This is a genomic window from Curtobacterium sp. MMLR14_002 (assembly GCF_001864975.1).
GTDB lineage: Bacteria > Actinomycetota > Actinomycetes > Actinomycetales > Microbacteriaceae > Curtobacterium > Curtobacterium flaccumfaciens.
The window spans coordinates 1-46920 of sequence record NZ_MJGT01000062.1; the positions used below are offsets into that span (position 1 = coordinate 1).

At 72.0% G+C, this 46920-nt stretch carries 41 protein-coding genes and 2 tRNA genes; 11 read left to right on the plus strand and 32 right to left on the minus strand.

All coding sequences use genetic code 11. The annotated features are described in order from the left end of the window. Positions 1 to 40 precede the first annotated feature (40 nt). Positions 41 to 1066, minus strand: coding sequence for a TerC family protein (locus BIU91_RS12150; protein WP_071405661.1), 1026 nt, complete (start codon positions 1064 to 1066; stop codon positions 41 to 43). Positions 1067 to 1283: 217 nt separating this feature from the next. On the opposite strand from BIU91_RS12150, the gene ftsY reads away from it, so the two are divergent. Together ftsY and BIU91_RS18930 are read left to right on the plus strand one after the other, a co-directional pair. Beyond that, positions 1284 to 2153 (plus strand): signal recognition particle-docking protein FtsY, encoded by an 870-nt coding sequence (ftsY, locus tag BIU91_RS12155; RefSeq protein WP_017888268.1) that lies wholly within the window; start codon positions 1284 to 1286, stop codon positions 2151 to 2153. A 105-nt stretch (positions 2154 to 2258) separates the two neighbouring features. Beyond that, the gene (locus BIU91_RS18930) at positions 2259 to 2417 is read left to right on the plus strand and encodes a hypothetical protein (RefSeq protein ID WP_171907827.1); all 159 of its coding nucleotides are present in this window, start codon (positions 2259 to 2261) and stop codon (positions 2415 to 2417) included. A gap of 96 nt (positions 2418 to 2513) precedes the next feature. Here the strand turns inward: BIU91_RS18930 and BIU91_RS12160 are convergent, their stop codons facing one another. From BIU91_RS12160 to BIU91_RS12190, 7 genes are all read right to left on the minus strand, one after another. Next, positions 2514 to 6242: an AAA family ATPase gene (locus BIU91_RS12160; RefSeq protein ID WP_071405662.1), complete on the minus strand. Its 3729-nt coding sequence runs from the start codon at positions 6240 to 6242 to the stop codon at positions 2514 to 2516. 31 nt (positions 6243 to 6273) lie between these two features. Continuing rightward, entirely contained in the window at positions 6274 to 7245 is a 972-nt protein-coding gene (gene mutM, locus BIU91_RS12165) for a bifunctional DNA-formamidopyrimidine glycosylase/DNA-(apurinic or apyrimidinic site) lyase (protein ID WP_071405663.1), read from the minus strand. 4 nt (positions 7246 to 7249) lie between these two features. Then, the gene (rnc, locus tag BIU91_RS12170) at positions 7250 to 7975 is read right to left on the minus strand and encodes a ribonuclease III (protein ID WP_173034235.1); all 726 of its coding nucleotides are present in this window, start codon (positions 7973 to 7975) and stop codon (positions 7250 to 7252) included. 13 nt (positions 7976 to 7988) lie between these two features. Beyond that, entirely contained in the window at positions 7989 to 8192 is a 204-nt protein-coding gene (gene rpmF / locus BIU91_RS12175; RefSeq protein WP_017888273.1) for a 50S ribosomal protein L32, read from the minus strand. A 55-nt stretch (positions 8193 to 8247) separates the two neighbouring features. Next, positions 8248 to 8832 carry a DUF177 domain-containing protein gene (locus BIU91_RS12180; RefSeq protein ID WP_306789660.1) on the minus strand — a complete coding sequence of 195 codons (585 nt, stop codon included), beginning with the start codon at positions 8830 to 8832 and terminating at the stop codon, positions 8248 to 8250. Between the two features lie 152 nt (positions 8833 to 8984). Continuing rightward, on the minus strand, positions 8985 to 9470 hold the full coding sequence (coaD, locus tag BIU91_RS12185; RefSeq protein ID WP_071405665.1) for a pantetheine-phosphate adenylyltransferase: 486 nt from the start codon (positions 9468 to 9470) through the stop codon (positions 8985 to 8987). 38 nt (positions 9471 to 9508) lie between these two features. Next, positions 9509 to 11737: an ATP-dependent DNA helicase RecG gene (locus tag BIU91_RS12190; protein WP_071405666.1), complete on the minus strand. Its 2229-nt coding sequence runs from the start codon at positions 11735 to 11737 to the stop codon at positions 9509 to 9511. Positions 11738 to 11834: 97 nt separating this feature from the next. Here BIU91_RS12190 and BIU91_RS12195 point away from each other — a divergent pair, with 97 nt between their 5' ends. Beyond that, the gene (locus BIU91_RS12195; RefSeq protein ID WP_071405667.1) at positions 11835 to 12395 is read left to right on the plus strand and encodes an RsmD family RNA methyltransferase; all 561 of its coding nucleotides are present in this window, start codon (positions 11835 to 11837) and stop codon (positions 12393 to 12395) included. Positions 12396 to 12488: 93 nt separating this feature from the next. Here the strand turns inward: BIU91_RS12195 and thiL are convergent, their stop codons facing one another. Then, complete coding sequence (gene thiL, locus BIU91_RS12200) at positions 12489 to 13484, minus strand: thiamine-phosphate kinase (protein ID WP_071405668.1); 996 nt, start codon at positions 13482 to 13484, stop codon at positions 12489 to 12491. 24 nt (positions 13485 to 13508) lie between these two features. On the opposite strand from thiL, the gene BIU91_RS12205 reads away from it, so the two are divergent. Further along, entirely contained in the window at positions 13509 to 13994 is a 486-nt protein-coding gene (locus BIU91_RS12205) for a DUF3515 family protein (RefSeq protein WP_071405669.1), read from the plus strand. Between the two features lie 58 nt (positions 13995 to 14052). Here BIU91_RS12205 and BIU91_RS12210 read toward each other — a convergent pair whose 3' ends face one another. The 6 genes from BIU91_RS12210 to leuC all read right to left on the minus strand — a co-directional run bounded on the left by BIU91_RS12210 (position 14053) and on the right by leuC (position 20538). After that, positions 14053 to 15135, minus strand: coding sequence for a D-alanine--D-alanine ligase family protein (locus tag BIU91_RS12210; RefSeq protein WP_071405670.1), 1083 nt, complete (start codon positions 15133 to 15135; stop codon positions 14053 to 14055). A 59-nt stretch (positions 15136 to 15194) separates the two neighbouring features. Beyond that, on the minus strand, positions 15195 to 16208 hold the full coding sequence (locus tag BIU91_RS12215; protein ID WP_071405695.1) for an NAD(P)H-dependent glycerol-3-phosphate dehydrogenase: 1014 nt from the start codon (positions 16206 to 16208) through the stop codon (positions 15195 to 15197). Positions 16209 to 16287: 79 nt separating this feature from the next. Continuing rightward, positions 16288 to 17112 (minus strand): lysophospholipid acyltransferase family protein, encoded by an 825-nt coding sequence (locus BIU91_RS12220; protein ID WP_084741194.1) that lies wholly within the window; start codon positions 17110 to 17112, stop codon positions 16288 to 16290. 5 nt (positions 17113 to 17117) lie between these two features. Continuing rightward, positions 17118 to 18485, minus strand: a complete 1368-nt coding sequence (murA, locus tag BIU91_RS12225) for a UDP-N-acetylglucosamine 1-carboxyvinyltransferase (protein WP_071405672.1) — start codon at positions 18483 to 18485, stop codon at positions 17118 to 17120. Further along, positions 18485 to 19081 carry a 3-isopropylmalate dehydratase small subunit gene (leuD, locus tag BIU91_RS12230; protein ID WP_071405673.1) on the minus strand — a complete coding sequence of 199 codons (597 nt, stop codon included), beginning with the start codon at positions 19079 to 19081 and terminating at the stop codon, positions 18485 to 18487. Before leuD ends, murA begins: the two co-directional genes overlap by 1 nt. Further along, positions 19081 to 20538, minus strand: a complete 1458-nt coding sequence (leuC, locus tag BIU91_RS12235) for a 3-isopropylmalate dehydratase large subunit (RefSeq protein ID WP_071405674.1) — start codon at positions 20536 to 20538, stop codon at positions 19081 to 19083. The genes leuD and leuC overlap by 1 nt, the downstream gene beginning before the upstream one ends. Before the next feature lie 202 nt (positions 20539 to 20740). On the opposite strand from leuC, the gene BIU91_RS12240 reads away from it, so the two are divergent. Further along, positions 20741 to 21808: an FUSC family protein gene (locus tag BIU91_RS12240; RefSeq protein ID WP_071405675.1), complete on the plus strand. Its 1068-nt coding sequence runs from the start codon at positions 20741 to 20743 to the stop codon at positions 21806 to 21808. Between the two features lie 344 nt (positions 21809 to 22152). Here the strand turns inward: BIU91_RS12240 and BIU91_RS12245 are convergent, their stop codons facing one another. The 5 genes from BIU91_RS12245 to BIU91_RS12265 all read right to left on the minus strand — a co-directional run bounded on the left by BIU91_RS12245 (position 22153) and on the right by BIU91_RS12265 (position 23878). Next, a complete protein-coding gene (locus BIU91_RS12245) occupies positions 22153 to 22758 on the minus strand; it encodes a histidine phosphatase family protein (protein WP_071405676.1) in 606 nt (201 codons plus the stop codon). Continuing rightward, the gene (gene crcB, locus BIU91_RS12250) at positions 22755 to 23144 is read right to left on the minus strand and encodes a fluoride efflux transporter CrcB (RefSeq protein WP_071405677.1); all 390 of its coding nucleotides are present in this window, start codon (positions 23142 to 23144) and stop codon (positions 22755 to 22757) included. The genes BIU91_RS12245 and crcB overlap by 4 nt, the downstream gene beginning before the upstream one ends. After that, positions 23141 to 23587: a CrcB family protein gene (locus BIU91_RS12255; RefSeq protein WP_071405678.1), complete on the minus strand. Its 447-nt coding sequence runs from the start codon at positions 23585 to 23587 to the stop codon at positions 23141 to 23143. Before BIU91_RS12255 ends, crcB begins: the two co-directional genes overlap by 4 nt. Before the next feature lie 106 nt (positions 23588 to 23693). After that, positions 23694 to 23769: transfer RNA gene (locus BIU91_RS12260), tRNA-Glu, on the minus strand. Positions 23770 to 23802: 33 nt separating this feature from the next. Then, positions 23803 to 23878: transfer RNA gene (locus BIU91_RS12265), tRNA-Glu, on the minus strand. A 103-nt stretch (positions 23879 to 23981) separates the two neighbouring features. On the opposite strand from BIU91_RS12265, the gene BIU91_RS12270 reads away from it, so the two are divergent. Further along, positions 23982 to 24887: a DUF72 domain-containing protein gene (locus tag BIU91_RS12270; RefSeq protein ID WP_084741198.1), complete on the plus strand. Its 906-nt coding sequence runs from the start codon at positions 23982 to 23984 to the stop codon at positions 24885 to 24887. Positions 24888 to 25002: 115 nt separating this feature from the next. On the opposite strand, the gene BIU91_RS12275 is transcribed toward BIU91_RS12270, so the two are convergent. The 6 genes from BIU91_RS12275 to BIU91_RS12300 all read right to left on the minus strand — a co-directional run bounded on the left by BIU91_RS12275 (position 25003) and on the right by BIU91_RS12300 (position 30515). Beyond that, positions 25003 to 25638 (minus strand): MBL fold metallo-hydrolase, encoded by a 636-nt coding sequence (locus BIU91_RS12275; RefSeq protein WP_071405679.1) that lies wholly within the window; start codon positions 25636 to 25638, stop codon positions 25003 to 25005. Between the two features lie 10 nt (positions 25639 to 25648). Then, on the minus strand, positions 25649 to 26665 hold the full coding sequence (locus BIU91_RS12280; protein ID WP_071405680.1) for a LacI family DNA-binding transcriptional regulator: 1017 nt from the start codon (positions 26663 to 26665) through the stop codon (positions 25649 to 25651). 21 nt (positions 26666 to 26686) lie between these two features. After that, on the minus strand, positions 26687 to 27184 hold the full coding sequence (locus tag BIU91_RS18550) for a hypothetical protein (protein WP_071405681.1): 498 nt from the start codon (positions 27182 to 27184) through the stop codon (positions 26687 to 26689). A 5-nt stretch (positions 27185 to 27189) separates the two neighbouring features. Continuing rightward, entirely contained in the window at positions 27190 to 28032 is an 843-nt protein-coding gene (locus BIU91_RS12290; RefSeq protein WP_071405697.1) for a carbohydrate ABC transporter permease, read from the minus strand. Positions 28033 to 28097: 65 nt separating this feature from the next. Beyond that, positions 28098 to 29075, minus strand: coding sequence for a sugar ABC transporter permease (locus BIU91_RS12295; RefSeq protein ID WP_071405682.1), 978 nt, complete (start codon positions 29073 to 29075; stop codon positions 28098 to 28100). Positions 29076 to 29231: 156 nt separating this feature from the next. After that, a complete protein-coding gene (locus BIU91_RS12300; RefSeq protein WP_071405683.1) occupies positions 29232 to 30515 on the minus strand; it encodes an ABC transporter substrate-binding protein in 1284 nt (427 codons plus the stop codon). A gap of 294 nt (positions 30516 to 30809) precedes the next feature. Between BIU91_RS12300 and BIU91_RS12305 the strand changes: the two genes are divergently transcribed. Then, entirely contained in the window at positions 30810 to 32138 is a 1329-nt protein-coding gene (locus tag BIU91_RS12305; RefSeq protein WP_071405684.1) for a glycosyltransferase, read from the plus strand. Between the two features lie 150 nt (positions 32139 to 32288). Here the strand turns inward: BIU91_RS12305 and BIU91_RS12310 are convergent, their stop codons facing one another. Continuing rightward, positions 32289 to 33602: a glycosyltransferase gene (locus BIU91_RS12310; protein ID WP_071405685.1), complete on the minus strand. Its 1314-nt coding sequence runs from the start codon at positions 33600 to 33602 to the stop codon at positions 32289 to 32291. 157 nt (positions 33603 to 33759) lie between these two features. Here BIU91_RS12310 and BIU91_RS18935 point away from each other — a divergent pair, with 157 nt between their 5' ends. The 4 genes from BIU91_RS18935 to BIU91_RS12325 all read left to right on the plus strand — a co-directional run bounded on the left by BIU91_RS18935 (position 33760) and on the right by BIU91_RS12325 (position 37713). Continuing rightward, positions 33760 to 33933, plus strand: a complete 174-nt coding sequence (locus BIU91_RS18935; RefSeq protein ID WP_163343513.1) for a hypothetical protein — start codon at positions 33760 to 33762, stop codon at positions 33931 to 33933. 113 nt (positions 33934 to 34046) lie between these two features. Next, entirely contained in the window at positions 34047 to 35003 is a 957-nt protein-coding gene (locus BIU91_RS12315) for a beta-1,6-N-acetylglucosaminyltransferase (protein ID WP_071405686.1), read from the plus strand. Beyond that, complete coding sequence (locus BIU91_RS12320) at positions 35000 to 36505, plus strand: oligosaccharide flippase family protein (RefSeq protein ID WP_084741203.1); 1506 nt, start codon at positions 35000 to 35002, stop codon at positions 36503 to 36505. The genes BIU91_RS12315 and BIU91_RS12320 overlap by 4 nt, the downstream gene beginning before the upstream one ends. Beyond that, positions 36502 to 37713 carry a glycosyltransferase family 4 protein gene (locus BIU91_RS12325; RefSeq protein WP_171907828.1) on the plus strand — a complete coding sequence of 404 codons (1212 nt, stop codon included), beginning with the start codon at positions 36502 to 36504 and terminating at the stop codon, positions 37711 to 37713. Before BIU91_RS12320 ends, BIU91_RS12325 begins: the two co-directional genes overlap by 4 nt. 68 nt (positions 37714 to 37781) lie before the next feature. On the opposite strand, the gene BIU91_RS12330 is transcribed toward BIU91_RS12325, so the two are convergent. Genes BIU91_RS12330 through BIU91_RS12350 form a run of 5 tightly spaced genes read right to left on the minus strand, consistent with a single transcriptional unit; the run spans position 37782 to position 46593 of the window. Then, a complete protein-coding gene (locus tag BIU91_RS12330; RefSeq protein WP_071405688.1) occupies positions 37782 to 38756 on the minus strand; it encodes a glycoside hydrolase family 16 protein in 975 nt (324 codons plus the stop codon). Beyond that, the gene (locus BIU91_RS12335) at positions 38741 to 41041 is read right to left on the minus strand and encodes a PIG-L family deacetylase (protein ID WP_171907829.1); all 2301 of its coding nucleotides are present in this window, start codon (positions 41039 to 41041) and stop codon (positions 38741 to 38743) included. Before BIU91_RS12335 ends, BIU91_RS12330 begins: the two co-directional genes overlap by 16 nt. 58 nt (positions 41042 to 41099) lie before the next feature. Continuing rightward, positions 41100 to 44663, minus strand: a complete 3564-nt coding sequence (locus BIU91_RS12340) for a glycosyltransferase (protein ID WP_071405690.1) — start codon at positions 44661 to 44663, stop codon at positions 41100 to 41102. After that, on the minus strand, positions 44660 to 45625 hold the full coding sequence (locus BIU91_RS12345; protein WP_071405691.1) for a glycosyltransferase family 2 protein: 966 nt from the start codon (positions 45623 to 45625) through the stop codon (positions 44660 to 44662). Before BIU91_RS12345 ends, BIU91_RS12340 begins: the two co-directional genes overlap by 4 nt. After that, positions 45622 to 46593, minus strand: coding sequence for a glycosyltransferase family 2 protein (locus tag BIU91_RS12350; RefSeq protein WP_071405692.1), 972 nt, complete (start codon positions 46591 to 46593; stop codon positions 45622 to 45624). The genes BIU91_RS12345 and BIU91_RS12350 overlap by 4 nt, the downstream gene beginning before the upstream one ends. Between the last annotated feature and the right edge of the window lie 327 nt (positions 46594 to 46920).

Consider the following 46920-nt stretch of genomic DNA (forward strand, 5'->3'; position numbering starts at 1 on the left):
CCAGCTGGCACCGCGCCTCCTGTCCGTCAGGTGGTGACGACTACTTCGCGTCGGCCTCGACCGAATCCTTCGGCTGGCCGGTCGGGGTGAGCCCGCGCTCCTGGCGGCGCTTCGAGACCACCAGCGACGCGGTCGTGGCGACGGCGATCGTCAGCGCGATGAAGCCCAGCGAGAACCAGATCGGGATCTCCGGCGCCCACTCGATGTGCTCGCCACCGTTGATGAAGGGCAGCTCGTTGACGTGCATGGCGTGGAAGACGAGCTTCACACCGATGAACGCGAGGATGACGGCCAGGCCCTGGCCCAGGTAGATGAGGCGCTCGAGCAGCCCGGCGATCAGGAAGTACAGCTGCCGGAGACCGAGCAGCGAGAACGCGTTCGCCGTGAACACGATGAAGGCGTCCTGCGTCAGCCCGAAGATCGCGGGGATCGAGTCGAGCGCGAACAGCACGTCGGTCAGGCCGATGGCGACCATGACGAGCAGCATCGGGGTGAACAGCCGCTTGCCGTCGACGCGGGTGGTCAGGCGGTCACCGTCGTAGTGGTCCGAGGTCGGGATGATGCGCTTGAGGATCCGGATGAGCCGGGATTCACCCTCGCTGCCGTGGTCGTTGCCGCTGCGGGCCTGCGACCAGGCGAGCCAGAACAGCAGCGCACCGAACAGGTAGAAGACCCACGAGAAGTTCTCGATGATCGTGACGCCGAGGGCGATGAAGACACCGCGGGCGACGAGCGCGATCGCGACGCCGACCAGCAGGACCTTCTGCTGGAACTCCTTCGGCACGGCGAAGCTCGACATGATGATGAGGAAGACGAAGAGGTTGTCGACCGACAACGCCTTCTCGGTCAGCCAGCCGGCGAAGTACTCGCCACCGGCCTGCCCGCCGCCGAACACCAGGATGCCGATGCCGAACAGGATCGCCAGCCCGATGTAGAAGGCCGACCAGAACGCGGATTCGCGGATGTGGGGCACGTGCGGCGTGCGGACGTGCGAGTAGAAGTCGAACACCAGCAGCGCGAGGATGCCGGCGATCGTGATGAGCCAGACGAAGAGTGGGACGTCCACGGTTTCCTTCAGGTAGGGCGTGCCGCTGCTGTGCGGGTACGCCGAGGCCTGAAGGTCTCTTCCGTCGCTCGGCACCGGAACCGGTGTCGCACGACCGGCGCCCCGGGGCCGGATCGTTCCGGACCGTACTGACGGGGTCACCGAGAGGGAATACTCCCCTTCGTGATCCCGAGCATACCGGGCACAGCGGACATGTGCCGCGCTCTAAGCTGGGAGCATGGCGAGTTCTTGGTCACTGTCCACACGGCTGCGCGGCCTCTTCCAGCGCAAGACGATCGACGAGACCACGTGGGAGGACCTGGAGACCGCCCTCATCGGCGCCGACTTCGGGCCAGACATCTCCGAGGAGATCATCGAGGACCTGCACGCCCGCGTCGACCGGTACGGCACGACCGACCCCGCCGACCTGCAGCGCATGCTCCGCGAGGTCCTCGAGGAACGGCTCTCCAAGCTCGACACCACCCTGAAGCTCAGCGCGCGGCCCGCCGTGGTGCTCGTCGTCGGGGTGAACGGCGTCGGCAAGACGACGACGATCGGCAAGTTCGCCAAGTTCCTGAAGACCTACGACCGCACGGTGCTCGTCGGGGCGGCGGACACGTTCCGCGCCGCGGCGGTCGAGCAGGTCGCCACCTGGGCCCAGCGCGCCGGCGTCGACGTCGTCCGTCCGTCGCAGCCCGGGCAGGACCCGGCATCGGTGGCGTACCAGACCGTCGAGAAGGCGATCCGCGACCAGACCGAGATCGTCGTCATCGACACCGCCGGGCGCCTGCACACCAAGGCCGGCCTGATGGACGAGCTCACGAAGATCAAGCGCGTGGTCGAGAAGCAGACCGAGATCAGCGAGGTCCTGCTCGTCCTCGACGCGACGACGGGCCAGAACGGCCTCGCACAGGCTCAGGCCTTCATCGAGGGTGCCGGTGTGACCGGCCTCGTCATCACGAAGCTCGACGGCTCGGCCAAGGCCGGGTTCGTGCTGAGCGTGCAGGAGAAGACCGGCATCCCGATCAAGCTCATCGGGCAGGGCGAGGGCATCAACGACCTCACGGGCTTCACCCCGCACGTGTTCGTGCAGAACCTCGTCGGCTGAGCGAACGCGATCTCGGCGGCTGAGCGAACGCATCGGCACGCCGAGGAGTAGCGTCCTGACGGTCCGGGCATCTGCTCGGTCTCGTTCCAGGGATAGGAGACCCTCATGCCCGCACTGCTGATCATCGCGATCATCGTCGGCCTCGTCCTGCTCTTCAGCGGCATCTTCGTCGGTGCGCTGAAGTTCCTGCTCTGGGTGGGCATCGTGCTCATCCTGCTGGCGGTCATCGGCTGGCTGCTCCGGACGATCCGCGGTCGCGCGTAGCGACCCGGCGTCCTGTCCGGACGCACCTGACAGAACGGGAGGCGCGGTGCCAGCTGGCACCGCGCCTCCCGTCTGTCGTGGTCGCGACCAGGGCGCCTAGGCGACAGCGTCCGCCGGCTCGCGCTTCTGCACCCGCTGGCCGACGACGGCGGAGACGCCGTCCTGCCGCATCGACACCCCGTACAGGGCGTCGGCGATCTCCATCGTGCGCTTCTGGTGCGTGATGACGATGAGCTGGGACGACTCGCGGAGCCGCTCGAACACGGTCAGCAGGCGGCCGAGGTTGGCGTCGTCGAGCGCCGCCTCGACCTCGTCCATGATGTAGAACGGCGACGGCCGCGCGGTGAAGATCGCGACCAGGAGCGCCACCGCCGCCAGGGACCGCTCGCCGCCGGACAGCAGGGTCAGGCGGTCGATCTTCTTGCCGGCGGGCTTCACCTGCACGTCGATCCCGGTGCCGAGCAGGTCGGTCGGGTCGGTCAGGTTGATGGACCCCGAGCCGCCCGGGAACAGGATCGGGAAGATGACGTCGAACGCTTCCTTCGTGTCGTTGAACGCGGACTCGAAGATCGTCTGCATCTTCGTGTCGAGCTCGTCGATGATCGTCAGCAGGTCCGTCCGGGTCTTCTGCAGGTCCTCGAGCTGCTCGGCGAGGAACGCGTGCCGCTGCTCGAGCGCCTGGAACTCCTCGAGCGCGAGCGGGTTCACCTTGCCGAGCTGTCCGAGGTCGCGCTCGGCGGCCTTGAGTCGGCGCTCCTGCTCGGCACGGACGTAGGGCACGGTCTCGACGTCGGCGGGGTCGACCTCGTCGGTGGTGTCGAACTCGGGCAGCGCGGGGCCGCCGGGCAGCGTGGACTCGGCGTCGACGAGGGCCACGTCGTCGATTTCGGGGCCCGCGTCTGCCGCAGCTTCCTCCGGCTCGGTCACGCCCGCGGCCTCGGCGGCTGCAGCCGCCGCCGCGCGCTCCGCCTCGCGGTGCTTCCGCGCGCGCACCCGCGGGTCCACGAGCACGTCGACGGGCACCGGCACGTGCGGCCCGTACTCGGCCACCAGCACTGCTTCCGTCAGCCCGAGCTCGCTCTGCGCCCGGTCGAGGACGCCGGACACGTGCAGCTTCTTCTCGTAGATCTCCATCTCGAGCGAGTGCACGCCGTCGGTGATGGTCTGCAGGCGGTCCCGGAGCTCGCGCTCCTCGTTGCGGATCGTCTGCAGCTCGGTGTTGCGCTTCGACCGCTCGGCTTCCTCCGTCGCCAGCTGCACCCGCGCTTCGGCCAGCGAACGGTCGACCGCACCGAGCACCCCGGGCAGGTCGGCGAGCACGGCTTCCGCGGTCCGGATCTGGCCGCGTCGGATGACGGCGAGCCGGGCGGCCTCCTCGGCGGCGGCGCGCTCCGCCTCGAGCTGGCGTTCGAGCTGGTCGGCGCGGTTCCGTTCGGCGCGCACCCGCTCGCGCACGGTCTCGACCTGGATCCGCTGCTCGACCTCGGCCGCACGTGCGGCTTCGAGCGCGTCCTGCAGCCCGGGACGCTCGGAGGCGTCGACCACGGGGCGCTCCTGCTCGGTGAAGGCCCGGTGCGCCGACTCGGCCTCGGCCAGCACCGCCTCGGCGGTCTCGACGGCGCCGTCGGTCTCGGCCAGCGCGGCACGCAGCCGTTCGACCTCGGCCGCGGCGTTCTCCGCCTTCGCCCGCGTCGACGCACTCGTGCGGTCGTACTCGGCCTTCGCCCGCGTGTACGCGCGGGATGCTGCGTCGGCCTCGTCCGCACGGCGGCGTGCGTCCTCGACGGCACTGCGTGCGGCCTGGAGGCCCGTGGCCGCGTCCTCGGCGTCGGTCGCGATCGCGTCGCGGCGCGTCACGGCGTCGTCGCGCTCCGCGACGAGCTCGATGCGCGAGGTCAAGCGCTCCCCGCCGCCGGTCACGCGGACCGCGCGGACGAGGTCGCCGGACCGCGTGACCACCGTGGCGTGCGGGGCGGCCGTGAGCACCGCCTCCAGGTCGAGGTCGTCGGTCGCCGCGACCAGCGTGTCACGCAGGATCGACGCGAGCGCCGGCGGTCCCTGCACCAGGTCGATGGCACGGCGGACGCCGGCCGGCAGGGTCACGGGCAGGGCGGTGGTGACGGCTGCGGCGTCCGCGACGACGACGTCGATCCGGCCGAGGTCAGCAGCGCGGGCGTGGTCGACGGCGTCGAGCGCTGCACCGCGGTCGTCCGCGAGGACGGCGTCGGCGAGTCCCTCGAGCGCGGTGGCGATCGCGGCCTCGAACCCGGGCGAGACCGTCAGGCTGTCGGCCAGGCGACCGACGATGCCCGCGCGACCGGCGTCGATCAGGGCCTGCGAACCGTCGCGGACCTCGATCGACATGCCGAGCGCGGTGACCCGGGCGTCGAGGGCGTCCCGCTCGCGTTCGAGGGCGTGGAGGCGGTCGCGCTGCTCGTCGCGCGTGGTCTGGGCCCGTTCGAGCTCGGCGCGCGCCTGCTCCAGGGTCTGCGCCAGCGCGGACTCGTCGACGCCCTCGGACGGGTCGACACCGAGTTCGGCGAGGGCCGCCGCGGCACGCTCGGCACGCTCCCCGGCCTCGGCCAGAGCCCGCTCCCGCCGCTCGCGGTCGGCGACGGCGGAACCGCGCTTCGACCGGGCGACGTCGACGGCGCTGGCGAGCCGCTGCGCCTCGAGGTCGTGCTGCGAGACCCGGGCTGCCTGGGCGGCGATGCGTTCGTCGAGGGTGTCCAGCGCGGCGCGGGCGTCCTGCACCGCGCGGGCGGTCGTCGCCGAGCCACCCTGCATCTCGTCGGCGCGGGCGGCGAGGCGGTCGGCCTCGGCACGGACCCCGGCGACCTGCTCCTGGGTGACGGTCGGGCCCTGCTGCGGGGCGTCGGCCTGCTGCGCGAGGAACATCAGGCGCTGGTTCGCCAGGCTCGACAGGCCGCGGAGGCGCTCCTGCACGCTCTCGAGCCGGTGCACCACGGTGCGGGCGCGGTCGACGTCGTCGCCGACCATGCTCTGCTCGACGTGCTGCTGGCGCACCCGGGTCTGGTCGAGCCGCTCGGTCAGGACGATGCGCTCGGACTTGCGGCCCGCCTCGACCTCCTGGTGGTCGTGCAGCTCGCGGCGCAGGCGCACCACGTCGTCGGCCAGGATTCGGGCCTTGGCGTCGCGGAAGACCGCGGCCACCGACTGGGCCTTGCGTGCGACCTCGGCCTGCCGCCCGAGGGGCTTCAGCTGCCGCCGGATCTCACCGGCCAGGTCGGACAGGCGGGTCAGGTTCGTCTGCATCGCGTCGAGCTTGCGGAGGGTCTTCTCCTTGCGGCGGCGGTGCTTCAGGATCCCCGCGGCCTCCTCGATGAAGCCGCGGCGGTCCTCGGGGGTGGCGTGCAGCACCTTGTCGAGCTGCCCCTGCCCGACGATGACGTGCATCTCACGGCCGAGGCCGGTGTCGCTCAGCAGCTCCTGCACGTCGAGCAGCCGGCAGTTCTCGCCGTTGATGGCGTACTCGCTGCCACCGTTGCGGAACAGCGTGCGCGCGATCGTCACCTCGGAGTACTCGATCGGCAGCAGACCGTCGCTGTTGTCGATGGTCAGCAGCACCTGGGCGCGACCGAGGGGACCGCGGGTCGAGGTGCCGGCGAAGATGACGTCCTCCATCTTGCCGCCGCGCAGGGTCTTCGCCCCCTGCTCCCCCATCACCCAGGCCAGGGCGTCCACCACGTTCGACTTGCCGGAGCCGTTCGGGCCGACGATGCACGTCACGCCCGGCTCGAACGCGAACGTCGTCGGCTGCGCGAAGGACTTGAACCCCTTGATGGTCAGGCTCTTCAAGTACATGCGGTCTCCGGATGCTCTGGTTGGCGTCAGGCTAACGCGTGCGGGCGCGGGGACGGGGTTGGCACACGGGGCAGATGTGGCTCGACCGGTTCATGAAGGCCTCGCGCACGATCGTCGTGCCGCAGCGTGGACACGGCTTCCCCTGCTGCCCGTAGACGTTCAGGCGCTGCGAGAAGTACCCGGACTGCCCGTTGACGTTGACGTACTGGGCGTCGAAGCTCGTGCCGCCGTCCTCGAGCGCCCGGCGCAGGATCGCGCGGACCTCGTCGAGCAGTCGTCGCAGGTCGGCACGGGTGAGGCGGTCGGCGGCGCGGTCGTAGTGCAGCTTCGCGGCCCAGAGCGACTCGTCGGCGTAGATGTTGCCGATGCCGCTCACGACGCCCTGGTCGAGCAGCACCCGCTTGATGCCGCTCGAACGCTTCCGGGCCATCGCGGTGAACCGGTCGTCGTCGAACGCGGGGTCGAGCGGGTCACGGGCGATGTGCGACACCTGCCCGGGCACCCACCGACGCCACACGGCATCGGGGTCGATCGCGTCGACCTGCCCGCCGAACCCGGCCGGAGCACCGTCGATCGTCGGCACCATCGCGTCGATCGCCATCGAGCCGAACGTGCGCTGGTCGACGAACTCGAGTTCCACGGGGGGCTCCGCAGCACCCGAGCGGTCGGTGCCCGCGGGCTGCACGTCGATGAGGATCCGCCGGTGCTTCGCTGCCGGTCGCCCACGACCGAGCAGGATCTGCCCGCTCATGCCGAGGTGGGCGACGAGTGCCTCGGGGCGGTCCCCGTCGTGCTCGGGCTGCAGCGGCATCCAGAGGAACTTGCCCCGGCGGACGGCAGCGGCGATCGTGCGACCGGTCAGTCGGTCGGCAAAGTCCTCGGCAGGGCCGTCGTGCCGGGTGAGGGCACGGTCGTCGACCACGTCGACGTGCAGGACCCGCGCGCCGCTGACGGCGGGTTCGAGGCCGGCGCGGACGACCTCGACCTCGGGGAGTTCGGGCACGCGGTCAGGCCGCTCGGCCGGACAACCGGGTCCAGGCGTCGAGCGCAGCGGCCATCTCGGCGGCCTTCTTGCTCGACCCGGTGCCGGTGGCGATGTCCTCGCCCTGCAGGACGACCGTCGCCATGAAGGTCTTGTCGTGGTCCGGGCCGGTCTCGGTGACGCGGTACGCCGGGTTGCCGAGCGAGCGGCTCGAGGCGAGCTCCTGCAGGCTCGTCTTCGGGTCCATCGCGGCGCCGAAGCGGTCCGGGTCGATCATGAGCGGCTCGACCAGACGGAGCACGAGCTCAGTGGCCGGGTCGGGACCGGCCGACAGGTACGTCGCGCCGATGACGGCTTCGACGGTGTCGGCCAAGATCGACGACTTGTCGCGCCCGCCGGTCTGTTCCTCGCCCTTGCCGAGGCGCAGGTAGCGGCCGAGCCCGATCATCCGGGCGATCTCGGCCAGCGCCACGGTCGACACCAGGCTCGCTCGACGCTTGGCGAGGTCGCCCTCGTCGAGGTCGGGGAACGACCGGTAGAGCTTCACGGTCACGGCCTGGCCGAGGATCGAGTCCCCGAGGAACTCGAGGCGCTCGTTGTGCTTGATGCCCCCGTGCTCGTAGGCGTAGGAGCGGTGCGTCAGGGCGAGCTGGAGCAGCTCGAGGTCGATGTCGGCCCCGAGGATGCCCTGCAGACGAACGACGTCCGGCCCCGCGGGGCGAGACCCCGCAGCGCCGGACGTTGTCGTCATGCGTTCGGTCCGATCAGACGTCGGCGACCTTGCGGCCCTTGTACTCCATGTACAGGGGCGTGCCGGCCGAGTCCTCGACGACCTTCGCGCGGTGCGGGAGGCTGTAGGTGACCTGACCGTTCTCGATCGTCTTCACGAGCTGGATCGGCGTGGCCTTCCACTGCGAACGACGGGCGTGCGTGTTCGCACGGGACTGCTTGCGCTTGGGAACGGCCATGGTGAATCTCTTTCGGTTGGTCGGTGGTCGGTACGGGGGCTGGCGGTGTCGGGACCTACTCGGTCTCGGCCCGCTCCTCGCCCTCGGTGGTCTTCGGTGCGGTGGTGTCACCGTCGGTGCTGTCGTCGAGCTCGATCGCGCTGAGCGCTGCCCAGCGGGGATCCAGCACCTGACGAGCGGGCTGCTCGCCGAGGTCGGCCAGACGCTCGCCCGTCACCGGGTCGAGTCCTGGGCAGTCCGGTCGGCAGACCGGCTGGAACGGCAGCGACAGCACCACCGCATCTCGAACGACCTGTTCGGTGTCCACGTGGTCATCGCGAACGAAGAAGTCGAAATCCTCCGAGGCATCATACGCGAACAGCTCGGCGAAATCGACCTCGATCGGTTCGCTGATGTCGATGAGGCAGCGCGAGCACTCCCCCGTGGCGTCGGCCGAAGCGTGTCCGGACACGAGGACACCCTCGTGCAGGCCCTCGAGTTTGACGTCGATGTGCAGTTCGGCACCCTGTCGGACGCCGATCAGACCGGCCCCCATCGCGTCGGGCACCTCGATGTCGAGCGAGTGCTCGCGCATCTCACCCGGCCGGTGCGCGAGGTCGCGCACGCGCAGGGCGTAGGGGCTGTTCACGGGGGAAGACACGATCGACAAGCCTAGCGCGATCGGGGCCGAGAGTCGAGGTGGCGACAGGCGTGTCCGGACGCGGTGGGCGCAGTGCGGTTGCTGGGCGGACTGGGCGGACTGGCTGGGCGCGTACAGCGGGCGCGCTCAGCGGGTGTGCTCAGCGAGCGTGCTCAGCGGGACGCGAGCGCGTCGGCGACCGTCTTCGGCACGTAGGGCGTGACGTCACCGCCGAGGGACGACACCTGGCGGATCAGCGAGCTCGACACGTGCGCTCGCGACGCCTCGGGCAGCAGGAACACCGTCTCGACGTCGGCCAGGTGGCGGTTCATGATGGCCATCGGAGTCTCGTACGCGACGTCCTCGCCGGACCGCACGCCCTTCACCAGGACCTTCGCCCCGACCTGCCGGCAGTAGTCGACCAGCAGCCCGGACGTCCACTCGCCGACCGTGACCGTCTCCGGCGCGCCGACCTCGACCAGCGAGTCCTTGATGAGCCGAACCCGGTCGACCGCCTCGAACATCGCCGGCTTCTTGTCGGGGTTGTGCACCACGAGGACGTGCACCTCGTCGAAGAGCCCGGCCGCGCGGCCGATGACGTCGAGGTGCCCGAGGGTGACGGGGTCGAAGGAACCGGGGACCACCGCGATCTGCGCCATGGCAGCGACGATACCGCCCGCGAGGCTGTGCCCCGGGGTCAGTTCTTGCCGAGGAACGCCGCGTCGGACTCGTCGAGGCGCCGGGCGAGGGCTTCACGGAGAGCCGGGGACCCCTCGAGCTCGGGATCGGGTTCGAGCACGCGCTCCGCTTCTCCGCGCGCGTCGACGATGAGGTCGGCGTGCTCGACCACCCGGAGCAGGTTGAGCGAGGACCGCCCACCGGACTGCCGTTCGCCCAGGACGTCGCCTTCACGTCGGAGCTCGAGGTCGACCCGGGCGAGCTCGAACCCGTCGTCCGAGGCGGCCACGGCGTCGACGCGCTCGCGCGAGGTGGTCTCGAGCTCGGCCGAGGTGACCAGCAAGCAGACGCCGGCCCACTCCCCACGACCGATGCGGCCGCGGAGCTGGTGGAGCTGCGAGACCCCGAACCGGTCGGCGTCGAGGACGGCCATCATCGCCGCGTTCGGCACGTCGACGCCGACCTCGATCACGGTCGTCGCCACGACCACGTCGAGGTCGCCGGCGGCGAAGGACGTCATCACGCGGTCCTTCTCGTCGGCGGTCATCCGGCCGTGCAGGACCGCGATCGAGCGCCCTTCGAGCACGGGCATGGTGCGCATCCGCTCGGCGGTGGCGAGCACGGTCGCCGGGGCGCGCTTCGGGGTGTCGTCCTCACCCTCGGCCGGCTCCGGCTCGCCGTCGTCCTCGGTGTGGGCGTCGTCGATGGCCGGGCAGACGACGAACGCCTGGCGGCCCTTGGCGAGTTCCTCGGCCATGCGGGACCATATCCGGGGTTCCCATCCGGGGTGCTCCGCCAGCGGGACCGTGAAGGTCTCGACGCCGGCGCGCCCCGACGGCATGCCCGTGATGGTCGAGACGTCGAGGTCGCCGAACACCGTCATGGCGACGGTGCGCGGGATCGGCGTGGCCGTGAGCACGAGCACGTGCGGCGGGGTCGTGCCCTTGGTGCGGAGGGCCTCGCGCTGCTCGACGCCGAAGCGGTGCTGCTCGTCGACCACCACGAGCCCCAGCTCGGCGAAGTCCACCCGGTCGCCCAGGAGCGCGTGGGTGCCGACGACCAGCCGTGAGCTGCCCGACACCGCCGCGAGCAGGGCCCGGCGACGTTCGTCGGTGGACTGCGAACCGGTCAGGATCACCGGTCGGAGCTCGGCGGCCAGGTCCGGACCGAGGAACTTCACGATGGAGCGCAGGTGCTGGGCCGCCAGCACCTCGGTCGGGGCGATGAGCGCGGACTGGCCGCCGGACTCGGCCACCGTGAGCATCGCCCGGATCGCCACGAGCGTCTTGCCCGAACCGACCTCGCCCTGGATCAGCCGGTGCATGGGCCAGGTGCGGGCGAGGTCCTGGTCGATGTCGGCCCCGACGGCCCGCTGGTCGTCCGTCAACGTGAAGGGCAGGGTGGCGTCGAAGCGCTCGAGGATGCCACCGGGGGCGGCCACGCGCGGGGTGGCCGCGGTGCGACGGGCCGCGATCCGGCGCTGCACCAGGGCGGTCTGCAGCACGAACGCCTCGCGGTAGCGCAGGGCGTCCTGCGCGCGCTTGAAGTCCGCGACCTTCTCGGGGCGGTGCAGCAGCTCGAGGGCACGGCGGAACGGCACGAGGTCGAGCCGGGACCGCGCGGACGCCGGCACCGGGTCGGGCAGGTCCGGCAGGGTGTCGAGGACGATCCCGATGGACTTCGCGATCTGCCACGAGGTGAGCGAGGCCGTCGCCGGGTAGATCGGGATCGGCTGGCGCGACCACCGGATCGCTTCGTCGGAGCCGGGCTCCGCCGTGGCGCGGGGATCGTCGGGGTCGAACAGCTCGTAGTCCGGGTGGGCGAGCTGCCGGGCACCCCGGTAGTCGCTGACCTTGCCGGAGAAGATGCCCCGGGCGCCGGGGACGAGGTCCTTCGTGCGCCACCCCTGGTTGAAGAACGTGAGGGTGAGCAGGCCCTTGCCGTCGCCGATCTTCGCTTCGAGGATCGAGCCGCGGCGCGCGCGCATGGTGCGTTCACGGACGTCGACCACCTCGGCCACGATGGTGACCGGTTCGCCGATCGCGAGCGAGTCGAGGGCCGTCAGTGCACCACGCTCGGCGTAGCGCCGGGGCGCGTGCTCGAGGAACTCCCCCACCGTGCGGTAGCCGAAGGCCTTCTCGATCGCGGTCGCCGTCCGACCGCCGAGTACGTTCGCGAGCCGCGCGTCGAGCGGCGCCGGACCGAGGTCGGGCGCGGCCGGCGCAGCGGGGGTTCCGGAGGTGACCACGCTCCAACGGTACCGGGCACGACCGACCCCACCCGCGCCTCCCGAGCGGCCTGTGGAGAACGCCGGACCGGACCCGCCGGGCCGATACGGTGGCTGCATGACCCGCATCATCGCCGGCGCCGCCGGCTCCCTGACGCTCCGGGTGCCGAAGTCCGGCACCCGCCCGACGAGTGACCGCGTGCGCGAGGCGCTGTTCTCGTCGCTCGAGGCACGGGGGCTCGTCGAGGCCACGTCGGTGGCCGACCTGTACGCGGGCACGGGCGCGCTCGGGCTCGAGGCGGCGTCCCGCGGTGCGGCCGAGGTGGTCCTGGTCGACCGGGCGTCCGCCGCCGCGCAGGCCTGCCGGGCGAACGCGAAGGCCGTGCAGCAGCGGGTGCCGGGCGTCCGGATCGACGTGCAGCCGCAGCCGGTGCTCGGGTACCTGCGCGGGACCGTCCGCACCTTCGACCTGGTGTTCATCGACCCGCCCTACGACATCACGGAGCACGAGCTCGCCGAGGTGCTCGAAGCCCTGTCGCCGAAGCTGACGCCGGATGCCGTCGTCGTGGTCGAGCGGAGCAAACGCTCCCCCGAGCCCACCTGGCCGGCGGGGCTCGCGCCGTTCAGCAAGCGCAGCTACGGCGAGACCGTCGCGTGGGAGGCCGTCGCCGCCGGCTGAGGCGCTCTGCGCGTGTGCACGCGCCCTGCGACAGTGCACCTGTCGAACGACGCGTGTTCTGTCGCCACACGGTCGCGCACCGACCGGGCCGGGTCAGCCGGCGGCACCGTCCCAGTCGGCGTAGGGGTCCCAGCCGGTCGTCGGCACCGCGGCACCGGCGCGCAGCACGTCCGCGTCGCCGCGCTCCCGCACGACACCGATGCGCCGGAAGCCCCCGGGCAGAGCCGTGCCTGCCGGGAACGTGGCGAGCAGTCCGTGGTCCTCGCCACCGTGCAGCGCAACCTCGTCGAGGTCGGCGGCGGCATCGAGTTCGAGCGTCACCCGGCTGGCACGGGCGAGCCGACCGGCGTCGATCGCCAGGCCGTCGGACAGGTCGAGCATCGCGGTGGCCCCGGCCCCGGCCGCGAGCGGCCCGTCGGCGATCGGGGGCACCGGGCGGCGCTGGCGTCCGACGTCGGGGTCGCCGTCGGCACCGCTCGCGACCGTCGCGGCGCGGTCCGGCTCGCCCCGTTCGTCGACGCCGTCGCGGAACAGCCGGGACAGCCCGCGCGCGGCACGTCCCAACTCGCCGGACACCGCGAGCACGTCACCGACGCCCGCACCCGACCGCAGCACGGGCGCGCGGCCCAGCAGGTCACCGAAGGCGGTGACGGCCACCGTGAACGTCGCCGAGGTGGAGAGGTCTCCCCCGACGACCCCGCACCCCGGCGCGAGTGCATCGACGGCGAGCCGGAAGCCGTCGGCGATGCCCTCGAGGACGGCCACGGGGGTGTCCTGCGGTGCGGCGAGGGCGATCACGAGGCCGCTCGGCACGGCGCCCATCGCGGCGACGTCGGAGAGGTTCGTGGCGGCCGCCTTCCAGCCGATGTCCGTCGGCGACGACCACGCCCACCGGAAGTCCGGACCGTGCACCATCATGTCCGTCGTCACGACGAAGCGGCCGTCCGGAGCGGCGACGACGGCGCAGTCGTCACCGGGGCCGAGGATCGGCGTGCCCGCGGGCAGACGGCTCGTGATCCGGTCGAGGACGACGAGTTCGCCGAGCTCCCCCACCGTCGGTCCGGCCCAGGCGTCGTCCGTCGCATCCACACGAGAACGGTAGCCTGGACGGCGATGGACACCGCGCGCCGCACCCCTCGGACCCTCGCGATCGTGGGGGCCGTGATCACCCTCGCCGCCGGGCTGACCGGGTGCACGAACGCCGTGTCGATGTCCGCCGCCCCGTCGGCCAACGTAGCGGCGTGCGCCGCCGTGCAGGTCCGGCTGCCCGCGACCGTGGACTCGAAGTTCGACCTGCGGACCACGAACGCGCAGGCCACGGCGGCCTGGGGCGACCCCGAGGTGGCGATCTACCACTGCGGTGTCGCCGTCCCCACCGTGTCCGACCTGCCGTGCTTCTCGCAGGGCGGCGTCGACTGGATCCGCGACGACCGCGGCGACCAGGTCGTCTACACGACGTTCGGTCGGTCACCGGCCGTGCAGGTCGTGGTCGACTCGACGAAGACCACGTCATCGGTCGTGCAGGAGCTGTCCGACGCCGTGTCGTCACTGCCCAAGGACGGGCACAAGTGCCTCGACCCCGCCGACGTGCAGGGCTGACAGCCGGCTGACGCTCGCGCGCCGAGCAAGCCAGCACGGCCTGGTCAGCACGGCCTGGTCAGCGGACGGCGGCGCGACCCAGCTCGATGAGCTCGGTGATCAGCTCGCCGTAGGACACGCCCGACGCCGCCCAGCAGCGCGGGTACATCGACAGCGGCGTGAAGCCCGGCATCGTGTTGACCTCGTTCACGACGAAGCCGTCGTCGGTCAGGAAGCAGTCGACCCGAGCGAGCCCGGAACCACCGATGGCCTCGAACGCGCGGGCACCGATGGAGCGGATCTCGTCGGTCTGGTCGTCGGTCAGCGGTGCCGGGCAGAGCAGCGACTCGTCGCCGCCCAGGTACTTCGAGGCGAAGTCGTAGAAGCCGTCCTCGGCCACCACGATCTCGCCCGGCAGGCTCGTGCGCGGCACACCGTCACGGCCCTCGAGCACGGCGACCTCGACCTCGCGGCCGACCACACGGGGCTCGACGATCACCTTGGAGTCGTGCTCGAACGCCAGGTCCATGGCGGCACCCAGCTGCGAGGGCTCGTCGACGCGCGAGACACCCATGCTCGACCCGGCGCGGGCCGGCTTGACGAACAGCGGCCAGCCGTGGGCGGCGATCGTCTCGGCGACGTCCACGGGGTCGGCCGCCCACTGCCGGCGGAGCACCGTGGTCCACGGTGCGACCCGGAGCCCGGCGTGCTCGAGCACGGCCTTCGCGACGTGCTTGTCCATCGCCAGGGCGCTCGCGAGCACGCCGTCGCCGACGTACGGCAGCCCGGCGATCTCGAGCAGGCCCTGGATCGTGCCGTCCTCGCCGAAGGGGCCGTGCAGGATCGGGAACACCACGTCGACCGGGATCGCGGTGACCGTGCCGTCGGGGTGGGACACGACGAGTTCGTTGGTGGCCGGCGAGGTGGGGAACGCGATCCGCGTGCCGTTGTCGGGCACCGTCGGCAGCGCGCCGTCGCGGAGGGTCCACTGCGCCGGGTCGTCCGACTGCAGCGTGAAGGCACCGTCCTGGGTGATCCCGATCGGCACGAGGTCGTACTCGGCCCGGTCGACGACGTCCATGATGCCGCCGGCGGTCACGCAGCTGATCTCGTGCTCGCTCGAGCGACCGCCGAAGAGCACGGCGACGGTGGTCCTGGGCATGGGGGTTCCCTCGGGGATCGTGGGCACGGGAGTCCCTTCGTGACTCGGTACGGGACCGGTCACTCGCCCTGCGGCTCGTCGGTCTCGGTGAGGTGCGGCGCGATGTTGCGCGGATCGAGCCTACCGGCGAGGACCTCGCCGACCTGGCTGACGATGGGCATGTCGACGCCGTTCGCCGCGGCCAGCTCGAGGATCGGGGCGACCGAGGCCAGCCCCTCCGCCGTCTGGTTCATCTGGCGGACGACCTCGTCGAACCGGTAGCCCTGGCCGAGCAACCGCCCGGCGGTGTTGTTCCGCGACAGCGGCGACTGGCACGTGGCGATGAGGTCGCCGAGGCCCGCGAGCCCGGACAGCGTGGACGACTGCGCGCCGAGCGACACCGCGAAGTCGGTCATCTCGGCGAGGCCGCGCGTGATGATCGACGCCTTGGTGTTCTCGCCGTAGCCGACCCCGTCGACGATGCCGATCGCGACGGCGATGAGGTTCTTCAGCACGCCGCCGAACTCGGTGCCGATGACGTCGGTGTTGATGAACGACCGGAAGTACGGGTTCGTCGCGACGGCTGCGACGTCGGTGGCGGTATCCAGCGACGACGACGACACCACGGCGGCGGTCGGCTGCCGACGGGCGATCTCGAGCGCCAGGTTCGGGCCGCTGGCCACGGCGATGCGGTCCTGGTCGATGCCGAGCCCCTGCAGCAGGACCTCGCTCATCCGCAGTCCCGTGCTCTTCTCGACGCCCTTCATCAGGCTGACGACCGGCACGTCCGCGGGCAGCAGCTCGCGGATCGCGGCGAGGTTGGAGCGCAGGGTCTGCGAGGGCACCGAGACGTACACCTGCGAGGCGCCGTCGAGCACGCGCTCGAGGGACGTCGAGGCGGTCAGGGTGCGGGGCAGGTTGATGCCGGGCAGGTAGTCCGAGTTGCGCTTGGTCTCGGTGATCTCGCGGGCGACCTCGGGGCGTCGGGCCCACACCACGGTGGACGCACCACCCTCGGCCAGCACCTTCGCGAACGTGGTCCCCCAGCTGCCGGCACCGATCACGGCCACCCGGGGCTTGTCGGTCGACTGCATGACCACCCGGATCGCGGCGGTGTCGAAGGCCCCCGGAGCCGCGGCGGCGGGGTCGGGTCGGTCGTCGTGGGGTCGGAGGTCACTCAAACCGGCCGGTCTCCTTCTGGTTGTTCGCCGCCGGGTCCCAGCGGGTCGCGGGTGCCCGTTCGCCACGGAGCACCTCGAGCAGCGCGGTGATCTCGCGCATGACGAGTTCGGTGGCCTCGCCGAGCATCTGCTGGTCGATCTGCCGACCGCGGTACGCCGACAGGTCGACCGGGTCACCGATGATGACGTCGACGCGGGACGGCGGGAACAGCCGGAGCTTCTTGCCGTACCTGGCCATGATGTTCTGCGTGCCCCAGTGGGCCATCGGGATGAGCGGCACGTCGTTCTCGAGCGCGATCCGCACCGCACCCGTCTTGCCGCGCATCGGCCACAGGTCGGGGTCGCGGGTGAGCGTGCCCTCGGGGTAGACGATGATCGCCCCGCCCTGCTCGACCAGGGACCGGCCGCCACCGAGCGGGTCGCTCAGGCGCGTCCGGCCGGAGCGTTCGACCGGGATCTGCCCCATGCCGGACATGAGCTTGCCGACCACGGGGACCTTGAACAGCGACGCCTTCGCGAGGAACCGCGGCGCCCGCTTCGAGATGTACACGGCGGTGCCCACGACCAGGGGGTCGATGTTCGTGAAGTGGTTCGGTGCGAGCACGAACGCGCCCTCCGCCGGCAGGCGGTTCGGGCCGTGCCAGTGGTAGCGCGCCGAGAACCGGAACGTCGGGATGACGATCGAGGCGACGATCCGGAACGCGGTGTTCAGCTCGCCTCGGCGCCACCGGCGCCCACGCACGGGGAGGCCGGTCGCGACCTGCGCGTCGGAGCCGCCACGGGCCTCCAGACCGTCGCCTTTTCCTTCTGCCGGCACTGTGCCTACCCAGCGAAGTCGAAGTCGGCGCCGAGCTTGCGCAGCTTCGGGATGAAGTGCTCGTAGCCGCGGCTGATGATGCCGACGTTGGTGATGTGCGACTCGCCGTCGGCGGTCAGCGCCGCGATGAGGTGGCTGAACCCGCCGCGCAGGTCGGGGACGCGGACGTTCGCGGCGTGCAGCTTCGTCGGACCGGTGATGACGGCGGCCTGCTCGAACGGGCGGCGGGCGACACGGCGGTCGTGGCCGGGCAGCCCCTCCTTGTGCACGACGATGTCGGCACCCATCTCGTTCAGGGCGTCGGTGAAGCCGAAGCGGTTCTCGTAGACGGTCTCGTGCACGATGCTCTGGCCGTCGGCCTGGGTCAGCGCGACGACGAGCGGCTGCTGCCAGTCCGTCATGAAGCCGGGGTGCACGTCGGTCTCGATGACGACGGGCTTCAGGGTGTCCAGCTCGCGGTAGAACCGGATGCCGTCCTCCTGGATGTCGAACCCGCCGCCGACCTTGCGGAAGACGTTGAGGAACGTCATGAGCTCCTGCTGGTTCGCGCCCTCGACGAAGATGTCGCCGTTGGTGGCGAGCGCGGCGGAGGCCCAGCTCGCGGCCTCGTTGCGGTCGTTGATCGCGCGGTGTGTGTAGCCGCGGAGCGACTCGACGCCCTCGATGAAGATGACGCGGTTCGGCTCGACCGAGACGATGGCGCCCATCTTCTGCAGGATCGCGATGAGGTCCATGATCTCGGGCTCGATCGCGGCGTTCCGCAGCTCCGTGACGCCCTTGGCGAGGGTCGCCGAGAGCAGGACCTGCTCGGTGGCGCCGACGCTCGGGTACGGCAGCTCGATCGAGGCGCCCTTCAGGCCGTCCGGGGCCGTCAGGTGGATGCCGTTGACCTGCTTGTCGACGACCGCACCCATGGCACGGAGGGCGTCGAGGTGGAAGTCGATCGGGCGGTCGCCGATGCGGCAGCCGCCGAGGTCGGGGATGAACGCCTCGCCGAGCTTGTGCAGCAGCGGACCGCAGAACAGGATCGGGATGCGGCTCGAACCGGCGTGCGCGTCGATCTCGGCGAAGTGCGCCGACTCGACCCGCGACGGGTCGAGGATGAGTTCGCCTCGTGCAGGATCGGTGATGCGCACGCCGTGCACCTCGAGCAGCCCGCGGACCACCTTGACGTCGGAGATGTCCGGCACGTCACGGAGGATCGACGGGGTGTCACCGAGCAGCGACGCCACCATGGCCTTGGTCGCGAGGTTCTTCGCCCCACGGACCTCGATGCGCCCCACGAGCGGCTTGCCCCCGCGGATGACGATCTCGTCCGACTTGAGGCCCACGCGCGCCCCTGCGGCCGCTGCGTCCTGTACGAGAGAGTTCACTACTTCACCGGCAATGTCTTCGGCCGCCAACTGGAGCGGCGGGATTCGAACTCCGTGATCGAGGTCTCGTCACGGAGGGTGAGCCCGATGTCGTCGAGCCCTTCCATCAACCGCCAACGAGTGTAAGCGTCGATCTCGAAGGGGACGTCCACATCCCCCAGCGACACGCGCTGCGTCTCGAGGTCGACGGTCGCCTCGATGCCCGGGTTCGCCTCGATGGCGGCCCACAGGCGCTCGACTTCCGGTTCGGTCACGATCGCGGTGACCAGGCCCTGCTTGCCGGCGTTGCCCCGGAAGATGTCCGCGAACCGGGGCGAGATCACGACCGAGAAGCCGAAGTCACGGAGCGCCCAGACGGCGTGCTCGCGGGACGACCCGGTGCCGAAGTCGGGGCCGGCGATCAGGACGCGGGCGCCCTGGTAGCGCTCCTGGTTCAGGACGAAGTCGGGGTCCTGACGCCACCCGGAGAACAGGGCGTCCTCGAAGCCGGTCTTCGTCACGCGCTTCAGGTAGACCGCGGGGATGATCTGGTCGGTGTCGACGTTGGACCGCTTGAGCGGGGCCGCGATGCCGGTGACGGTGGTGATCTTGTCCATCAGAAGGTCCCCTCGGTGGCGGTGGCGGACGTCGCCGCCGCGATCTCGTCGTCGGTCTCCAGGTCCCACGGGCTGGACAGCGTGCCGCGCACCGCGGTGGCCGCGGCGACGAGCGGCGACACCAGGTGTGTGCGGCCGCCCTTGCCCTGGCGGCCCTCGAAGTTGCGGTTCGAGGTGCTGGCGCAGCGCTCCCCCGGTGCCAGCTGGTCCGGGTTCATCCCCAGGCACATCGAGCAGCCGGCGAACCGCCACTCGGCACCGAACTCGGTGAACACCTTGTCGAGCCCCTCGGCTTCGGCTTCGAGCCGGACCCGCGCGGAGCCGGGCACGACCATCACCCGGACGCCGTCGGCCTTGGTGCGGCCCTTGATGATCGACGCGAAGGCCCGCAGGTCCTCGATGCGCGAGTTCGTGCAGGACCCCATGAACACCGCGTCGACGGCGATGTCCTTCATCGGGGTGCCGGCGGTGATGTCCATGTACTCCAGGGCGCGGCGTGCGGCGGCCTGGTCGTTGGGGTCGCTGTAGGCGGCCGGGTCCGGCACGCTCTCGGACAGCGAGACGCCCTGGCCGGGGTTCGTGCCCCAGGTGACGAAGGGCTCGAGCTCGTCCGCGTCGATGAACACCTCGGCGTCGAACACGGCGTCGTCGTCGGTGGCGAGGGTCTCCCAGTACGCGACGGCGTCGTCCCAGTCCTGACCGGTGGGCGCGTGGTCGCGGCCCTGCACGTAGTCGTAGGTGGTCTGGTCGGGGGCGACCATGCCGGCGCGGGCACCGGCCTCGATCGACATGTTGCAGATCGTCATGCGGCCCTCCATCGAGAGGGCGCGGATCGCGGAGCCGCGGTACTCGAGCACGTAGCCCTGTCCGCCGCCGGTGCCGATCTTCGCGATGACGGCCAGGATGATGTCCTTCGCCGTCACCCCCGGGCGCAGCGTGCCCTCGACCGTGATCGCCATCGTCTTGAACGGCTTGAGCGGCAGGGTCTGCGTGGCGAGGACGTGCTCGACCTCGGACGTGCCGATGCCGAACGCCATCGCGCCGAAGGCCCCGTGGGTGCTGGTGTGCGAGTCACCGCAGACCACGGTGATGCCGGGCATGGTCAGGCCGAGCTGCGGACCGACCACGTGGACGATGCCCTGCTCCTTGTCGCCCAGGGAGTGCAGCCGGACGCCGAACTCCTCGCAGTTGCGACGGAGGGTCTCGATCTGGATCCGGCTCGTCGGGTCCGCGATGGGGCGGTCGATGGCGAGCGTCGGGGTGTTGTGGTCCTCGGTCGCGATCGTCAGGTCGAGGCGACGCACCGGTCGCCCGGCCTGTCGCAGGCCGTCGAACGCCTGCGGACTCGTGACCTCGTGCACGAGGTGGAGGTCGATGTAGAGGAGGTCGGGGTTGCCGTCCTCGCCCTTGACCACGACGTGGTCGTCCCACACCTTCTCGGCGAGCGTCTTTCCCATGAGCTCAGCCCTCCTCGTCCTCGTCGTTGCGCCGCGACCGCGGCGCGATCAGGCGACTCTACCATTGGTATACCAACGTGCGGCACCCCGCCCGTCGCACGCCCGTCACCCCGCCGTCGCACGCCCGCCACCCCGTGACGGCACGGCCTGGAGGCCCGTGGCGACTCCCCGACACCCGTCGCGGTGGGAAGATGGTGACGACATGACGACACCTGCGCACTCGACCCGGACCATCAACCTCGAGGGCGCGGCACGCGCCGCGATCGCCGGTGGCGCACCGCTCGCGCTGCTCATCGCCCTCGGCATGCCGGGGTACGCCGCCTTCGCCATGTTCGCCGGGTTCACCGCCATCTTCGGCGCGACCGAGCCCTACCGGCAGCGTGCCGTCACCACCGGCGTCGCGGGTGCGCTGCAGGCGCTCTGCATGTTCGCCGGCATCGGGGTCGGGCTCGTCGGGTCGCCGCTCTGGCTGCAGGCCGTGGGTCTCGTCGTCGTCCTGGTGGTCGCGGTCTGCACCCTCTCCACGCTCCGGGCGATCCCCGCGCAGCCGATCTTCCCGGTGTTCGCGTTCGTCGTGTCCGCACTCGTGCCGATGCGCCCGGCCGACGTCCCGCTCGTCACGACGATCATCGTCTGCTCGGTGGTCTGGGCCTGGCTCGTCGCGATGTCCGGAGCGGTGCTCCGCCGGGTGCTCCACCCGCACGCCCCGCACCGGTTCCGCCCGCTCGCCGACCGCAAGCACCGCTCGCTCGCGGTCCTGCGCACGCCGGCGCTGTGGGAGACCGTCGCGCTCAACGTCGTCGGGTCGCTCGTCGCCGGTGCGGTCGCGGAGTCGATCCCCGGACTCGGGCACCCCTATTGGGCGGTCATCGCGGTGGTCTCGACCCTCCCGGCGATCCGGCAGCGGCACACCGTGGTCCGCGCCGGGCAGCGTGTGGTGGGCACGATCGGCGGCACGGTCATCGCGGTCGGCATCCTGCTGCTCGAGCCAGCGGCGTGGTGGATCGTCGTGCTGGCCGTCGTCGGGCAGTTCTTCGCCGAGATCTTCGTCGCCCGGAACTACGCCGTGTGCCTGCTGTTCCTCACCCCGCTCGCCCTGGCGGTGTCGTGGCTGAGCCTGCCCGAGGCACCCCAGCTGCTGGCGCTCGACCGCATCGCGCAGACCGTGCTCGGTGCCGTGGTCAGCGTGGGGCTGCTGCTCGTCGGGCGTGCGATCGAGCGCCGGCGTGGCCGTGCCCTGGGTGCGACGAGCGCGATCCGGACCGTCTGACGCGCCTGGTCGTTCCGGGCGTGCCTGGTCGAACCGGGCGTACCTCGTCGAATCGGGCATGCCTGGTCGAACCGGGCGTGCCTGGTCGTTCCTTTCGACCAGGTACGCCCGAATCCGCCTGCCATCGCGCGTGACAGGGGAAGGAACGGGCGCGGACGGCGGACGGGAGGCCCGTGGCGGCGCCGCCACGGGCCTCCCGTCCGGCCGTGGTCGCGACCACCACGTCCGACGAAAGCGACAGCTCGCTGCGGGACAACCGCGGGGATCTGTCGCCCTCGCGGACGGGACGGCACCGCGTGCCGCGGGTCTGTCGCTTTCGCGAGCCCGTCCACCCCACCGCCGCGTCAGTCGCGGGGCTGGATGTTCCAGGCGTCGATGACGGGGCGGCCGTGCTCGTAGCCGAGGATGCTGACCGAGGCGGTGCCGAGCTTCAGCACGGCGCCGTCCTGCGGCGCGAGCCGGATCCACGCGGCACCGAGCGCGCGCAGCACGTGGCCGTGGGCGATCAACACCGCGTCGTGGCCCTCGGCGAGCACCGGTCGGGCACGGTTCAGGATGCGCTCGACGCGGACCCGTACCTCGGCGGCGTTCTCACCGGGGGTGTCGCCAGCGGGGACCCCGTCGGTCCAGAGGTCCCACGGCCCGTGGCGCAGCACCTTGATCTGCGGGGTGGTGAGGCCCTCGTACGCGCCGTAGTCCCACTCGTACAGGTCCTCGTCGAGCTCCGGCTCGACGCCGATCAGGTGCGCGGTGTCACGGGCGCGCTGCAGCGGGCTCGACAGCGCCAGCGCGAACGACCGGTCCCCGAGGTACCGGCCCGCGCGCTTCGCCTGCTCGACACCGTTGTCGGTGAGCGGGATGTCGGTGCGGCCGGTGTGCTGCCCGCTCTTCGACCACTCCGTCTCTCCGTGACGGACGAGGACGAGTTCGCCGGGGCGTTCCGAGGTCATGAGTTCCTTCCGATCCAGAGGCCGAGCGCGGCTGCGCCGACCGAGACGACGAGCATCCCGAGGCCGTTCAGGACGGCGAGCCGGGTCTTGCCGGATCGGAGGAGCTGTACGGTCTCGACGCTCGCCGTCGAGAACGTCGTGTACCCACCCATCATGCCCGTCCCGAGCACAGCGACCGTCGAGGTGGGGATGGTGCCGGCCTGCCCGAGGCCCGTCAGGACCCCGAGGACGAGCGATCCGGACACGTTGATGAGCAGGGTCCCGACCGGGAACCCGGCGAACCGCGAACCGGCGACGCGGCCCTTGACGAGCCCGTCGAGCACGAAGCGGAGCGCGGCGCCGGCTCCCCCGCCGACGGCGACCAGGACCAGTTCGACCGGGCTCATCGGGCCTCCGGCAGCGGTTCGGGGCGCGTGCGGGGGCGGGTGGCCGCGGCGACCCACAGACCGAGGACGACCGCGACGAGTCCGAGCACGACCGACAGCAGCGCGTACCCGGTGCCCGCCGTCCAGCGCCCGAGGTCGAGCAGCTGCGCGGTGTCGTCCGCGAGCGTGCTGTAGGTCGTGAAGCCGCCGAGCACGCCGGTGCCGACGAACAGCCGGACCGCGCGACGACGACCGATGTCGGGGCCGCGGCGCACGAGCGCGTCGAGCAGGAACCCGAGGCAGAACGCCCCGACGACGTTGATCCCGAGGATGGTCCAGCTGATCCCGTCGTGTGCGGGGAACGCCGCGGCGAGGAGTGCGCGGACGGCCGTCCCGACCGCGCCGCCGAGGGCGACGAGGGCGACGAGCCTCCAGCGCAGGTGCGGTGGGCGTTCGGCGTGCATCGTGCTCCCGTCGCGAGGCGATCGTTCCCCGGGCGACGGGGACGATCCAGGCTAGCCGAGACGACGAAACCCCCGCCGAGCCGGAGCTGGACGGGGGTTTGCGTGCTGGTGACCCCAGCGGGATTCGAACCCGCGTTACCGCCGTGAGAGGGCAGCGTACTAGGCCGCTATACGATGGGGCCGCGGCTGTTGTCGGACTCGGAGCATGTCACCTGTGGTGACCCCAGCGGGATTCGAACCCGCGTTACCGCCGTGAGAGGGCAGCGTACTAGGCCGCTATACGATGGGGCCGTTCCGACAACTCGACAAGTATTGCACAAGGCTCGCATCCGCACCAAAACGGGGCGTGTCGCCCGGGTGTGCCGCCATGTCGCAGCAGGCATACGGTGGATCGATGACGGCGGACCACGACGCGATCGCAGCGCCTCGACACGTCGGTGGCAGCCCCTCGGCCACGGTCCGGATCGGCCTGTCCGGGTGGCAGTACGACGGCTGGCGTGGGGACTTCTACCCCGAGGGCCTCGCGAAGCGGCGGTGGCTCGAGCACGTGGCGTCGCGGTTCCCGACGGTGGAGCTGAACGGATCCTTCTACTCGCTGCAGCGCCCGGCGCGCTACCGGGCGTGGCGTGCAGCCTCGGGCGGGCAGCCGTTCCGGTTCGCGGTCAAGGGCGGCCGGTACGTCACGCACATGCTGCGGCTGCGGAACGTCGAGACCGCGCTGGCGAACTTCTTCGCCTCGGGTCCGCTGGAGCTCGGGGACGCCCTCGGGCCGGTGCTCTGGCAGCTGCCCGAGCGACTGCTGCCGACGCCGGAGGTGCTCGACGCGTTCCTCGGGCTGCTCCCCCGGACGCACGGCGCGGCCGCCGAACTCGCACGCCACCACGACGACAAGGTCCCCGCCGAACCGGACGGTCTCGTGGAGCCCGAGGAACCGGCGTGGTCGATCCACCACGCGCTCGAGGTCCGGGCAACCGGCTTCGGCGACGAGCACCTCGACGTGCTCCGCCGGCACCGTGTCGCCCTGGTCGACTCGCACGCCGGCGACTTCCCCCGCTTCCGGGCGGACACCGGGGCACCACTCGCGTACCTCCGGTTGCACGGCGCACCCCGGACCTACCACGACGGGTACTCGCCCCGGGCACTCGGCGGGTGGGCGACGACGGTCCTCGAGCACGCCGAGGCCGGCCGTGACGTCTACGTGTACTTCGACAACGACGCCGAGCGGCACGCTCCGTGGGACGCCCTGGCGCTCGACCGCCTGGTCGCGGCGCGACTGCGTCGGCGGGCGCCCGACCGGTGAGCAGCAGAAGCCGGGTGCGTGGACGCGACCCGTCGCGTTCTGCTCACTCGGTGACGGACAGGAGGCGCGTCGCGACGCCGCCACGGGCCTCCAGGCCGCGCAGCGCCGCGCAGCCCTAGAGCGTCAGCGACTCCCCCGGACGCAGCACGACGAGCGACCCGGCGGGCTCGACGGCCTCGCGGAGCCGCCCCGTGTGCATGCCGAGGCCGACCTCGGACAGGGTGGCCTCGTGGATCGGGTACGCCCGGGACGGCGCGATCGCGGCGACGTAGTCCATCATCTCGGCGACCTTGAGCCACGGCGCCCCGACGGGTGCCGCGAGGACCTCGACCGGGACGCCCGGGTCCGTGTAGGAGTCGCCCGGGTGGAACAGCCGGCCGTTCACGAGCACGCCGGTGTTGTCGACGATCGGCACCGAGGCGTGGATCAGCTGGTGCCGCGTGCCGTGGAAGGTGAGCGTGAAGGGGCCGACCGTCCGGTGGTCGCCGTCCGTGACGACGTCCACCGTGACACCCGCCTCGGCGAGCGCCGCGCGCACGCCCTCCGGTCCGATGACGACCGCACGGGGGTTGGCGTCGAGGATGCGCCGGACCTGCTCGGGGGTGACGTGGTCCGGGTGCTCGTGCGTGACGACGACGGCGACGACCCCGGTCACGTCGACCGGTCGGGTGAGGTTCCCCGGGTCGAGGACCAGGCGGGCGTCCCCCTCGGTGATGACCTGGCAGGCGTGTTCGAGTTTGGTGACCTCCATGCGGGCGACCCTACGCGGGACCGTGCGGGCCGGGACCCGTGGTCGCGCGGACGACCAGGTGCGCTGGTGCCGCCGCGATCGGGCCGGCGACACCTCCGTCGACCTCGGCGAGCACGGCCCGTGCAGCGGTGCGTCCCTGCGCCACCGGGTCCTGCGCGACCGTGGTGAGTCCGACGGTCGAGCCGTACTCGTGGCCGTCGATCCCCATCACGGACACGTCCTCCGGGACCGCGAGGCCGACTCGGCGTGCGGCGAGCAGGACACCGAGGGCCATCTCGTCCGAGGCGCAGAGCACCGCCGTCGGTCGCTCCGACGCCGGTTCGGCGAACAGCGCGGCCCCGGCGGCGGTCCCGCCGGCGAACGAGAACCGGCCGTCGAGGGACCACCGTTCCGGCACGGCCTGTCCCGACGACCGCACGGCGTCGAGGAACCCGTCCCGTCGCAGGTGCGGCACGGCGACGTTCATGCCGGCCTCGTCCTGCCCGCCGACGTAGGCGATGCGCCGGTGGCCGAGGCCGTGCAGGTGCTCGACCGCGATCCGGGTGACCTCGCGGTCGTCGACGCCCACGTTCCGCAGGCCCGGTGCCGGGCCGCCGATGACGACCATGGGGTGCCGACTGAGTTCGAGCTCGGCCCGTTCGGTGGCGTCGAGCACCAGGGAGAGCAGCACGAGGCCGTCGACGCGGTGGCGCAGCATCGAGCGCCGGAACGCCCGGTCACGGTCGCCGCCCGGGCCGCCGAGGTTGTAGAGGACCAGGTCGTACCCGGCCTGGCGGAGCTCCGCGTCGACACCGCCGAGCGCCTTCACGTAGAACCAGCGGTCGATGACGGGCACGACCACCCCGACGGCGCGCTGGCGCCCGGTGGCGAGGCCGGCCGCCGCCGAGCTCGGGACGTACCCGAGTTCGTCGGCGACCCGCTGCACCTGCTCGATCGTGGTGTCGGCCACGTTCGACATGCCGCGGAGCGCCCGCGACACCGTGGACTTCGACAGCCCCGTGACGGTCGCGATCTCCTGGATCCCCATCGGTGCGACCCGGGAGGCCCGTCAGCCGTCCGTGCCGTGCGTCACGTCCGCCGGTGCGTCGGGTCCACCCCGTCGGGCCGCCACCGCGGGCACGCCGCGGTCCGCCCGGCGTTGCGGCACCCGTGCGGGGCGCGCCGGCCGTCGTGCAGCCGGTGCGACCTCGTCCCAGCCCGCGTGCTGGTGCACCCGTCCGTCCGCGCCGGGTCGAGGCCTGCGACCGGTGGGGTCGGTGACCGACGTGTGCACCGGGGCGACCGCGGGAGCAGCACCGACGCCCCGGGGCACGGACGCACCCGTGCCGTCCTGCGGTGCGGTCCGGCGGAGGACGGCGACCCGCCACCGGTCGAGGGCGACGACGCCGAGCACGCACACGAGCAGGGTGAGCGCCCAGCCGAGCGCCGGTCGCCCGGTGAGCTCGCAGAACACCGTGACGCCGAGGAACAGGACGCCGAACATCCCGACAAAGCCGATGGCCTCCTCGATGTGGGCGGTGGGACGGGTGGGTCCGCGCTGGGCCATGGTCGTCAGCCCTTCACGCCGCCGGCGGTGAGCCCCGCCACGATGCGCCGCTGGAAGATCAGCACGAGGATGACCAGCGGGATCGTGACGATCGTGCCGGCGGCCATCACCGCCGTGTAGGGCTCCTGGTGCGGCTGCGACCCGGCGAACGAGGCGATCGCCACGGTCACCGGCTGGGTCGCGTCGCTCGAGAGCTGCGACGAGATGAGGTACTCGTTCCAGCTCGAGATGAACGCCAGGATCGCCGTGGTGAACACCGCGGGCGCCGCGAGCGGCAGGATGATCCGCCGGAACGCCTGCACCCGGGTGCACCCGTCGATGCGGGCTGCCTCTTCGAGGTCCCACGGCATCTCGCGGAAGAACGACGCGAGCGTGTACACGGTCAGCGGTAGCACGAACGAGATGCTCGGCAGGATGAGCGCCTGGTACGACCCCATCCACCCGATGTCGGTGAACAGCTGGAACAGCGGCGAGATGAGGGCGACGCCGGGGAACATCGACGCGGCCAGGATCGCGCCGGCGATGAGCGACTTGCCGCGGAACTCGAGCCGGGCGAGCGCGTACGCCGCCGTGGTGCCGACGAGCAGGGCGATGACGGTCACCGCGACCCCGATGAACACGCTGTTCAGGAGCGCTCGGCCGAGGTGGTTGCCCAGCGCGGTCGAGAACGCGGTCGCGTAGTTGTCGAGGGTCACGTGGGTGAACCACGGGGTGGCGTCGAACGTGTACCCGACCTCGCGGAAGCTCGTGACGACCATCCAGTAGAACGGCAGGAGGCACCACACGGCGATGACGACGGCCTGCACGGCGGTCCGGAGCTTCGGGCCCGTCTCGCGCCGGACCCGCACGTCGGGACGGTCCGTCGCCCGGTCGCGGGTCGCGGCGGTGCGGCGGGGACGATCTGCTGCGAGGGTCACTTGAGTTCACCCTTCTGCTGGGCTGCCTGCGTCTGCACGACGTTCGCGCCGAGGAACCGGACGAAGACGAACGCGACGATGAAGACGATGAGGAACGTGATGGTGGACAGGGCTGATGCGGCGTTGAACCCCTGCCGGATCTGGTCGACGACCAGCACCGACAGCGACACGGTCGCGTTCCCGGAACCACCACCACCGCCGGTCATGATCGCGATGAGGTCGTAGATGCGCAGGGCATCGAGGACACGGAACAGGATGGCGACCATCAGGGCCGGCCGGACGAGGGGGAGCGTGATGAGGAAGAAGCGCTGAAGGGTCGAGGCGCCGTCCATCTTCCCCGCCTCGTAGACGTCCTCGGGGATGAGCTGCAGACCGGCCAGGATGAGCAGCGCCATGAACGGCGTGGTCTTCCAGGTGTCGGCGATGACGATCGCGAACCGTGACGCCCATTCGTCGGAGAACCAGAGGACCTGGTGCCCGATCACGTGGTTGAGCACACCGTTCGCGTCGAAGATGAAGTACCAGAGCTTCGCGGTGACGGCAGTCGGGATCGCCCACGGCACCAGGATCGCGGCACGGACGAGGGCGCGGCCCTTGAAGTTGCGGTTCATGATGATGGCCATCCACAGACCGATGACGGTCTCGAGGATCACGGTCACGAACGTGAAGAAGAACGTGTTCCCGAAGGCGACCCAGAACTGGGAACCGAGGTTGCCGGGCGGGCACGCGACGTCCCCGCACCGCTGGCCGAGCCAGTGCACGTAGTTCGTGACGCCGGCGAACCCGCCCTGCACGAACAGGCCGGTGGCCTTGTCGAGGCCCTGGTCGAGCTGGAACGACTGGATGACCGCGCTGACCACAGGGTACCCGATGACGATCGCGAGGAGCACGATCGTCGGGCCGATGAGGTACACGGCCCAGCGGCCGTGCTCGGCGTTGAGTCCGCCCTTGCGCCGTCGGCGCTTCGGTTCCATGCCCGTCGGGTTGGGGATGGCTGCGGGGATCTCGGTTGCTGCTGACACGTGTCGGCCTCCTTGCCGGGGGTGTCGGAACGCAAGTAGGGGCGGACTGGAGGCACGTGCCGGGATGGCACCGTGCCTCCAGTCCGATGCGGCGTGAGCCGCGTGTCGCTAGCTGCTGGTCGCCGACTTGAGGGCGTCCTGCATGTCCTTCATGGCTTCGTCGACCGACTTCGATCCCTTGAGCGCCGCGTAGGTGTTGTCCTGGATCGCCTTCGTGACGGCCGGGTAGAACGGCGTGACCGGGCGCGGCTCCGCCGACTCGATCGACTTGAGCAGCGTCGGCAGGTAGGGCAGCTGCTTCGTCAGCTCGGGGTCGGTGTACAGGTCACCGACGACCGGGGCGAGCGAGCCCTGGGTCGCGAAGAACTTCTGCGTCTCGTCCGAGGTCAGGAACTCGAGGAAGTCGTGCGCCGTGGCCTTGTGCTTCGAGTACACGCTGATCGCGGCGTTGTGGCCGCCGAGCGTGGAGGCACCGACGCCGTCGGCACCGGGAATCGGCGCGATGCCGAAGGTGTCCTTGACCTTCGACGAGCCGTCGGTCTTGGCGAGGCTGTAGACGTACGGCCAGTTGCGCAGGAACAGCAGCTTGCCGGCTTCGAACGCGGTGCGGCCCTGCTCCTCCTGGTAGGTGATCGCCTCGGCCGGGATGTTCCCGTCCTCGAACGCGTCCACCAGGTTCTGCAGGCCGGCCTTCGCCTTGTCGGTGTCGACGTCGGGCGCACCGTCGCTGCCGAGCACCGAACCGCCGGAGCCGTTGATCGCCTCTGAGGCGTTGACGGTGAGCCCCTCGTACTTCGCGAACTGCCCCGCGTAGCAACCGATGCCGGCGTCCTTCGCGATCTTGCAGTCGTCCATCATCTCCTTCCACGTGGTGGGAGGCGTCTTGACGAGGTCCTTGCGGTAGTAGAGCAGTGCGCCGTCCGAGGTCTGCGGAGCGGCGTAGAGGGTGTCGTTGTACGTGGCGGTCTTCACCGTCGACGGCAGGAGCTTCGAGGTGTCGAGCTTCATGTCGCCGGTCAGCGGCGTCAGCCAGCTCTTGGCGGCGAACTCGGCGGTCCAGACGACGTCCACGTCGACGACGTCGTAGTTCTCGTCCTTCGCCTGGAAGTGCTGCACGAGGTCGTCGTGCTGCTGGTCGGCCTGGTCGGACTGTTCCTTGAAGGTGACCTTCTCGTCCGGGTGGGCCTTGTTCCACTTCGCGATGAGCGGGCGGACGACGTTCGAGTTGTCCTTGCCCTGCACGTAGGTGATGGGGCCGCGGCTGTCCTGGCCGCTCTTGGCGTCGTCCGATCCGGCGCCGGAGCTCCCGCTCGAGCAGCCGGTGAGCACGAGGCCGATGACGGCGACCCCGGCAACGGATGCGAACCGCACCCTGGAGCGTGTTGTCTTCACAGCGTTGTCTCCTCATTGAGATCACCAGGGGGCATCGATCGGGTTCGACGACACTGCCCTGGAGCAGGCGCCGCTGCCTGCTGGTGGAGGAAGCTACGCCCGGTCCGGCGGGAGCGCAACCGGTTGCATCGGTTCCGTGACCTGAGCGTGACCCATGAGGTTCCCGTGGCTTCCTGGGTGAGCGCTCACCCTCGTCCGGGGCACACGCACCGCACTGCGGAACCCCGCACGAACCCCGCCACTGCTGGTCCGGTCCGTTGTCCGGACGCCGCGGGCGGTCGTAGCGTCCCGAGCATGACCCTGCACTCCTCCGTCACCGTGCCCGGCCCCCGTCGGGTCGTCAGCGTCGACCTCGACGCTCCGCTGCCGCGCCTGGTCGCCGACGAGTCGGGTTCCTCCGCGCTCGTCGTCGGCTACCGCGACGGCTTCCCCGTCACCACCCTCGACGTGCTCCTCACCGCGGACCCGGCCGACGCCGCCCGCGCGATGGCGCCCCTGGTCGACGGCCTCGCACGGACCTCCGGTGCGACGGAGACCCCGATCCCCGACCTCGAGCTCCCGCTCATCTCGATCGTCGTGTCGACCATCGTCACCCGGGTCGAGGACATCCGGAAGCTGCTCGACTTCCTCGAGCACCTCGACTACCCGCGGTACGAGGTCATCCTCGTCGACAACCGCGTGAAGCTGCCCGAGGTCGACGCCCTGCCCGGGCTGCTCGAGGGCCGCGACGTCCGGCTGGTCACCGAACGCCGTCCGGGCTGCTCCGCCGGTCGCAACGCCGGGGTCGCAGCGGCGCACGGCGAGATCATCGCGTTCACCGACGACGACGTCCGGGTGGACGCACAGTGGCTCCGGTCCATCGGCACGCGCTTCGTCCGCGAGCCCGAGGTCGCCGCGGTCACCGGGATGATCCTGCCCGTCGAGCTCGAGACCCCCGCGCAGATCTGGTACGAGGCGTACTACGGCGGCTTCAGCGGCGAGCGCACCTTCCAGCCGGTGACGATCGTGCCGGACGACGTCCCCGGGGTCATGCGGCACGCGCAGGCCCGGGCCGTCCGCCCCGACGGCTCGGTGCAGAAGCACTTCGCCGTGTACGGCATCGGCGGCTACGGCGCCGGCGCGAACTGGGCGGTCCGACGGTCGGCGTTCGACGCCGTCGGCGGGTTCGACCCCGTGCTCGGTGCCGGTGTGCCGGCCCGCGGCGGCGAGGACCTGGCGATCTTCATCGACATCCTGTGGAGCGGTGGCCGGATCGGCTTCGAACCCCGTGCGGTCGTCCACCACCGGCACCGGCAGGACCTCGCCGGGCTGCACGGACAGCTCCACTCGAACGGCGTCGGGTTCACGGCGCTGATGTGCGAGCTCATCGCGAAGGACCGCCGGCACGCGCTCGTGCTCGCACGGCTGATGCCCCGCGCCGGCAAGATCAAGCTGAAGCAGCTCGTGTCACGACTGGCCGGCCGGCGTGACGCCGCGGCCGAGAGCATCACCGAGGCCTCCACGACCCGGATCCCGCGCTCGCTGGCGTACCACGAGTTCCGCGGCTTCCCGGCGGGTCCGGCGGCGTACTTCCGCAGCCGTCGGTTCTGGCGCGAGGTCGAGGAGGGCCGCTTCCGCCCGTAGGGGGGGGGTGCAGGAGACGTCCGCACCGGACGGACGGGAGGCCCGTGGCAGCGTCGCCACGGGCCTCCCGTCCGTCCGGTGCGTGCGTGCGGTGCACGCGGTGCCTGCCGTGCGCACCGCGCACGCGGAGCGCGGTCGCCCGCGCCGCGGTCACCCGCGCCGCGACCGCCCGACGACGTACCGCCACGGGCCACCGAGCGCCGCCACGAGCTCGACGCGCTTGAGGCCGGCCGTCGCCTCGCGGAACGCGTCGTCGACCGGCCACCCGCCCACGGCGTCCACCGCGGCGGACACCTGGTCGGCGTCGGCGCCGGCACCCTGTCCGAGCGCGCCGAGCTGCCGCAGCGCCCCGACCGCCCGACGCAGCACGGCCAGTGCGGTGCGCGGGCGCAGCATGAGCTTCGCGACCCACGCGCCGAGACCGGTGCCGTAGCCGAGCGCCTGCGAGCGCAGCGCCGCACGGTCCGGCCGGTGCTTGTGCCAGACGACGGCCGAGGGCTCCACGGCGAGCGCGCCGCCGGAGAACAGCACCCGGGTGAACAGGTCGGGGTCCTCGCCCGCGCGGGCCAGGGTGCCCGGGCCGAGTGCGACGTCGAACCCGCCCAGGGCGACCGCGGCCGAGCGGCGGAGCGACATGTTGGCCCCGGTGCCGAACGCGCCCACGGAGAACGGGAACAGCGGCAGGTCGGCCGGCGGCGCGGACGTGCGGAACACCCGGCGGTCGGTGTTGCGCGCCCAGGTGACGCGCTCGTCGAAGTACCGCTGCGTGGGGGTCCGCAGTTCGCCGCTGGGCACGAGGCCGGTCACGCAGACGACGTCCGCGTCGCGGGCGTACGCGTCGGCGAGCGCTGCGAGCCAGTGCCGGTCGACGACCACGTCGTCGTCGACGAAGGCGACCACGGCCCCGGACGCGAGGGCGAGTCCGGCGTTCCGTGCGCGCGAGACGCCGGGTCGGGCCTCCAGGACGTACCGCAGGCGCGGGTCCGCGAGCGACGTGACCACGTCGCGGGTCGCGGTGGTGGTGGGCGCGTTGTCGACGACCAGGACCTCGAAGTCGTCGTGCTCGGACGCGAGCACCGAGCGCACGCAGCGGCGCAGGTCGTCCGGCCGGTCGCGGGTGCCGATGACGACGGAGATGCGCCCGACCGGCGTCCCCGCGGGGGCGTCCGGGAGGCCCGTGGTGCGCAGCGCGCGCAGGGCCGGTCCCAGCTCGGCCGGGTCCACGCCGCCGTCCGCGTCGACGCTGACGTCGACGAACCCGGCGATCTCGCGTCCGTCACGGACGAGCAGACGGGCGCGGCGGAAGCCGGTGGCGCCGGCGAGTTCGACGGCGGACGCGGCGAGCGCCTCCTGTCGGTCGACGGCACCGACCCAGGCCGCGCCGGCCCAGGCGGGCACGTCCGGGGACGGCATCGCGGGCGTGAGCGTGAGCACGCGGGTGGTGGTGGCCTGCTGGTCGGTCATGGTCCGATGCTCCGGTGGGCCTGCTGCGGGGTCAACGGCGGCCGCCGGCGGTTGCGGCGACGGACGTCCGACTTGCGGTTTGCCGCCAGTGCACACCCCCGGACGGTAGGATCGTGAGGACGACTCGGCGGCAGCACGCCGGGCACGAGGAGGACGCATGTCGATGGGCCCCACCGACGAGCTCGGCGCCGTGCTCCCCTCGGAACAGAGCGTCTTCGTGGTCGACGCCGTGACCTGCGTCTGCGGCCACGTGCAGGACGCCCACGAGCACTACCGTCCGGGCACGGACTGCGCCCTCTGCGACTGCCAGAAGTTCCGCAAGAAGCGCTGATCAGGCGCGCCGAGCGCTGACCGATCGGGGGTGGTGCGGGAAACCGCCGCTTCCCCGCAGACGGGCACGGGTCGCCTTGTCGGCCCCGGAACGCCGCGGTTAGCGTCGCGTCCATGGCCATCTCCCCCGCGGTCCCCGCGTGCATCGTCCTCGCCCACGAGGACCCGGCACACGTGCGCCGACTCGTCGAGGCGCTCGACCCGTTCCCGGTGTTCCTGCACTGCGACGCGCGCACGCCCGAGACGGTGTTCCGCGCCATGACCGACGGACTGCCGGACCGCGTCCGGCTGCTCCCCCGCATCCGGACGGGCTGGGCGCGCTGGGAGAACGTCGCCGCCGAGGTGTCCGGCTACCGGGCCGCCCTGGCCGAGACCGACGCCTCGCACGTGGCCGTGCTGACCGGCAGCGACTACCCGCTCGCGAACCCCACCGAGATCACGGCCCTGCTCGAGGCCCACCGGGAGGAGTCGTTCATCTCGGTCAACCCGCTGCCGTTCGCGCCGTGGGGCCGCGACGGCGGCATCTCCCGCATCCGGTTCCGGCACTGGGCGTGGCGGAAGCACATGCTCCGGCTGCCGGTCCCCCGCCGCGTGCCGGCGAACGTCTCCTTCGCCGGGGGCTCGCAGCTCAAGGTCCTCTCCCGCCGGCACGCCGCCGCCGTCGTGGACACCGTGGACCAGCGCCCCGACCTGGTCCGGTTCTGGCAGCGCACCTGGGTCGCCGACGAGACCTTCGTGCCGTCGGTGCTCAACTCGCCGTCGCTGACGCCGGGGTTCGCCGACGAGCACGTCTCCCAGCCGCTCTGGTGGATCGGGTGGGACGGCACGGCCCGGAAGAGCCCGCCGTGGTTGACCGTCACCGACGCGGGGCAGCTGCTCGAGCGTCGGACGGACGCGGACGTCGAGGTGCAGCACCTGTTCGCGCGGAAGTTCTCGACCGACCGGAGCGGAGATCTGCTCGACGTCGTGGACGCGGCCTTCGGGCTGCGCCAGAACGCGGGCGCGGCGACGGGGTCGGCGTCGGCGACGGCGTCGGCGCGGCAGGACGCGGCAGCGGTGGTCGCGCCGTGAGCTTCCCCCCGCAGACCCGCCGTGAGGCCCGCGCAGCGCGCGAGGCACCCGTCCCCGTCGCCGCCGTGCCCGAGTCGCTCGACACCGGGTCGGTCGCGGTGCGGAAGGGCGCCTCCGTCCTGTTCGGCCGCGGCCTGCTGTACGTCGTCGTCTGGTCGATGCAGCTCGTCGTCTCGTCGCTCATCTCCCCGGTGCTCGCACACCTGATGCCGCCGGCCGAGTTCGGCGTCCTCGCCTCGGCCATCGCCCTGTACCAGGCGCTCGTCGTCCTGGCCGTCCTCGGCATCGACCAGGCGTCGGTGCTGCAGCGCGCCGAGGACGGCGACGACCGCCGGGCGCGTGGCCTGCTCGCCGTCGGCATGGTCACCGCGATCGTCGTCACCGTCGCCGCGCTCACCACGATCCCGGTCTGGGCCGACGCAGCCGGCTTCGTCGGCAACCACCCGCTGCTCCTCGTGGCGGTGCTCTGGACCGGCCCGGCCGCCATCGTGCAGATCTCCCTCGCGCTGCTCGTCGCCCAGGACCGCATCCGGGTCTTCGCGGTCACGAGCCTGCTGTCCTCGATCGGCGGCTCGGTCATCGGCCTCGGGCTCCTCACCTGGGTGCAGGCCGACGCGACCACCTACGCGTGGGGCGGCGTCGTCGCCCAGGGCGTGGCGATGGTCATCGGCATCGCGGCGACCCGCCCGCGTCTCGCCGGCCTGTTCGACCGCAAGACCACCGCCCGGGCGTTCCGCCTCGGCGTGCCGATCGCCCTCGGCAACCTGTCGTACTTCGTGCTGAACGCCGGCGACCGGATCGTCGTCCAGCGGCTGCTCGGTCCGGACGAGGTGGCCCGCTACCAGATCGCCTACGTCGTCGGCTCGGCCGTCATCCTGCTCCTGACCTTCACGAACCAGGCCTGGGCGCCACACTTCGCCGCCCTCCGCGACCCGGTCGCGCGCCGGCAGCTCGCCATGCACTCCCGCGACGAGCTGTACAAGATGCTCGGACCGGTCCTGCTCGCCGTGACCCTGGTGTCACCGGTCGCGCTGCCGATCCTCGCCCCGGCGTCGTACCGCGTGCAGGAGCTCTCCGTCGTCGTCTTCGTCGTCGCGATCACCGCGTTCCCCGTCGTCGCCAGCGGCGCGACCGGACGCCTGCTCCTGGTCGAACGCCGCGGTGTCGCCGTCGGGGTGATCGCCGCGATCGCCGGCGCCGTGAACATCGGCGCGAACCTCGTGCTCGTGCCCGTGCTCGGCATCGCCGGCGCGGGCCTCGCCACCGTCGTCGCCTACGCGATCCTGGCCGCCATGCAGTTGCTGGCCCTGCCCGATCGCCGCGAGTGGCGCGGACCGGGAGCCCGGATCGTCCTGACGACCCTCGCCGCGCTCGTCGTTGCCGCCGCGTCCCTGCTCCTGCCGCAGGACGTGCTCTGGAACTGGGTCCGCATCGCCGGGGTGGTCGCCTGCCTCCCCTGGTTCCTCCGCCGACTGAAGACCGCAAGGGGTGGTGTCTCGTGAGACCGCGACAGACTGCAACCGACGGCACCCGCCGACTCCGCGTCGGCGTGCTGGTGACCGGACTCGCCATCACCGGCGGACTCGAACGCTGCGTGCTCGAGGACACCCGCGAGCTCGTCGCCGCCGGCCACCAGGTCGAGGTCTGGCACCGGAACGGCCAGTCCCCGCGCGCCGCCGAGGGCCCGCCGCCCTACGAGGCGATGGGCGTGCGCCTGGTGGAGGCCACCGACTACCGGTTCGGCATCACCACCGCGCTCCGCGACGCCTGGCGCTTCGCCCGCGAGGGACTGCGGATCCGACGATCACACCTCGACGTCCTCTGGCTGAATCGCCCCGAGTACCTGCCGTTCGGCCGCGTCGCGTCGCTCGTCTCCGGCGTCCCGCTCGCGGTGCACCTGCACCACGCGCCGAACTACCGGCGGCTCGGACCGATCGCCGGCGGCCGCACCCGCTACTTCGCCGTCTCGCACGCGATGGCGCGCGCCTGGGCGGCGTCCGGCGTGCCGACGGACCGCATCACGATAGTGCCGAACGGCGTCGACACCGACGCGTTCCCGGCCGCCACCCCGGCGTCGGTGCACGACGCCCGCGCGGCACTCGGCATCGCCGAGGACACCCCGACGGTGCTCTACTACGGTCGGCTCACCCGGTCGAAGGGCGTGCTCGCCCTCCTGGAGGCGTGGGGTCGCGTCCGCACGACCGCCGCGGCACGCGTGCCGGTCACCACTCCCCCCGTGGCTGGTCACGCGGCGCCCGCGCCGCTCCTCGTGCTGGCCGGTGCCCTCTACCCGGAGGAAGCCGACGCCGTGCACGCCGCGATCGACGCGCTCCCCGCCGGTTCCGTGCTCGTGCTCCCCGAGCGGGACGACGTCGTCCCGCTCCTGCACGCCGCCGACGTCGTGGTGGCACCGTCCATCGAGCCCGAGGGCTTCGGCCGGGTCGTGGTCGAGGCGATGTCCGCCGGCCGTCCCGTCGTCGCGGCCGTATCGGGCGGCACCGGGGAGATCCTGTCGGGTGACTGGGCGCGGTACACCGTCGACCCGGCCGACCCCGACGCACTGGCGGAGAAGCTGCTCGACACCCTCGACGACGCCGAGCGCGACCCGTCCCTCGCCGCACGGTGCCGCGCGTGGGTGCGTGACCGCTACGGGCGCGAGCCGCACGGGCGCGCGCTGCTGCAGGCGCTGCTGGCACACGCCCGGCGCTGACCGGGCCGGGCCCGGCGTCGTCTGCGTGCACCGGGCGGCGGCGTCGGTCTGCGCCGGGCTCGGCGCCGTCAGCCGGCGGTGGGTTCCGTGGACGGCAGCGTGGCCCGGGGGCTCTCACCGTCCGCGGGCACGTCGATCGTCATCCAGTCGACCAGCAACGACCCGGCGGCGTCCCGGGGCGGCAGGCCCTCGAGGGATCCCGTCTGCACGACCAGGTGCATGCGCTCCACGGGGATGTCCTGTGTGGTGCTCCCGACGACCTCGTCGTCGACCAGGAACGACATCCGCGACGGCGTCCACTCGATCGTGTACGTGTGCCAGTCGGCCAGCGACGCGTCGGTCTCGTGGTGGACGCACTTCTCGGCCGGGTCGACCAGGCAGTGCACGTTGAGCCAGGCGGGCGCACCGAGAGCCCCCTCGGGGAAGTCGATCTCGCCGTGCGCCCAGACGTTCTCGTCGCTCCAGAGCAGCACCGCCACCCCGTAGCCGTCGACCTCGTCACTCTTCATCCGGATGCTGTACCGGCCGGAGGTCTGTCCGCCCCATCGTCCGTCGACGAGCGGCACGACCCCGCCGGCGAGCGGAGTGCCCGCCTTCGTCGTGCGGAGGTGCATGTCGAGCATCCCGTCGTGGGCGCTCAGCGTGGACGCCTGGTACCGACCGGTCCCCGCGGTGTCCGCGAAGCCGTGGTAGACGGTGAACCGGTCGTCGTAGGCCGCCTCGAACCCGCCGGACGGGGCGGACTCGTCGAAGTCCTCGGAGAACACCCGCTTCCAGCCGTCCCCGTCCCCGTCGCCGGTCGGCATCGCGACCCCGCTGGGTCCGGGGCCGACGGACGTCGTGCCGGTGGTCGCCGCGGCGACGGCACCGACCGCGACCACCAGGGCGGCGGCCACGATCGCGACCCGTCGTCCCCGTGTCCGGAGCGGCGTGCGGTGACGGGAGGTGCCGAAGCCGTGCGCGGGTGGGGCGCCGTGCGCGGCGGCCAACTGCTCGGCGACGGGGCGGAGGCCGTCATCGTCCGGGGTCATCCAGCTGCCCATGCGCGGACCTCCGAGAGACCGACGTTGATCGTGCTGTTCGACACCCCGGTGGTGGTGAACCGCACCCAGGTGACGTTGCGGGCGGTGAAGTCGACCGTCCGGGCGCTGCCGTCGTTCGGGAGCTCGCCCACGGCGACCTGGCTGCCGTCCGAGAACGTCAGCGTGCCGCTCGTGATCTGGTCGTCGCTGTTCGGACGGTCGTGCAGGACGATGCGCTGGAGCGCGACCGGGGTGGCCCAGTCGAGCTGGATCCAGATGCCGGTCCGTCCCCAGGGCACGGCCCACTCGGCGGTGTGGTCGACCGGGTGGCCGGACACCACGCCGTCGACGGCCTTCGCGACGGTCTGGCCGTCGGCCGGGTTGTCGGCGATCGCCGTCGGGGTGGCCGAGCCGGTGACGTCCCGCAGGCCCGGAGTGGGGGTCGGGGTGGGAGTCGGCGTCGGAGTCGGCGTGGGGGTCGGCGTCGGCGTGGGGGTCGGCGTCGGCGTCGGCGTCGTACCGCCGCTGCTCGCCGGGGAGAACGCCCGGATCTCGGCGAGTCCGACGTTCTGCGTCCCGCCACTGACCGACGTCACCGTGAACCGCACCCACCTGACACTGCGCGCCGCGAACGTGATCCGCTGCACCGCACCACCGTTGTTCAACGCCGGCACCGTCACACTCGAACCGTCCGAGAACGTCAACGTCCCACCCAGCACCTGGTCCACCGCGTTCGGACGATCAGCGAGGTCGACCGCGTCCAACGCCGTCGCCCCCGCCCACCCGAGCTGGATCCAGGTCCCCGCACGACCGGAGGGCGCGACCCACTCCGCCGTCGGCGCGTCCGGGTACCCGCTCACCACACCGTCGACCGCCTTCACGGCCGTTTGGCCATCAGCGGGGTTCTCCGCACTCGCCGTCACCGACGCCGAACCCGTCACGTCCGTCCGGGTCGGGGTCGGTGGTGGCGTCGTCGTGTCGGCCGGGGCCAGCGCGCGGATCTCGGCGAGTCCGACGTTCTGCGTCCCGCCACTGACCGACGTCACCGTGAACCGCACCCACGTGACACTGCGCGCCGCGAACGTGATCCGCTGCACCGCACCACCGTTGTTCAACGCCGGCACCGTCACACTCGAGCCGTCCGAGAACGTCAACGTCCCACCCAGCACCTGGTCCACCGCGTTCGGCCGATCAGCGAGGTCGACCGCGTCCAACACCGTCGCCCCCGCCCACCCGAGCTGGATCCACGTCCCCGCACGACCGGACGGCGCAACCCACTCCGCCGTCGGCGCATCCGGGTACCCGCTCACCACACCGTCGACCGCCTTCACGGCCGTCTGACCATCAGCCGGGTTCTCCGCACTCGCCGTCACCGACGCCGCACCCGTCACGTCCTTGTGTGCGGGGGTCGGGTCCGTGGGGTCGGTGGGGTCCGTCGGCGCGGGCGAGCCAGCGGTGTACTGCCGGCTGAGCCACGAGGTCTCGGGTCGAGCCGAGCAGGCTTCGTACGAGGCGCAGGTCTCACTGTCGTGCGCGGCGTAGGTGAAGAACGCGTCGGCCTTCGCCTGGGTCTCGGCCGTCGTCAGGTTCGCCGGACGGTCGGCGATCGGGTACCCCATGTACCCGGTGAAGCCGTGCGCGCCGGTGTACTGCTGCTGCACCTGGTCGGTCAGGTACGCGACCGTGTGGTGGTCGCTGTGGTCACCGTCGCCGTACTCGCCCTCGTGGTCGAGGGTGTGGATGTCCGTCGGTGCGAAGTCCTGCACGATCCCCTGCAGCGTCGCCCGGAGCTGCGCGAGCGTGTACGTGGCGGCGTGCGGGGCATCGGCGACGGTGTGCAGCGTGTCCATGTCGCCCGTGTACAGGCGCTGGAGGCTCTCGTAGCCGTTCGCCCAGAAGCCGTTGCCCTCGACGTTGCCGTCCGGCAGGTCCATGAAGACCAGGCTGATCCGCGGGTCGGCGGTCAGGGTCTCGGTGAGCAGGGTCCGTCCGGCGACCGTCGTGGAGCCGGTCGTCGACGCCGGGTCGACGCCGGCCATGCTCGCGTAGGCGGCCATCAGTCCCACCTGGCGTTCCTGCCAGTACCAGTCGGGCTTGCCGGCGTCACCGGCGGTGACGATCACCGAGCGGACGCAGCGCCCCGCGTCGATGTCCTTCCGCAGGTCCGTGCCCTGGAAGAGCAGGTCGTCGTCGGGGTGGGCGACGACGTTGAGCACCCGCCCGGCGCTGCAGTCGGCCGCCGCGGCCACGGCGGGCTGCACCACGAGGTTCGGCGCGACCAGCACGGCGAGCACGGTGGCGAGCACGCCCGCGACGGACGCGACGGTGGCCCGTCGCGTCCGTCGCGGTCTGTCGGAGGTCGGTTCAGTCGGTCGCATGGCGCAGGCCCTCCGTCGTCAGCTCGTACATCGCGGTCGTCCCCGACGACCAGACCCGCTTCCAGTAGGGCGAGGACGCCATGGCGGCGGCGAGCTCCTGGTAGTCGGCGTCACTCTGGTAGCCGTACCGCTCGTCGTAGGCGCCGAAGGGCTCCGCGACCAGGGCGTAGTAGCCGGTGGCCGACCAGTTCACGACGAGCTCCCGCGTCACGTTCGACAGGTCGGCCTCGGCGTCGTAGCCGCCGGTCGGGTCCGGGTACGGGCCGAGTGCTTCGCGGGACAGGTAGCCCACGTCGAAGTACCGTGCGCCGGTGTTGCTCGGCACGGCGTTGGCCGAACCGGTGAGCAGCATCACGGAGCCCGCGGGTGCCGTGCGGTCGTAGTACTGCGTCGCCGCGGACTGGCTCCGGGTCATGACGCGGTTCCAGTCGAGCGAGGTCTGCCCGAACGCACCGATCGCGACGAGCGCCGCCACCGCTGCTCCGGCGACCGCGAACCGCACCGCGGACGGACGCATCCCCCGCTGCAGGACCGCCCCGACCGGGGCGAACCGACCGGCGGGCATCGGGAGCGCCGCCGCCAGGATCGCGATCCACGGCGTCGCGAAGAGCACGACGCGGAAGACGCCCTCCTGGCCGTAGTTCGTGGCGACGAGCAGCGAGATCGGGCTCGCGGCGGTGGCGAGGAGCGCCCAGTGCGTCCGGTCACGCCGCATCAGGACGGTCACCACGGCGATGAGTCCGAGCACCACGAGCGCGGCTGCCGGGATGTCGAACGCCAGACGCGTGACGAGCGGCTTCGGCAGGACCGTCATGTCGTGCGCGGGCGGCTGCACGTTGTCGAGCACCCGTCCGACCGCCGCGAGCGACAGGAACCGCCCGAGGATGTCACCGTTCAGCGCGGCGAAGACCACCGCCGGCACGAGCACGACGACGGGCAGCCACCAGGGGCGGAGCATCCGGAACACGATGAGCGTGACGAGTGCGGCGACCGTCAGGTACGGCGAGATCTGGTGGGTCACGGCGAGCACGATGCCGATGAGGGTGATCGCGACGATCCGCGAGAGCCCCACGCGCCGTGCCCGCGGCTTGGCGGCGACGGAGCCGTCGGCGGTGGTGACGGCGGCATCGCGCAGCGGTCCGGTGGCGAGCACGAGGATCACGATCGACATCAGGATGCCGGTCGACTGCGGCGAGAAGTACGTGGTGTTGAGCGAACCGGTCATCGCGGTCAGCAGCGCCGCGATCCACGGCCGACGGGCGCCGGGCAGCCAGTGCGCCGCCAGGACCCCGACCGCGATGGTCGTGCTGAAGGCGAGCAGGACCGGCACCCACGCGGCGATGAGGATCGTGTTGACGATGCCCCCGACGTCGGCCACCCAGGCCGCGCCGGCGAACAGGCCGGACCAGGTCTGGAAGATGTCGGCCGACGGGTTGGTCCCACCGAACTGGCGGATGTACTCGACGACACCGATGTGCCGCGCGGCGGCGGTCACGGTGGGCACGCCGTACGTGATCGCCTGGGCGAGCTGCACGACACCGCCGAGCACGACGACGGGCACGGCGAGCGCGCGGCCGCGGACCAGGGCGATGACCGCCGCGGCGACGACGAGCACGAGGCCGACGACCAGGCCGGGGCCGAGCGAGCCGAACAGGCCTGCGGGCACCGGGTCGCCCATGTGGGTGAGCGCGGCGACGACCACGACGACGAGCCCGCCGAGCGAGAGCGCCGTCACGGTGGCGGTCGTGCTCCACCGGGGCCGGGCGGTCTCCCGGCGCACGAGGCCGGCGCGACGGAGCTCCGCCAGGTCACGCGGCACCGAGACGGCGAGCGCCGCCGCGGTGAGCACGACGACACCGACGAAGGGGACCGTCGGCGCCCAGATGTGGAAGGTCGCCATGGTGTAGCCGATGCCGATCGTGCCGACGAGCGACCCGGTGACGGCGAGGACGGCGAACCGTGCGAGGGACATCGGACGGACGAGCAGCATCGGGGCGACCCCGAGCAGCGCGAACAGGAAGACCGCGACGGCGCTCGCCCGCAGCGTGGGCAGCTCGACGACGCTGCCGACGGCGGCCAGCACGAGCGTCAGCACGACGATCGCGGCGGCGCCGAGTCGGGCCACCGGGCCCATCGCGCCACCCGGGATCGGTCGTGCCGGACCCGCGGTGTCGAGGCCGCGCTGCAGCTCGTGGCGACCGTGCGCCGTCCGGTCGATCGTCCCCGCGCCGCCCATGCGTTCGCGGAGCGCCAGGACCGGTGCGGTGAGCACGGAGCGCCGCTCGACGCGACGCAACCGACGCTTCGTCGCCGCGAACTCCGCGTCGACGGCGTCGACGCTGTCCGCGTCACGCGCGGCGCCCGTCCCGTGGCCGTTCGCCGGAGCAGCGTCGGCAGCGTCGTCGCCCTGCTCGAGGCCGAGGCGTGCGAAGGCGCTGATGGCCTCCGGCGCCGCGTCCACCGAGGCGGTCAGCGTGTCGCGGTCGAGTGCGTTCTTGGTCATCCAGGCTCCGAGTCCGTGGCCGTGCGCGGCAGCGGCGGCGCGGAGCGACGCGACGTCGTCCGCCGATCGCTGCCACGCGATCGCGGCCGGTTCGACGGCGATCGCGGATCCGGCGAACAGCAGTCGTGTGAAGAGGTCGAGGTCGTCGCCACCGCCGACGCGGGTGCCGGGACCGAAGGCGGTGTCGAACCCGCCGATCCGGAGCGCGGTCGCGCGGTGCACGGCGAGGTTCGCGCCGGTGCCGTAGGCCGAGGCGGCGAAGGGGTGCAGCGGGAGGTCGTCGACCGAGTCGTCGAGCCGGAACACCCGCCGGTGGACGGTCCGCCCACCGGGGGTGCGGTCGTCGTGCCAGCGCTGCGCCGGCGTCCGGAGCTCGGCACTCGGCACGAGCCCGGTGACGCAGGCCACGTCGGGGTCGGCCGCGAAGGCACGGGCGATGGCGGCGATCCAGTCGCCGTCCACGACGGCACCCTCGTCCACGAACGCGACGACGTCGCCGGTCGCGACGAGCAGGCCGGCGTTCCGCGCGGCGGCGAGGCCGCGCTCGGGCGCGGGGATGGTGGTGACGCGACGTCCGCTGATGTCGACCGTCGCCACGCCGCCGTCGTCGGCGCCGTGCGAGACGACGACGACGTCGAAGTCGGCGTGCCCGTTGGCGAGCACCGACCGCATGGTCGTGCCGGCGGCGCCGTCCGTGCAGAGCACCACGGTGACGGACGGCAGCACCAGACCTGCTGCCGGCCGACGCTCGGGTGCCGGCATGGGCCGGATCGCGCGCTGGAGCGCACGGACGTCGATGGTGCCGCCGATGCGGCGGCGTTCGGTGATCTCGGCCTCGACGAAACCGAGCGGCTCGCCGTGGTCGCGGACGAGCAGGCGGGCACGCCCGTACCCGGCGGATCCCTGCAGGGCGATGACGTCCCGGTGGCTCGACGCGTGCACGTCGGCACGGTCGACCTCGCCGACCCAGAGCGCGCCGTCCCAGGTGGGGACGAGCGGCCCGGTCACGACCGGCGAGAGGACCATCGCCAGGGTCGCGCGGGTCACGGTGTGCCCACCGGCTGCGGGAGCGGTGCGGGTGCGGGCGGGGTCCGCACGACGACGGTGCCGAGGACCCGGCCGACTGCGTAGCCCGCGACCGTCGAGACGACGGAGAGCGCGATGGCGTACGCCCGCAGGCCTCCGCCACGACCGACGTGGCGCAGTTCGCGCAGCACGGCGCCCGGGATCACCCGGGTCAGGTAGGTCGACTCGCTGGCGAGCGAGTCGCCGGTGCCGACCCGACGGCTCAGCACGGCCTTCGAGATGCCCTCGTAGTAGCTGCGGCGGCGCAGGTAGCGCATCGTCACGCGGTCCGGCGAGACCCGGTGCGAGACGTTCGAGCGCGGTTCGTGCCGGATCCGCGCGCCGGGACGGGCCTGGGCGATGCGGATGCAGAGTTCGGTCTCCTCGCAGCCGAGCGGCTGGTTGCCGACGCGGCCGATGCCGGAGCGGAAGCCGCCGGCGAGCAGGATCGCGTCGCGGCGGAACGCCATGCTCGACCCGATGACGTTGCGGACGTCGCCCGGGGTCTCGGGCAGCCCGCGGTACGAGCACCCGACGATCCAGAGCAGTTCGTCGGCGTACGGGCCGGGGCCGGTCGCGGTCGGCCAGGACGGCGTGGCACGACCGCCGACACCGACGACGTCGGGGTCCTCGAGCGCGGTGAGCATGTGCCCGAGCCAGTCGGGGTCAGCGGTGGCGTCGTCGTCCAGGAACGCGACGACGTCGGCGTCGGTCAGGGCGACACCGGTGTTCCGGGCCCCGGAGAGTCCGCGGTCCTCGGTGTTCGGGACGACCCGGAGTTCCGGCCAGCGCGCGGCGGCGCGGGCCAGGAGCTCGGGCTCGTGGTCGATGACGACGACGACCTCGGGGGCCTCGGGCTGGCGCTTGGCCGACTCGACGCTGTCCTGCAGGTCACCCCAGCGCTGCTGGGTGTAGGCGCAGATGACGACCGCGACGGTCGTCACGCGACGTCCTCCTCGAGGGCGACGACGGACGCGACGACGGCTGCCCCGGCAACGGACGCCCCGGCGACGGCGGACGCAGCGACGGGGGTCGCGACGGACGCAGCGACCGGCGCCGCAGCGACGGGCGCAGCGGCAACCGGCGCAGCGACGTGCGCAGCAGCCGGCGCGGCGAGCTGCTCGGCCGGCGGCACGACGCTCATCGCCGCGCGACGGACCTCGGCACGGCCGATCGCGGCACGACGACGCTCGTGCATGATCGACTTCAGCACGCGGATGCCGTCGGTCACGGCGTTGAGGTTGCTCGAACCGTGCACGCGGAGCTTCTCGTGGCTCGGCACCTCGGTGATCGCAAGCTCGGCGGCCGACCAGCGGCAGGTCAGGACGGTCTCGATCTCGAACCCGTCGCCCCACAGCATCGAACCGTCGGCCGGCTTCGGCAGCTCGGACGACAGCAGACCGATCTCCGGCAGGACGTCCGCCCAGAAGGCGTTGTAGCCGTAGCAGAGGTCGCTGTAGCGGGTGCCGAGGATGATGTTGCAGAGCATGTTCAGGCCGCGGTTGCCCATGTTCCGGACGATCGTGATGTCGTCGCTGCCACCGCCGAGCGAGTACCGGGTGCCCTTCGCGACGTCGGCGCCGTCGACGAGTGCCTGGACGAACCGCGGGATCTCGTCGGGATCCGCGGAGCAGTCGGCGTCGAACATGACGACGATGTCGCCGGTGACGGCCTCGAAGCCGCAGGCCAGGGCGTTGCCCTTGCCCTTGCGGGTCTGGTGCACGACGCGGATGTCGGGCATCACGCGCTGGGCGGCGGCGATGGTGTCGTCGACGGAGTTGCCGTCGACCAGGATCACCTCGTACACGGGCGGGAGCTTCGGGAGGATGATCTCGAGGTTGCGGGCCTCGTTCCGTGCCGGGATGACGACGGAGACCCTCGGGTCTGCAGGGCGAACGGTACGTGCGGGCATGGCGCGGTCCTGTCGGGTCAGGGTTGCTGTCGGGTGGTGGCTCGTCGAGACGAGCGGCGCGTCCTCGGATGACGCATCGACGACGGTGACCGTCGTCGGTCGAGCAGCGGGACGCGGGTACGACGCCGCCTGCTTGCCGCGGGTGAGTGGGTACTCTCCCCCGCGGTTCCAACCATCGCCGTGGCCAGCGGGAGGGTCAATGCGCGGTGCGGTCCCTTGCGGACACCCGGGTGCGGATACGGAAACCCGCAACGGTCGTGCAGGTTGGCGGTCCGGCGCGGCGGCCGGCGGGTGGTGGTGGACGCAGGACGAGCGGACGGGAGGCGC

Bases quoted from the DNA above. Each gene is read 5' to 3' on its own strand.
- BIU91_RS12305 (WP_071405684.1), top strand. From the start codon at position 30,810: ATGACCCTGCACTCCTCCGTCACCGTGCCCGGCCCCCGTCGGGTCGTC.
- BIU91_RS12245 (WP_071405676.1), bottom strand. From the start codon at position 22,758: ATGACCTCGGAACGCCCCGGCGAACTCGTCCTCGTCCGTCACGGAGAG.
- BIU91_RS12270 (WP_084741198.1), top strand. From the start codon at position 23,982: ATGACGGCGGACCACGACGCGATCGCAGCGCCTCGACACGTCGGTGGC.
- BIU91_RS12240 (WP_071405675.1), top strand. From the start codon at position 20,741: ATGACGACACCTGCGCACTCGACCCGGACCATCAACCTCGAGGGCGCG.
- rnc (WP_173034235.1), bottom strand. From the start codon at position 7,975: ATGACGACAACGTCCGGCGCTGCGGGGTCTCGCCCCGCGGGGCCGGAC.
- BIU91_RS12280 (WP_071405680.1), bottom strand. From the start codon at position 26,665: ATGGGGATCCAGGAGATCGCGACCGTCACGGGGCTGTCGAAGTCCACG.
- leuD (WP_071405673.1), bottom strand. From the start codon at position 19,081: ATGGACAAGATCACCACCGTCACCGGCATCGCGGCCCCGCTCAAGCGG.
- crcB (WP_071405677.1), bottom strand. From the start codon at position 23,144: ATGAGCCCGGTCGAACTGGTCCTGGTCGCCGTCGGCGGGGGAGCCGGC.
- BIU91_RS12160 (WP_071405662.1), bottom strand. From the start codon at position 6,242: ATGTACTTGAAGAGCCTGACCATCAAGGGGTTCAAGTCCTTCGCGCAG.
- rpmF (WP_017888273.1), bottom strand. From the start codon at position 8,192: ATGGCCGTTCCCAAGCGCAAGCAGTCCCGTGCGAACACGCACGCCCGT.
- coaD (WP_071405665.1), bottom strand. From the start codon at position 9,470: ATGGCGCAGATCGCGGTGGTCCCCGGTTCCTTCGACCCCGTCACCCTC.
- BIU91_RS18935 (WP_163343513.1), top strand. From the start codon at position 33,760: ATGTCGATGGGCCCCACCGACGAGCTCGGCGCCGTGCTCCCCTCGGAA.
- BIU91_RS12210 (WP_071405670.1), bottom strand. From the start codon at position 15,135: ATGCCCAGGACCACCGTCGCCGTGCTCTTCGGCGGTCGCTCGAGCGAG.
- BIU91_RS12310 (WP_071405685.1), bottom strand. From the start codon at position 33,602: ATGACCGACCAGCAGGCCACCACCACCCGCGTGCTCACGCTCACGCCC.
- BIU91_RS12315 (WP_071405686.1), top strand. From the start codon at position 34,047: ATGGCCATCTCCCCCGCGGTCCCCGCGTGCATCGTCCTCGCCCACGAG.
- BIU91_RS18930 (WP_171907827.1), top strand. From the start codon at position 2,259: ATGCCCGCACTGCTGATCATCGCGATCATCGTCGGCCTCGTCCTGCTC.
- BIU91_RS18550 (WP_071405681.1), bottom strand. From the start codon at position 27,184: ATGGCCCAGCGCGGACCCACCCGTCCCACCGCCCACATCGAGGAGGCC.
- BIU91_RS12295 (WP_071405682.1), bottom strand. From the start codon at position 29,075: ATGGAACCGAAGCGCCGACGGCGCAAGGGCGGACTCAACGCCGAGCAC.
- ftsY (WP_017888268.1), top strand. From the start codon at position 1,284: ATGGCGAGTTCTTGGTCACTGTCCACACGGCTGCGCGGCCTCTTCCAG.
- BIU91_RS12215 (WP_071405695.1), bottom strand. From the start codon at position 16,208: ATGCAGTCGACCGACAAGCCCCGGGTGGCCGTGATCGGTGCCGGCAGC.
- BIU91_RS12275 (WP_071405679.1), bottom strand. From the start codon at position 25,638: ATGGAGGTCACCAAACTCGAACACGCCTGCCAGGTCATCACCGAGGGG.
- BIU91_RS12330 (WP_071405688.1), bottom strand. From the start codon at position 38,756: ATGGGCAGCTGGATGACCCCGGACGATGACGGCCTCCGCCCCGTCGCC.
- BIU91_RS12195 (WP_071405667.1), top strand. From the start codon at position 11,835: ATGACCCGCATCATCGCCGGCGCCGCCGGCTCCCTGACGCTCCGGGTG.
- BIU91_RS12255 (WP_071405678.1), bottom strand. From the start codon at position 23,587: ATGCACGCCGAACGCCCACCGCACCTGCGCTGGAGGCTCGTCGCCCTC.
- leuC (WP_071405674.1), bottom strand. From the start codon at position 20,538: ATGGGAAAGACGCTCGCCGAGAAGGTGTGGGACGACCACGTCGTGGTC.
- BIU91_RS12205 (WP_071405669.1), top strand. From the start codon at position 13,509: ATGGACACCGCGCGCCGCACCCCTCGGACCCTCGCGATCGTGGGGGCC.
- BIU91_RS12350 (WP_071405692.1), bottom strand. From the start codon at position 46,593: ATGCCCGCACGTACCGTTCGCCCTGCAGACCCGAGGGTCTCCGTCGTC.